Origin of the sequence: Heliobacterium chlorum, assembly GCF_014502795.1 — a bacterium.
Taxonomy (GTDB): domain Bacteria; phylum Bacillota; class Desulfitobacteriia; order Heliobacteriales; family Heliobacteriaceae; genus Heliobacterium; species Heliobacterium chlorum.
Genome location: NZ_JACVHF010000019.1, coordinates 1 through 51,230, shown reverse-complemented (window position 1 = coordinate 51,230; position 51,230 = coordinate 1). Strand labels below are relative to the sequence as shown.

Annotated in this window: 45 protein-coding genes and 1 rRNA gene; 30 read left to right on the top strand and 16 right to left on the bottom strand. The window is 45.6% G+C overall.

Annotation, left to right across the window (positions count from 1 at the left end; translation table 11 throughout):
• Positions 1-78 precede the first annotated feature (78 nt).
• From H1S01_RS15250 to H1S01_RS15165, 18 genes are all read left to right on the top strand, one after another.
• Positions 79-1,692 carry a polysaccharide biosynthesis protein gene (locus H1S01_RS15250; protein WP_188041275.1) on the top strand — a complete coding sequence of 538 codons (1,614 nt, stop codon included), beginning with the start codon at positions 79-81 and terminating at the stop codon, positions 1,690-1,692.
• Positions 1,693-1,786: 94 nt separating this feature from the next.
• A complete protein-coding gene (locus H1S01_RS22360; protein ID WP_188041274.1) occupies positions 1,787-3,415 on the top strand; it encodes a sugar transferase in 1,629 nt (542 codons plus the stop codon).
• The gene (locus H1S01_RS15240) at positions 3,402-4,136 is read left to right on the top strand and encodes an HAD family hydrolase (protein WP_188041273.1); all 735 of its coding nucleotides are present in this window, start codon (positions 3,402-3,404) and stop codon (positions 4,134-4,136) included. The genes H1S01_RS22360 and H1S01_RS15240 overlap by 14 nt, the downstream gene beginning before the upstream one ends.
• Complete coding sequence (locus tag H1S01_RS15235) at positions 4,090-5,229, top strand: DegT/DnrJ/EryC1/StrS family aminotransferase (RefSeq protein ID WP_188041272.1); 1,140 nt, start codon at positions 4,090-4,092, stop codon at positions 5,227-5,229. The genes H1S01_RS15240 and H1S01_RS15235 overlap by 47 nt, the downstream gene beginning before the upstream one ends.
• 75 nt (positions 5,230-5,304) lie before the next feature.
• Entirely contained in the window at positions 5,305-6,327 is a 1,023-nt protein-coding gene (locus H1S01_RS15230; RefSeq protein WP_188041271.1) for a polysaccharide biosynthesis protein, read from the top strand.
• On the top strand, positions 6,324-7,442 hold the full coding sequence (locus H1S01_RS15225; RefSeq protein WP_207732367.1) for a polysaccharide biosynthesis C-terminal domain-containing protein: 1,119 nt from the start codon (positions 6,324-6,326) through the stop codon (positions 7,440-7,442). Before H1S01_RS15230 ends, H1S01_RS15225 begins: the two co-directional genes overlap by 4 nt.
• A gap of 4 nt (positions 7,443-7,446) precedes the next feature.
• Entirely contained in the window at positions 7,447-8,571 is a 1,125-nt protein-coding gene (gene wecB / locus H1S01_RS15220; protein ID WP_188041270.1) for a non-hydrolyzing UDP-N-acetylglucosamine 2-epimerase, read from the top strand.
• A 75-nt stretch (positions 8,572-8,646) separates the two neighbouring features.
• The gene (locus H1S01_RS15215; RefSeq protein WP_188041269.1) at positions 8,647-9,753 is read left to right on the top strand and encodes a glycosyltransferase family 4 protein; all 1,107 of its coding nucleotides are present in this window, start codon (positions 8,647-8,649) and stop codon (positions 9,751-9,753) included.
• Position 9,754: 1 nt separating this feature from the next.
• Positions 9,755-11,074 (top strand): nucleotide sugar dehydrogenase, encoded by a 1,320-nt coding sequence (locus H1S01_RS15210; protein WP_188041268.1) that lies wholly within the window; start codon positions 9,755-9,757, stop codon positions 11,072-11,074.
• A gap of 44 nt (positions 11,075-11,118) precedes the next feature.
• Positions 11,119-12,096 (top strand): SDR family oxidoreductase, encoded by a 978-nt coding sequence (locus tag H1S01_RS15205; protein ID WP_188041267.1) that lies wholly within the window; start codon positions 11,119-11,121, stop codon positions 12,094-12,096.
• A gap of 43 nt (positions 12,097-12,139) precedes the next feature.
• On the top strand, positions 12,140-13,255 hold the full coding sequence (locus H1S01_RS15200) for a glycosyltransferase family 1 protein (protein WP_188041266.1): 1,116 nt from the start codon (positions 12,140-12,142) through the stop codon (positions 13,253-13,255).
• Between the two features lie 33 nt (positions 13,256-13,288).
• Positions 13,289-14,605 (top strand): glycosyltransferase, encoded by a 1,317-nt coding sequence (locus tag H1S01_RS15195; protein ID WP_188041265.1) that lies wholly within the window; start codon positions 13,289-13,291, stop codon positions 14,603-14,605.
• Positions 14,577-15,788 carry a glycosyltransferase gene (locus tag H1S01_RS15190; protein WP_188041264.1) on the top strand — a complete coding sequence of 404 codons (1,212 nt, stop codon included), beginning with the start codon at positions 14,577-14,579 and terminating at the stop codon, positions 15,786-15,788. Before H1S01_RS15195 ends, H1S01_RS15190 begins: the two co-directional genes overlap by 29 nt.
• A 3-nt stretch (positions 15,789-15,791) precedes the next feature.
• Complete coding sequence (locus H1S01_RS15185; RefSeq protein WP_188041263.1) at positions 15,792-16,865, top strand: EpsG family protein; 1,074 nt, start codon at positions 15,792-15,794, stop codon at positions 16,863-16,865.
• Position 16,866: 1 nt separating this feature from the next.
• On the top strand, positions 16,867-18,015 hold the full coding sequence (locus H1S01_RS15180) for a glycosyltransferase family protein (RefSeq protein ID WP_188041262.1): 1,149 nt from the start codon (positions 16,867-16,869) through the stop codon (positions 18,013-18,015).
• Position 18,016: 1 nt separating this feature from the next.
• Positions 18,017-19,021 carry a hemolysin activation protein gene (locus H1S01_RS15175; protein ID WP_188041261.1) on the top strand — a complete coding sequence of 335 codons (1,005 nt, stop codon included), beginning with the start codon at positions 18,017-18,019 and terminating at the stop codon, positions 19,019-19,021.
• Between the two features lie 9 nt (positions 19,022-19,030).
• Positions 19,031-20,584 carry a lipopolysaccharide biosynthesis protein gene (locus H1S01_RS15170; RefSeq protein WP_188041260.1) on the top strand — a complete coding sequence of 518 codons (1,554 nt, stop codon included), beginning with the start codon at positions 19,031-19,033 and terminating at the stop codon, positions 20,582-20,584.
• Positions 20,585-20,797: 213 nt separating this feature from the next.
• Positions 20,798-21,136 carry a helix-turn-helix domain-containing protein gene (locus H1S01_RS15165; protein WP_188041259.1) on the top strand — a complete coding sequence of 113 codons (339 nt, stop codon included), beginning with the start codon at positions 20,798-20,800 and terminating at the stop codon, positions 21,134-21,136.
• Positions 21,137-21,382: 246 nt separating this feature from the next.
• Here H1S01_RS15165 and htpG read toward each other — a convergent pair whose 3' ends face one another.
• Positions 21,383-23,248 carry a molecular chaperone HtpG gene (htpG, locus tag H1S01_RS15160; RefSeq protein ID WP_188041258.1) on the bottom strand — a complete coding sequence of 622 codons (1,866 nt, stop codon included), beginning with the start codon at positions 23,246-23,248 and terminating at the stop codon, positions 21,383-21,385.
• A 242-nt stretch (positions 23,249-23,490) separates the two neighbouring features.
• Here htpG and larA point away from each other — a divergent pair, with 242 nt between their 5' ends.
• The 3 genes from larA (at position 23,491) to larC (ending at position 27,283) form a co-directional block, all read left to right on the top strand.
• Entirely contained in the window at positions 23,491-24,759 is a 1,269-nt protein-coding gene (larA, locus tag H1S01_RS15155; protein WP_207732365.1) for a nickel-dependent lactate racemase, read from the top strand.
• Between the two features lie 199 nt (positions 24,760-24,958).
• Positions 24,959-25,816: a nickel pincer cofactor biosynthesis protein LarB gene (larB, locus tag H1S01_RS15150; RefSeq protein ID WP_188041257.1), complete on the top strand. Its 858-nt coding sequence runs from the start codon at positions 24,959-24,961 to the stop codon at positions 25,814-25,816.
• A 237-nt stretch (positions 25,817-26,053) separates the two neighbouring features.
• The gene (larC, locus tag H1S01_RS15145; protein ID WP_188041256.1) at positions 26,054-27,283 is read left to right on the top strand and encodes a nickel pincer cofactor biosynthesis protein LarC; all 1,230 of its coding nucleotides are present in this window, start codon (positions 26,054-26,056) and stop codon (positions 27,281-27,283) included.
• Positions 27,284-27,481: 198 nt separating this feature from the next.
• On the opposite strand, the gene H1S01_RS15140 is transcribed toward larC, so the two are convergent.
• Positions 27,482-27,673 (bottom strand): hypothetical protein, encoded by a 192-nt coding sequence (locus tag H1S01_RS15140; protein ID WP_188041255.1) that lies wholly within the window; start codon positions 27,671-27,673, stop codon positions 27,482-27,484.
• Positions 27,674-27,850: 177 nt separating this feature from the next.
• On the opposite strand from H1S01_RS15140, the gene speD reads away from it, so the two are divergent.
• Complete coding sequence (gene speD / locus H1S01_RS15135; RefSeq protein ID WP_155477384.1) at positions 27,851-28,255, top strand: adenosylmethionine decarboxylase; 405 nt, start codon at positions 27,851-27,853, stop codon at positions 28,253-28,255.
• Between the two features lie 120 nt (positions 28,256-28,375).
• On the opposite strand, the gene H1S01_RS15130 is transcribed toward speD, so the two are convergent.
• The 6 genes from H1S01_RS15130 to H1S01_RS22060 form a co-directional block, all read right to left on the bottom strand.
• Positions 28,376-29,122, bottom strand: a complete 747-nt coding sequence (locus H1S01_RS15130) for an SDR family NAD(P)-dependent oxidoreductase (protein ID WP_188041254.1) — start codon at positions 29,120-29,122, stop codon at positions 28,376-28,378.
• A 130-nt stretch (positions 29,123-29,252) separates the two neighbouring features.
• Complete coding sequence (locus tag H1S01_RS15125) at positions 29,253-30,437, bottom strand: pyridoxal phosphate-dependent aminotransferase (protein WP_188041279.1); 1,185 nt, start codon at positions 30,435-30,437, stop codon at positions 29,253-29,255.
• A 94-nt stretch (positions 30,438-30,531) separates the two neighbouring features.
• Positions 30,532-30,966 carry a hypothetical protein gene (locus tag H1S01_RS15120; protein WP_188041253.1) on the bottom strand — a complete coding sequence of 145 codons (435 nt, stop codon included), beginning with the start codon at positions 30,964-30,966 and terminating at the stop codon, positions 30,532-30,534.
• A gap of 160 nt (positions 30,967-31,126) precedes the next feature.
• On the bottom strand, positions 31,127-32,890 hold the full coding sequence (locus tag H1S01_RS15115; protein ID WP_188041252.1) for a YcdB/YcdC domain-containing protein: 1,764 nt from the start codon (positions 32,888-32,890) through the stop codon (positions 31,127-31,129).
• A gap of 167 nt (positions 32,891-33,057) precedes the next feature.
• Complete coding sequence (locus tag H1S01_RS15110; RefSeq protein WP_188041278.1) at positions 33,058-33,483, bottom strand: manganese catalase family protein; 426 nt, start codon at positions 33,481-33,483, stop codon at positions 33,058-33,060.
• 9 nt (positions 33,484-33,492) lie between these two features.
• Positions 33,493-34,944, bottom strand: a complete 1,452-nt coding sequence (locus H1S01_RS22060; protein ID WP_341479113.1) for a recombinase family protein — start codon at positions 34,942-34,944, stop codon at positions 33,493-33,495.
• Positions 34,945-35,588: 644 nt separating this feature from the next.
• Between H1S01_RS22060 and H1S01_RS15100 the strand changes: the two genes are divergently transcribed.
• Positions 35,589-35,984, top strand: coding sequence for a nucleotidyltransferase substrate binding protein (locus H1S01_RS15100; protein ID WP_188041250.1), 396 nt, complete (start codon positions 35,589-35,591; stop codon positions 35,982-35,984).
• The gene (locus tag H1S01_RS15095) at positions 35,981-36,292 is read left to right on the top strand and encodes a nucleotidyltransferase domain-containing protein (protein WP_188041249.1); all 312 of its coding nucleotides are present in this window, start codon (positions 35,981-35,983) and stop codon (positions 36,290-36,292) included. The genes H1S01_RS15100 and H1S01_RS15095 overlap by 4 nt, the downstream gene beginning before the upstream one ends.
• A gap of 136 nt (positions 36,293-36,428) precedes the next feature.
• Here H1S01_RS15095 and H1S01_RS15090 read toward each other — a convergent pair whose 3' ends face one another.
• Complete coding sequence (locus tag H1S01_RS15090) at positions 36,429-38,618, bottom strand: DNA topoisomerase 3 (RefSeq protein ID WP_188041248.1); 2,190 nt, start codon at positions 38,616-38,618, stop codon at positions 36,429-36,431.
• A gap of 174 nt (positions 38,619-38,792) precedes the next feature.
• Positions 38,793-39,296 (bottom strand): metallophosphoesterase family protein, encoded by a 504-nt coding sequence (locus H1S01_RS15085; RefSeq protein ID WP_207732362.1) that lies wholly within the window; start codon positions 39,294-39,296, stop codon positions 38,793-38,795.
• Positions 39,297-39,469: 173 nt separating this feature from the next.
• Here H1S01_RS15085 and H1S01_RS15080 point away from each other — a divergent pair, with 173 nt between their 5' ends.
• From H1S01_RS15080 to H1S01_RS15065, 4 genes are all read left to right on the top strand, one after another.
• On the top strand, positions 39,470-40,360 hold the full coding sequence (locus tag H1S01_RS15080; protein ID WP_188041247.1) for a radical SAM protein: 891 nt from the start codon (positions 39,470-39,472) through the stop codon (positions 40,358-40,360).
• A gap of 154 nt (positions 40,361-40,514) precedes the next feature.
• Positions 40,515-42,089, top strand: a complete 1,575-nt coding sequence (locus H1S01_RS15075) for a spore germination protein (RefSeq protein WP_341479112.1) — start codon at positions 40,515-40,517, stop codon at positions 42,087-42,089.
• Positions 42,086-43,258 (top strand): Ger(x)C family spore germination protein, encoded by a 1,173-nt coding sequence (locus tag H1S01_RS15070; RefSeq protein WP_188041246.1) that lies wholly within the window; start codon positions 42,086-42,088, stop codon positions 43,256-43,258. Before H1S01_RS15075 ends, H1S01_RS15070 begins: the two co-directional genes overlap by 4 nt.
• Positions 43,259-43,482: 224 nt before the next feature.
• Positions 43,483-44,604 carry a GerAB/ArcD/ProY family transporter gene (locus tag H1S01_RS15065; RefSeq protein WP_188041245.1) on the top strand — a complete coding sequence of 374 codons (1,122 nt, stop codon included), beginning with the start codon at positions 43,483-43,485 and terminating at the stop codon, positions 44,602-44,604.
• A 101-nt stretch (positions 44,605-44,705) separates the two neighbouring features.
• On the opposite strand, the gene H1S01_RS15060 is transcribed toward H1S01_RS15065, so the two are convergent.
• The 6 genes from H1S01_RS15060 to H1S01_RS15035 form a co-directional block, all read right to left on the bottom strand.
• Entirely contained in the window at positions 44,706-45,986 is a 1,281-nt protein-coding gene (locus H1S01_RS15060) for a hypothetical protein (protein ID WP_188041244.1), read from the bottom strand.
• A gap of 82 nt (positions 45,987-46,068) precedes the next feature.
• On the bottom strand, positions 46,069-47,382 hold the full coding sequence (locus H1S01_RS15055) for a hypothetical protein (RefSeq protein WP_188041243.1): 1,314 nt from the start codon (positions 47,380-47,382) through the stop codon (positions 46,069-46,071).
• 36 nt (positions 47,383-47,418) lie between these two features.
• Entirely contained in the window at positions 47,419-48,297 is an 879-nt protein-coding gene (locus tag H1S01_RS15050) for an ABC transporter ATP-binding protein (RefSeq protein ID WP_188041242.1), read from the bottom strand.
• A gap of 111 nt (positions 48,298-48,408) precedes the next feature.
• Positions 48,409-49,179: a hypothetical protein gene (locus H1S01_RS15045; RefSeq protein ID WP_188041241.1), complete on the bottom strand. Its 771-nt coding sequence runs from the start codon at positions 49,177-49,179 to the stop codon at positions 48,409-48,411.
• Positions 49,176-49,700, bottom strand: coding sequence for an RNA polymerase sigma factor (locus tag H1S01_RS15040; RefSeq protein WP_207732361.1), 525 nt, complete (start codon positions 49,698-49,700; stop codon positions 49,176-49,178). Before H1S01_RS15040 ends, H1S01_RS15045 begins: the two co-directional genes overlap by 4 nt.
• Positions 49,701-50,039: 339 nt before the next feature.
• Positions 50,040-50,372, bottom strand: coding sequence for a hypothetical protein (locus H1S01_RS15035; protein WP_188041239.1), 333 nt, complete (start codon positions 50,370-50,372; stop codon positions 50,040-50,042).
• A 390-nt stretch (positions 50,373-50,762) separates the two neighbouring features.
• Here H1S01_RS15035 and H1S01_RS22050 point away from each other — a divergent pair, with 390 nt between their 5' ends.
• Positions 50,763-50,891 (top strand): hypothetical protein, encoded by a 129-nt coding sequence (locus H1S01_RS22050; RefSeq protein ID WP_279287020.1) that lies wholly within the window; start codon positions 50,763-50,765, stop codon positions 50,889-50,891.
• Positions 50,892-50,980: 89 nt separating this feature from the next.
• Positions 50,981-51,230 (top strand): 16S ribosomal RNA (locus H1S01_RS15030); the annotation flags it as partial.

Below are 51,230 nucleotides of genomic sequence, written 5' to 3'. Positions count from 1 at the left end.
ATTTTATTTCGTAAGTAGTCTGCGTAAAATCAAGTAATTTTTACTGTCAAAGTATACAACTTTGTTTTCAATCTACACATGGATTTTCTTTTTCCCAGTATCACAATTCCCCACAGCATCTTCATCTTATCAGGCTTTTTCGCCTTTCTTGGCGTAAGTTCCAGCCGAGTCCTCTGGCGGCTCTATTGTGAATGGAAGCTCGGTAAGGAAATTAACGGTTCCGAAAAAAAGCGTGCCGCTTTGATTGTCGGCGCCGGCGATGCAGGGGTGATCGTAGCCAAAGAATTGACCCGCTCGCCTTCTGCCTTGCATCCGATCGGATTCATCGACGATGACCCGGAAAAATGGAACAAAACGATACAAGGGCTTCCCGTACTGGGAAAAACGAGTGATATTGCATCGATTGCGCAAAAAAAACAAATTAAAGTGATCGTCATCGCGATGCCTTCCGTGTCGGGCGCTACAGTTCGAAGGATTATGGATGAGTGCAAAAAAACATCGGCCAAGGTACAGATTATGCCTTCCTTATATGAACTGATCAGCGGTAAGGTAACTCCCAATAAACTGCGCGATGTGGATGTGGAAGATTTGCTCCGTCGCGAACCGGTAAAGATCGAGTTAGGAGAAGTTACACCCTATTTATATAACAAGATCGTCATGGTTACCGGAGCGGGGGGATCCATCGGGAGTGAACTTTGCCGCCAAATCGCACGGGTGGGTCCGAAGGCGTTAATCCTGATCGGGCAAGGGGAAAACAGCATATATTGCATTGAACAGGAACTGAAAGCGGACTATGGGCACCTGAATTTTTCGACCACCATCATCGATATCAAAAATCGCTATGTCATGGAAGAGATATTCAGGACCTATCAACCGCAGGTGCTTTTCCACACTGCTGCCCATAAACATGTCCCTTTAATGGAGTGTCAACCGGAAGAAGCCGTCAAAAATAACGCCTGGGGAACAAAAATCTTAGCAGAGCAGGCGGGCCTTTGGGGCGTCGAGAAATTCGTCCTTATCTCCACGGACAAAGCGGTTAACCCTACCTCGGTCATGGGGGCTTCGAAGCGGTTTGCTGAACTAATCGTCCAACATTACGCCAAGCACTACAAAAAGACCTCCTTCGCTACTGTTCGCTTTGGAAATGTACTCGGGAGCCGGGGATCGGTCATTCCGATCTTCAAAAAGCAAATCGCTCAAGGCGGGCCTGTTACAGTAACCCATCCCGATATGGTCCGATTTTTCATGACCATTCCCGAAGCGGTCACTTTGGTACTCAACGCAGGAGCTCTTTCCCGAGGTGGTGAGATCTTCGTCTTGGATATGGGGACGCCTGTAAAGATTTTGGATTTAGCCACCGAACTGATCCAACTCTCGGGGTTAGAACCGGGAAAAGATATCGAGATTCAATTCAGCGGAATTCGGCCCGGTGAAAAACTATATGAAGAACTCAACCACAGTGGGGAAACGATGGAACCAACGAGCCACGAGAGAATCATGAAAATCGCTAAGGAAATTGAAGTACACAGTACTTCTGTTTTGCCCATTCAACAGATGCTGCGGATGACCGACGAGGATTTATTCCGATTAAACCGGGAAGACGCGGTTAGATGGCTGGAGCAAGTGAACCCGGGGTACCATTGGGAAGGCAAAGAGAGCAGTAAAATACGTAAGGCGATCAGTCAGAAATAGGCCTGGCGTTGGCGAGGCGGGAGATTGACGGGACCGGTGTATGATGAAAATCAAAGTGACAAAATCCTGGCGATGAAAGAGTTCGGGTGTACTGATGAAACTCTACATTGTGTTCAAAAGTATCATGGACAAAATCTTGAGTTTAATACTACTGATTGTCCTATCTCCCATCATGATCATAGCGGCCTTGGCGATAAAGTTGGATTCACGAGGGCCCATACTGTTTAAACAAAACCGACCGGGAAAAAGGGGTAAGATTTTCACTATTTACAAGTTTCGTACTATGCGTTTAGAAACAGAGTTGAAGGGCAAACCGTTAAGCGATATTGAGCGGATGACTCGGGTGGGCTCTCTGTTACGAAAAACGAGCATCGATGAGTTGCCACAATTGTTTAATATCCTTCGCGGTGAGGTAAGCTTTATCGGACCCCGCCCTTTGTTAGTGCAATACCTTGACTATTACACACCGGAACAGATGCGGCGACATGAAGTGACTCCCGGCATATCTGGATGGGCACAAGTCAACGGGCGCAACGCCATTACTTGGGAGGAAAAGTTTAACTTAGATGTATGGTATGTAGATAATATCAGCTTTTTATTGGACCTAAAGATTTGGATCATGACAATTAAAAATGTGTTATTTCAAAAAAACATAAACAACTCCGACGAAAGTACGATGCCGCTTTTTTCAGAATTTGCCGAGAAACAAATCTATAAGGATTCAATGAAAGAGGTTGCGATGGTAAATTTATTATTTACAAGTGCAGGCAGACGAGTGGAACTCGTTCAACAGTTTATCAAGGCAAAAAGAAACAAGGGGATAGAGGGAAAGATCATATGTACCGACATGGGTCCATTAGCCCCCGCATTATATTTTTCAGATAAGTCCTATATAGTACCACCTGTAACTGATGAAACTTACATATCCTCTTTACTTACGATTTGCCAAAAAGAACAAATTCGTCTGATCATCCCAACCATCGATACTGAACTAAATGTCCTATCTTCAAAAGCAGAGTTATTTCGCAATATCGGCTCAGAAGTGCTGATTTCATCCATGCGAGTCATCGACATTACCCGTAATAAAAGCAATACAATCGATTTTTTTAAGCAATACGGTGTTAAATCACCCAAAAGTTACGGGGTGGGAGAAGATGATGTAGTCGAGTTTCCTTGTTTTATTAAACCTGTGTCGGGCAGCTCTAGTGTTAATGCCTTTAAAGTGGATAATCAGGTAGAACTTGATTTTTTCAAATACTATATTGGTGATTATATGATTCAAGAGTTTATCGATGGTGAAGAATACACGATCGACGTATTTTGCGATTTTAGTGGCCGTCTTATCTATGCCACACCGCGTATTCGGATTGCGACTCGCACGGGTGAGGTCGTAAAAACCCAAATCGTCACTGACGACTATCTAATTAATCGTATTTGCAACATTGTAAACGTATTAAAACCTATCGGTCCCATCACTATACAAGCGATTAGAAGCAAAAGAGATAATGAATATTACTTTACTGAAATTAACGCTCGCTTTGGCGGAGGTTGTCCCCTAAGCATGATGGCGGGGGCAGATTCCGCTTCAGCTGTCTACGACTTGCTCATGGGTGAAGAACTGGCGACGAAATTAAACGCAGCTCAGGAAGATTCCGTATATCTCCGGTTTGACCAAAGTATAGCTTTGGAACAAAAGTGTGACGGTACGTATGAACAAGTATAAGGCTGTTATCTTCGATTTAGACGATACTCTTTACCCGGAATTCGACTATGTAAAAAGTGGATTTAACAGTGTGGCTACACTTCTTTCTCCACGAATTGACCAGAATGTAGCCGGTATAAATGAGTCCTTACTAAAACTATTCCATGATGATAGAGCTGACGTTTTTAATAGATACTTATCGTTGCAGGGGATAGAAGATAAACGAGTATTGGCCGAATGTATTATGACTTATCGAGGCCATTTCCCCAATATATCCTTATCTTCCGACGTTAGAGAATTGTTGTATTGGCTTAAAAACAATCAATTAGGATTGGGAATCCTTACGGATGGCAGACCAGACGGTCAACGAAATAAAATTAAAGCCCTTGAACTCGACAAAATCGTGGATGCTGTGATCGTTACCGACGAACTGGGAGGCGTTCATTATCGAAAACCGAACGAACTCGCCTATCGCCGAATCTGCTCTCAACTTGAGATCCAAGCAAATGAGGCGATTTACGTTGGAGATAACCCTGCGAAAGATTTTATCTCCGCCAATCAGCTTGGAATGGTAACGGTGATGCTAAAAAACGACCATTCCCTCTATAAACAAGAAGGCTTTTTACCGGAGCAACAGGCCCAGATGATCATAAAGGACCTCCGTGAACTGAAAAGCATTGTTTTTAGGAGTAACCATGAACAAGAGAATCTATCTTTCTCCCCCTCATGTGAGCGGATATGAGATGAGATACGTCCAAGAGGCTTTTGATACAAACTGGATCGCCCCTCTTGGACCGAATGTGACCGCTTTTGAAGAAGAACTCAGTGAATATGTTGGTGTGAAGCATGGATTAGCCCTATCGTCGGGCACGGCAGGAGTTCACTTGGCCTTACGCTGCCTCGGAGTTGAACAAGGAGATTATGTTTTCTGTTCGAGTTTAACTTTTGCAGGCAGTTGTAATCCAATTTTGTACCAAAAAGCCATTCCCGTGTTCATCGACTCGGAACCGGAAAGCTGGAATATGTCACCGACCGCTTTGGAAAAAGCTCTTATATGGGCGAAGCAGGAAAACAAGCTGCCTAAAGCTGTAATCATCGTCGATCTCTATGGTCAAAGTGCTGATTATGAACGTCTGCTACCGATTTGTGAACATTATGGAGTTCCTGTGATTGAAGACGCGGCAGAAGCACTGGGTGCTTCCTACAGGGGAAAAAAGTGCGGTACATATGGTGTATACAACATTTTTTCGTTTAACGGAAACAAGATCATCACCACTTCCGGCGGCGGGATGATCCTTTCTAACGATCATGAAGGCATTGAAAAGATGAAATTCTGGGCGACACAAGCCAGAGAGCCCGTAAGACATTATGAACATAAAGAGATCGGTTACAACTATCGCATGTCCAATATCTGCGCAGGAATTGGCAGAGGACAATTGGCAGCATTAGATAAACGAATTTCCGAACGAAAAGCCGTCCGTCAGCAATATGTGGAAGCCTTCAAGAATCTCCCCGTTGAGTTTATGCCTATACTCCAAAAGGGAAGTCCCAACTACTGGCTCACTGTCCTAACCGTCCAAGAGAATTGCCGAATCCGGCCAGAGAACATCATGGTTGCGTTGGAAGAAAAAAATATCGAGTCAAGGCCGATATGGAAACCGATGCATCTTCAGCCGATCTATCAACCGTATCCTTTTTTTTCACATACGAATCAGGGCTCACTGGGGGAGTCCTTGTTTATGAAGGGCATCTGTTTACCGTCGGGGTCGTCGATGACCTGTTCAGAGCTGGAAAAGGTTATCGATACGATCATGAAAATTTTTCACGAAGGATAATATGAAAGCCGTTGCTTCGTCTGAGTTACCAACTTAGCCATAGGCGAGACCGCAAGATAATGGAGATGTATCGATGTGTTTGATGGGAAATGCCTGTTGATAACTGGGGGAACGGGCTCTTTTGGAAATGCCGTATTGCGGAAGTTTCTTCACACCAATATCGGTGAAATCCGCATCTTCTCCCGTGATGAAAAAAAGCAGGACGACATGCGCAAGGAACTAAAAAGTGATCGAGTCAAATTTTTCATCGGCGATGTTCGTGATTATCAGAGTGTTACGGCAGCCATGTACGATGTGGACTATGTGTTTCACGCAGCAGCACTGAAGCAAGTTCCGTCCTGTGAGTTTTTTCCGATGGAGGCTGTGAAGACCAACGTGATAGGCACAGAAAATGTATTGAACGCAGCGATCGCATACGGTGTAAACAAGGTGATTTGCCTATCGACAGATAAAGCAGTTTATCCGATCAATGCCATGGGGATATCGAAGGCCATGATGGAAAAGGTGATGGTAGCCAAATCACGGACTGTTGACGCAGGGAAAACGACTATTTGCGGAACTCGCTACGGCAATGTCATGGCTTCACGAGGTTCCGTCATCCCCTTATTCGTCCAACAGATCCGATCGGGGGATCCCTTAACCATTACCGATATGAATATGACTCGCTTCTTGATGTCCTTAGAGGAATCGGTAGAGTTAGTGCTCGTCGCTTTTCGAGATGGTCACCCAGGAGATATCTTCGTCCAAAAGGCACCTGCTTCAACGATTGCCGATCTCGCCCAGGCATTGATCGAACTATTTGGTGCGAATAACAAAATCAATGTCATCGGAACCCGCCACGGAGAAAAGCTTTACGAAGCGCTGCTGACTCGAGAAGAGATGGCTCGCGCCGAGGACCTGGGAAAATACTATCGAATTCCTGCAGACACAAGAGATCTAAACTATGACAAGTTCTTCATCACCGGCGATGTAGAAGTGAATTATGGGTGGGAATATAACTCCCACAATTCAAAACGATTAAACGTCGAACAGATCAAAGCTAAGCTTCTCTCTCTAGATTTTATTCAACAGGAATTGAGAAGAGGCGGGATGGGATGATAAGGACGGTATTGGTCACAGGCGCCTCTGGATTTATTGGAAAAAATCTTTGTTCTGCTTTGGAACAGAAGAGGAATCTGAAATTATTGCCTTATGGCCGGGAGGACAACGTTGAAACACTAGCAGTCTACCTTGAACAAGCTGATTTTATCTTTCATCTTGCCGGCGTTAACCGGCCTCAATCTCCGGAAGAATACGATGAGGGAAACCGTGGTTTTACAGACATTTTGCTCTCGCTGATTGAACAGCAGGGAAAGAGGACACCAATTGCCTTTGCTTCATCGATTCAAGCCGCATTGGATAATGCTTATGGGGCCAGTAAGAGAGCGGCGGAAGCGGCTCTTTTTGAATGGTCTCGAAAAAATCATGCCCCTGTATACATATACCGGTTGCCCAATGTCTTTGGAAAGTGGTCTAAGCCGAACTATAATTCCGTAATCGCTACCTTTTGCCACAACATTTCCCACGGAATTCCGATTGAGATACATCATCCTTTGAATGAACTTACGCTTGTCTATATCGATGATGTAATCCATGAATTCCTACAAACAGTGAACGAGCTAACCAGTCCTGATGAGGATGGTTTCTGCTATGTGTCCAAGAGATATCAGGTCACACTCCAGCAAATCGTAAATCTCTTATATTCCTTCGACCAAAGCCGGAAACACCTTGTCATGCCCGACCTAAAGGGTGATTTTGAGCGAAAGTTATTCGCCACCTATACCTCCTATCTCCCGGAAGATGAGTTCGACTATTCATTAGATATGAAAGAGGACGCCCGTGGATGGTTAGCCGAGTTCATCAAATCGAAGGAATTTGGACAAATCTTTATTTCCCGTACAAAACCGGGAATTACCCGCGGGAATCACTGGCACCACACAAAGGTGGAGAAATTTCTTGTCGTCGACGGAGAAGGGCTGATTCGGTTAAAAAAAGTGGGCTCCAATGATTTGATCACCTATAACGTCTCGGGTCGGCAACTCAAAGTCGTCGATATTCCTGCCGGTTATACCCATTCGATCACCAACACAGGCAGTAGGGATATGATCACCCTCTTTTGGGCGAATCAAGTCTTCGATCCCGAACAACCAGATACTTATTATCTGGAGGTATGAACTTGTGGAAAAGTTAAAAGTGATGACCGTCGTCGGCACAAGACCAGAGATTATTCGACTATCGGAAGTGATCAAAGCATGCGACCGCTATTTCGACCATATCCTCGTTCATACCGGTCAAAACTGGGACTATACCTTAAACCAAGTCTTTTTCGAAGAACTGGAACTTAGAGAACCCAACTATTATCTGGAATCTGTCGGGAACAGTCTCGGGGAGACCATGGGGAACATCATCGCCAAATCGTATGATGTGATCGAACGAGAAAAGCCCGACGCCCTCTTAATTTTAGGTGATACAAACAGTTGCCTATCGGCCATTGCGGCGAAGAGGCTCAAGGTACCTATATTTCATATGGAAGCGGGAAACCGTTGCTTTGACCAAAATGTGCCCGAGGAGATCAATCGGAAAATCGTCGATCATATCTCAGATATCAACTTGCCCTATACGGAACACTCCCGACGGTATCTGCTTTCCGAAGGATTTCGGAAAGAACATATCTTTGTAACCGGTTCGCCGATGCGAGAAGTTTTACAGAAACATATGGCGAAAATCGATGCCAGCGATGTCATGTCCCGACTCAATGTGAGTTTAGGACGATATATCGTCGTTTCAGCTCACCGAGAAGAAAACATAGATAATGAGACCCAATTTTCATTATTAATGAATGCAATTAATAACGTCGCTGAGCGCTATCGAATGCCTGTCATCTACTCGACACATCCGAGAAGCAAGAAGTTTATCGAACAGCGCAAATTCGTCTTTCACCCATTGGTGCAGTCGTTACCTCCCTTCGGGTTTATCGATTACAACAAACTCCAAAAAAATGCCTATTGCGTCCTTTCCGACAGTGGAACCCTATCGGAAGAGAGTGCCATCTTAGGATTTACCGGTGTGTTGTTACGGACATCTACGGAACGGCCGGAAGTGTTGGATAAGGGTACCGTCGTTATCGGAGGCATTACTGACAGAGATATGGAACAAGCCATCCAACTAGCGATGACGATGCAAGAGAATCAAGAACCTACCTTAGTAGCTCCTGATTATATGGATGTCAATGTATCTGTTAAAGTAGTCAAGATCATCCAAAGTTATGCTAAAATCGTCAATCGAGTGATTTGGGGGAAGTAGATCGTCAAGAAACCGATGAGGAAAGAGTGAATCTATGACAGCGCTTGCGGCATTTCCCACGAAAAGAGTAGTACGATGAAAATCCTCCTGTTAGCGAATCTAAGCTTAGGTTTGTATAAGTTCAGAAAAGAGTTGTTACAAGAGCTTATCAAGCAGAATCATGAGGTATATGTATCCGTTCCCAAAGATGAGCATGTATCTTTGTTAGAAAGCCTGGGATGCAATTTTATAGAAACCAATGTGGATCGACGTGGTACGAACCCCATATCGGATATACAGTTATTATTTTTCTACATAAGGATCATCAACCGGATTAAACCCGATGCGGTACTTACCTATACCATTAAACCGAATGTTTATGGTGGAATAGCGTGTAATGTTACGAATACAGCCTATATTGCAAATGTGACAGGGCTAGGTACCTCTATAGAAGAGAAAGGGATTATCCAGAAGATAACCCTCGCGCTATACCGAATCGGTTTGAAAAAGGCAGCCTGCGTCTTTTTCCAAAATGAGACGAATAGACAGTTCTTTCTTCGTCAGCGCCTAGTCAAGGGAAAGACCAAGTTAATCCCCGGTTCCGGTGTAAACTTGATGGAATTTCGTTTTGAAGATTACCCCCAACATGACCAGGTGATCCGCTTTTTATTTATTGGCCGCATCATGAAGGCCAAGGGCATTGAAGAACTGTTAGAAGTGATACCGCGAATTAAAGCCAGGTACAATCAAGTGCAATTTGATTTGCTGGGTCCATGTGAAGAAGATTACACTGACCAGTTGTCCGACTTCGAGAGGCGAGGACTGATCAAATACCATGGTCAACAAACGGATGTACTTTCCTTCATCAAAAACTCCCACGCCACGATCCTTCCGTCTTATCATGAGGGAACAGCTAATGTGCTGCTTGAGTCGGCAGCAGTCGGTCGACCTGTGTTAGCCTCAAAGGTTGCTGGATGCAAGGAAACTTTTGAGGAAGGCCTGAGCGGCTTAGGTTTTGAGGTTAGAGATGCCCATAGCCTAGAGGAGACCCTAATTCGGTTTGTCAATTTGCCTTATGAAGAAAAGAAAGCGATGGGAGTGGCCGGTCGAAGGAAAATGGAAAAGGACTACGATCGAAGCATTGTCGTCGGTGAATACATCGAAGAAATTGACCAGAGCACCCGTAGACTAAGGGAGAAGTAACATGGACTTGTATGAAAAGATAGTCAAGGGAAAAGCCAAAATGTCCGTTGTCGGCTTAGGTTATGTAGGATTGCCGATTGCCGTGTCGTTCTCAAAAAAAATTGGTGTCATCGGGTTCGATATCAATAAGGAAAAGATCGAACTCCTTAAAAAAGGGATCGACCCTACGAAAGAGGTCGGAAACGAAGCGTTAACCGCTTGTGCGGTAGAATTCACATCGGATGAGTCGAGGCTTCTAGAGGCAAAGTTTCACATTGTTGCAGTTCCGACGCCGGTAAATCCGAACCATACACCGAACCTGAACCCGATAGAATCAGCCAGCCGGATTTTGGGAAGATACCTGACAGAAGGCTCCATGGTCGTCTTTGAATCTACCGTTTATCCGGGAGTCACTGAAGAAATATGTGTCCCCCTGTTAGAGGAAGAGTCTGGGTTAAAGTGCGGGGTGGACTTCAAAGTGGGATACTCACCGGAGCGGATTAACCCAGGCGATAAAGTACATAGACTTGAATCGATCATAAAAGTGGTTTCGGGAATGGATCAGGAAACGGTGGATATTGTGGCCAAAGTCTACGAACTGGTTGTTGAAGCGGGCATATATCGAGCAGAATCCATTAAAGTGGCAGAGGCTGCCAAGATAATTGAAAATTCACAACGGGATATTAATATCGCCTTTATGAATGAGCTTTCCATCATCTTCAATAAAATGGGAATTGACACAAAGTCGGTTCTCGAAACGGCAGGAACGAAGTGGAACTTCCTACACTTTTATCCCGGTTTAGTGGGGGGCCATTGTATCGGTGTCGATCCCTATTACTTGACGTACAAAGCGGAACAGATGGGTTATCATTCGCAGGTAATCCTTTCAGGCAGACGCATCAACGATACTATGGGCAAATACGTTGTCGAAAATCTAGTGAAGCAACTGATCAAAGCGAATGTCCCTGTGAACAACGCTAAGGTTGCGATTCTCGGGTTCACCTTTAAGGAAAATTGCCCGGATACACGCAATACCAAAGTGATCGATATCGTTTACGAACTAGCTGAATACGGCATCATTCCTCTGATCGCGGATCCCATCGCCGATGTAAGGCAAGCAAAGTGTGAATACGGTATCGAATTCCATTCCATTGATGAGATCATCGACGTGGATGCGTTAGTATTGGCGGTAGCTCATGGGGAGTTCATAAAATTTACGCATAGTGATTTTCAGCGATTTTATAAAGACGTGCCTAACGAGAAGAAAGTGCTTATAGACATTAAGGGAGTTCTAAAGCGGAAGGAATATGAAGCCGCTGGATACCGCTATTGGAGACTTTAAATGAGGGAACCAAAAACCTTCATAATTGAGGAGAAACTATTCGTATGGGATATGGACAGATTACATTTGAGAAAAGTGCCCTTTTCCTGGTGACCGGTGGGGCAGGATTTATTGGTTCGAATTTATGTGAAGTCATTCTTGCTCTGGGGTACAAGGTTCGCTGTTTAGATGATTTTTCGACAGGAAAAAGAGAAAATATTAAGTCATTTATAGAACACCCTAATTTTTCACTGATGGAAGGGGATATTCGCAATCTAGATACATGCGTGAGCGCCTGCGAAAATGTGGATTACGTGCTGCACCAAGCGGCATGGGGAAGTGTTCCAAGAAGTATCGAAATGCCCCTGCTGTATGAAGAGATCAATATCCGAGGAACCTTACATATGATGGAAGCGGCAAGACAAAAAGGTGTGAAGAAGTTCGTCTATGCTTCCAGTTCCTCCGTATATGGCGATGAACCGAATCTCCCGAAAAAAGAAGGGAGAGAGGGAAGGCTCTTATCGCCCTATGCTCTGACGAAGAGAGTAAACGAAGAATATGGGCGACTCTATAGGGAGCTCTACGGACTCGATACGTACGGACTACGGTATTTTAACGTCTTTGGCCAACGGCAAGATCCGAATGGGGTTTATGCCGCCGTGATTCCCAAGTTCATTAAACAACTGCTCAATAATGAGCGACCCACCATCCATGGGGATGGTAAGCAAAGCAGGGACTTTACCTATATCGAAAACGTCATTGAAGCAAATCTAAAAGCTTGCCAAGCAACACATGATGCAGCCGGGCAAGCTTTTAATATTGCCTACGGAGGTAGAGAATATCTCATCGATATTTATTACGAGTTATGTAAGGCCCTAGGGAAAAATATTGAACCAAACTTCGGCCCAGATCGAAAAGGCGATATCAAACATAACAACGCCGATATCTCGAAAGCAAAAGAATGTTTGGGCTATGATCCCGACTATAACTTCGCCAGAGGGTTAGCTTTAGCCATAAGGTGGTATAGGGAGAACTGTTCATAGGGCTTGATGGAAAGGGATAAAAGAACGATGTGAGGATTCGCGCATGAGTCCAATTAGGGTGCTACAGGTCCTTGCCAGCCTGAATAGAGGCGGAGCCGAGACCATGATCATGAATGTCTATCGTCAAATAAATCGAAGGCAGATCCAATTTGATTTTATTGTAAACGAAAACAAAGATCCCTATGACTACGAAAAAGAGGTCCGTGAACTGGGTGGGAGGATATATCCTGCTCCAAGGTTTACGATTACGAATTACCTGCCCTATAAGCGATATTGGGAACAATTGTTGATGACACATCCCGAATGGCGAATTATTCACGGACATCATACATCGCCGGCATTGATCTATTTAAATGCAGCAAAATCAATGAATCGAGTAACCATAGCTCATAGTCATACCGCAGGAGGAGAGAAATCGCTAAAGTCAATGATGAAAGTGATCCTGCGCTATCCTTTGCGGTATATAGCCGACCATTTACTTGCTTGTTCCACTTCTGCTGCGAAGTGGATGTTCGGTAAGCGCGGTGATTCCGCCCAAATTATTAAGAATGCCATCGATATAAATAAATTTATATTTAATGAAATTGTTCGAAATGAAAAGCGCAGAGAGTTTCAAATCGAAGAGCATTTTGTTATCGGTCATGTTGGGCGGTTTCAGATCCCTAAAAACCACCAGTTCCTCATTCGTATATTTAAAATAATTACTGAGAGAAAAAAGGATGTGCGATTGATGCTAGTCGGCGATGGTGAGCTACGACCTGCTATTGAGCACAAAGTGAATGAATTAGGACTTGCCGACAAGGTGATTTTTACTGGGAGCAGATCAGACATCCCCGAGTTATTACAGGCGATGGATCTATTTGTATTTCCCTCTCGATTCGAAGGTCTAGGATTAGCTGTCGTGGAGGCCCAAGCAGCGGGTCTTCCTTGTATTGTTGCGAATACGATCCCAACGGAAGCATATGTGACCGATCAAATTGAGGAGGTAGCTATCGATGCTTCCGCAGATATATGGGCGGAATCGATCATCAGACATTGCAAGGGGAATGAGCGCAAGAGTTCAACGGAACAGATAAAAGCCAGCGGTTTTGCGATTGAAGAAACGGTGAATCAACTGACGAATTTTTACATGGAACAGTATAAGTTGTTTAATTCGTAGAACAAAGAGCGGCTTACGTATTGGGGGATTAGATTGAGAATCTTAGTTTTATCCAATACCCCATGGTCGACCGATAATTGCTTTGGAAACTCCTTTTCGAACATATTCGGAGGCATCTCGGGAATAGAGATAGCCAACATATATTGCCGGTACGGTCAACCAAACAATCCTATTGTTAAAAAGTATTATCAGATTACGGAAAAATCGCTTATAAAAAATCTCATCAATCGTAAGAATCCATCCGGTAGCGAAATCAAGGATTTAGGGCAATCGTTCTCTCTCGACGAAAGTGGACAAAAAGTTTTTAATTACCTTCGAAATAACAGATCTCAATTTTATTTCTGGGCTAGAGATTTTATCTGGGCGATTGGACGGTGGAGATCAGAGAAGCTCAAAAAATTTATCAGAGATTTCAATCCCGATATCATCTTTCAACCACTCTATTATTCGTTGTACTTAAATAGAATTGCCTTGTTTCTAAAAGAATTTACCGGTGTACCTCTTGTTTGCTATGTCTCAGATGATGTGTACACACTGCGTCAGCTATCTTTTTCACCCTTATATTGGATAGACCGTTTTATGAAAAGACGCATAATAAAGAGACTCGTAAACCAGTGCGAGCGTATCTATGTAATTTCAGATATTCAAAAGAGAGAATATGAAAAATGCTTTCATAAGGAATGTAGAATATTAACTAAAGGCGCAGACTTTTCCTGTTATCCAAGGGAAAAGCATAATATCCACAGACCCCTTAAACTTGCCTATACTGGCAACGTTGGAGGAGGAAGATGGAGATCTTTACACCGAATGGGTCGTGTACTCTCGGAGATAAATAAGGATGGCGTGAAAGCCCAACTATACATTTACTCCATGACACCCTTGACGAAGCGAATGAAAAAAGCCATGCATGATGAGAAAAGTATTTTTTTTATGGGTGGTGTATCATCGGAGGTCGTACCGGCGATCCAGAGCGATGCCGATGTTTTAGTCCATGTCGAACCGACCGATCTAAGAGGGCGATTACAGGTACATCAGTCTTTTTCCACTAAAATTGTGGACTATTTACACTCAAATCGCTGTATCTTCGCCGTAGGCACTCCCGATGTGGCCTCCATCGATTATCTTATAAAAAACGAAGCTGGAGTTGTAGCGACGACGGAGCAAGAAATTTATGACAGATTAAGTGAGTTATTAGCGCACCCGGAGATAATTCATGAGTATGCCAAAAGGGCATGGAATTGCGGAAGTCGTAATCACCAGATAAATATCATTCAAGAACAGCTATATGAAGACCTAACAAGGCTAGTTAAAGGAAAACAAGATGAAAGTATTGCATATAAATGCGATTAGCGGTTTTAGAAGTACAGGACGTATCTGTGTCGAGATTGCCGATTACTTAAACCACAATGGTCATGAAGGATATATCGCTTATTCATATGGGTTGCCTTATTGGAATGGCTACAAGATAGGAACGAAGTTCGAGATCAAGCTGCACGGATTATGGTCGCGTGTTTTTGGCCTGCAAGGTTACTTTTCTAAAAATGGTACGAGTAAGCTGATCGAATATATAAAAAATCTTAATCCCGATGTAATTCATCTGCATAACCTTCATGGGAATTTTATCAATCTGAAGATGTTGTTTAATTACCTCGCCGAAAACGACGTCGCCACTGTGCTTACACTGCATGATTGCTGGTTTTATACGGGTAAATGCACACACTACACAGTAGATGGATGTTACAAATGGCAACAGGGCTGTGAGCAATGCTCTAGACTGAAAAAAGACAATCCCAGCTGGTTTTTCGATCGCACCAAAATCATGTATAACGATAAAAAAGAATGGTTTAAGCATATTCCGAGATTAGCTGTGATAGGTGTATCTGAATGGATCACGAAGGAAGCGAGAAAATCGATTTTGTCATCTGCAAAAATCATAACTAGGATATATAACTGGGTAGATACAGGAGTGTATAAACCTGTTGATGGGACAGGGTTACGTCGTAAGTTAGGTGTAGAAAATAAATTTGTTATCCTAGGTGTTTCCAGTGGCTGGAATCATCAAAAGGGCCTAGATCATTTTATTGAATTATCAAGGCGAATCCCGGAAAATATGCGGATTGTACTAGTAGGAATCATAAGTGGGGCGAATTCCCTACCATCCAATATCATTCATCTAAATGAGACTCATGACGTTCACGAACTCGTCGAAATTTACTCCTCGGCCGATTTGTTCTTAAATCTCTCTTTGGAAGAAACTTTCGGAAAAGTTACGGCAGAAGCTCTCGCATGTGGAACGCCCGCAGTGGTCATAAAATCTACTGCAAGCCCTGAAATCATCGGTGGGAGATGCGGTTACATTATAGATAAGCTGGATTATACGCAATTATTAAAGGTAATGATGAAGGTTAAGGAACGGGGAAAACAATACTATTCTGACCATTGCATCAGCTTTGTGAAAAAAACATTTGGAAAAGATGATAGATTAGCTGACTATATTCACGTATACGAGAAAATAGTGGGATACAAGGTGTAAGATATGACAGTATATTTGCTGAATGTTGGCCTGTTGATGATTTGGTCAGTTTTAATTTTAAATAATCGAGTTCTTACTTTTGGAAAAAAACTATTTGTGATACTTGCCTCCCTGCAATGGATTATCATTTCGGGTCTTCGTGATATCACGGTTGGTGGTCGCGATATATATATCAGCTACTACAACAGCTTTAATCGAGTTTTAACAACCAGTTGGACGGAAATAGCCGACAGATTTATCAATATCTTGTTTTACGGCGCCGAAGGCAAGGATCCAGGCTATATGTTTATTGAAAAAACGATCAGTCTTATGACCGACAGTTATCAGGTGTATTTAGCGATTATCGCCGCCTTGTTTATGGTTCCCTTTGGAGTGTTTATTTACAGGAACTCTCGGGATCCCTTCATTAGTTTTCTGATTTATTCAACTCTTTTTTATGCCTTTTATTCCTTAACTGGTTTAAGACAAACGATTGCAACGGCATTGGTGGTTTTAATCGGATACGAACTGATTAAAAAGAAGAAGCTGTTATGGTTTATGGTTGTGACGTTGATAGCATATACCATACACAAATCGGTCGTCGTATTTACCCCGTTTTACTTTTTAGCCGACAAAGAGATTAGCATTAAATATACGTTGACTCTACTTGCAATTTCAACGACTAGTCTCGTCTTAGGGAATCAATTATTTTTTTCATTGTTTAGTTCTTTCGGATATGGAGATTATGTTGCAAATGATATTGGTGGAACAGGGACTTTTACATTCATGCTTTTACTAGTGACGATTGCTGCACTCCTTAAAAAGAAAAAAATCATTAACAACAATCCACAAGCGGTCCATTTCTTAAATGCAACGTTATTAGCATTGTTTTTCTCAATAATGACCTTAGAGAATCAAAGCTTCATGCGTGTCCAACAATATTATTCAATTTTTATTGTCTTATTAATTCCCGAAATTATCAAATCGTTCGAACGATGGGACAAAGTGATTGTTTATACCGGTTCGGTCGTGGTACTTCTTGCTTTATTTATAAAAAACAATCCCGAGTACATATTTTTTTGGCAGGGTGTTAATTAAGATGAGACGTAAAACAATAAAATATGTAGGTTTTTATGGTCTGACCCACAGCGAATCCCAAAGGGTCGCCAGCGTGGCGGCCCTAAATAAAATGAATTACATCAGCACCGCCATGAACAAGGCGGGATACGATATTCAGATCATATCTCCTTCCTGGATGAGCGACAGCACCCAAATAAATTTCGAAAAACAAAACAAGGTTAAAATCAACGATCAAACCTCTGTGGTTTTTTGTCCCTCCTGGAAAACAAAAAGTAAGATTACACGAAGTCTAAAAATTGTTTTTTCACTATTGTGGCTCGCGTTTTTTTTGTTGATAAATGCTAAAAAAAATGAAAAAATCCTAGCCTACCATGTACCATGGTTATCCATCCCCATCCGGATAGCAAAGTATTTCAGAAAGTTTGAATTAGTACTAGAAGTAGAAGAAATCTATCAGGATGTAATGAAACAACCCCCCTTATTCATCGATTGGGAAAATAGATTGCTCGATTGCGGCGACTATTATATATTCTCTACGGATTTACTGAAAGCAAGAATAAACAATAGAAAACCATATTTAACAGTAAATGGAGTGTACTCGATAGAGGAACAATTAAATCATCCAGCCGATGACGGAAAAATACATTTGCTGTATTCGGGGATTATCGATAGTAACAAAAAAGGCGCCTATAACGCTATAGAAGCATCAAGACATTTACCGGTTAAATACCATTTGCATATTCTTGGATTTGGCCAATCTAAAGAAATAGATAAGCTGCAAAAAATGATCGAAGAATTCAATCAGGAAAACGACTGCAAAATTTCCTATGATGGGTTATTGACGGGCGAAGATTATATCCGATATGCCCAAGCATGTCATATCGGGTTAAGCACACAGACGATGGAAGGAAATTATTTAGAAACATCCTTCCCAAGTAAGATTTTATCCTATCTTTCATTAGGACTCAGGGTAGTATCTTGTTATATAGAGGGTGTATCGACAAGTAAAGTCGGTGACCTCGTTACCTATTACTACCAAAATGCACCGACGGAGATAGCAAAGGCAATTTGTAGTATTGATATCCATACAGTTAACCATAGCAGGGAGAGACTGATAGAACTTGACCGCCAATTTATAAAAAGCATTAAGGCACTATTGGAGGAATGAAATGAAAAAACCATTTCGTATTGATGTAGCCGTTTTATTAATATTTTTCGCGAGACCTGAACAGTTTAGGAAAGTCTTTGAACAAGTAAAGATAGCTAAACCGAGTAAGTTGTTTTTGTATCAAGACGGCCCCAGAGAAAATAATCCGGACGATATAACCAACATTATTCAGTGTAGACAAATCGCCGAAGATATTGACTGGGAATGCGAAGTATATAAGATGTATCAAGAAAGAAACTACGGTTGTGATCCTTCCGAATTTATTGCTCAAAAATGGGCATTTAGTATTGTAGATGAGTGTATTGTTCTGGAAGACGATGATGTTCCCGCACAAAGTTTTTTCTCTTTTTGCAAAGAACTACTAGACAGATATCGTTTCGACGAAAGAATCAATATGATCTGCGGTATGAATAACACAGGCGTATCAGAGCATACCCCGTATAGTTACCTCTTTTCCACGACCGGTTCGATATGTGGTTGGGCTTCATGGAAACGAGTTATTGATAGTTGGGACGAAAGCTACAGTTTTCTTGACGATGATTTTACACTGAAGCAGTTAGAGGAGGTATACAAAGATAAAATCGACTTCCCTATCTTCATTAGGACATGCACCAACCACAGGAATTCCGGAAAAGCACATTATGAATCGATTTTAAGCTCCAGCGCCTTTCTCAATTCCAGGTTAAACATCGTACCGGCAAAGAATATGATATCCAATATTGGTGTAACAGATAATGCGACTCATTCATTGTCTAGTGTTAAGATGCTTCCCAGCGGGATAAGAAGAATTTTTAATATGAAAACGTATGAGATTGATTTTCCCCTGAAACATCCGGAGTACGTAGTAGACGATGTTGAATTTAGAAGAAAACTGGATCGCATCATGGCTAACGGCCATCCCTTTGTTAAATTCTATAGAGCAATTGAGTCTATTTTACTGAGGATAAGATACGGTGATTTTCGAGGTCTGTGGCAAGCGGTAAAGAAGAGAGTCATACATCAGTGAGGGGATAGATTGAAAAAATCAAATGCATTAGGTAGCAGTTCGGGGCAGATCAAAGCAGGTGCGATTACCTCATATCTCGTAATTGCATTCAACATCATATCGGGGTTGCTGTTTACTCCATGGATGGTAAGACAAATCGGTCAAAGCGATTATGGTCTTTACACCCTCGTCGTATCGTTGATTAGCTTTTTTGCCATAGATTTTGGTCTCGGTAGTTCTGTATCAAGGTTTTTATCTAGATATAAAGCGACAGGCGATGAATGTGGCGCTAAGAAGTTTTTGGGTATCGTCTACCAAATATTTATAATCATTGCGTTTATCATATTTCTGGTTTTAATTGCCGTTTATTTTTCTATTGAGTACATATATAGAGAGTTAACTTATGAAGAGATATCTAAACTTAAAGAGGTTTTTCTAGTTCTAAGTGTCTTTTGTACAGTTTCTTTTCCATTTAAGGCCTTGGATGGAATTTTAATCGCCAATGAGCGTTTTGTCTTCACTAAGCTTACCGATCTTCTCTCAAAAGTTTTGATCCTGCTCTTCATGTTCGGAGCGTTATATTTGGGTTATAAACTTTATGCCGTCGTGCTAATCAATGCTTTGATTGGCCTTTTACTGATCATAATCAAGTTTATATATATCAAAAGATATACGAGTACAAAAGTTCATTTCTTTCATAACGAAAAAGCAATTTTAAAAGATATATTCAGCTTTTCCGCATGGTCTACAATTATTGGGATCGCACAGAGATTTATCATCAATATAACCCCGTCGATTTTAGGAGTAACATCCGGCAGCGCCGAGATAGCCATATTTTCCATCGGGATGACGATTGAAGGATATACATGGACGATTTCAAATGCCTTAGGCGGATTATTTCTTCCTAAGGTTACTAGAATGATGGTGCATAACGACGATATTCAAGAAATTGAAAACCTCATGATTCGGGTTGGGAGAATACAATTACTAATTGTTGGATTGATTGTAGCTGGCTTTGCCTCAATGGGACATGAGTTTATACGGTTGTGGATGGGGAAGAGTTTCAGTGATTCCTATTATGTTGCATTATTTTTGATTCTTCCCACCATCGTATCCTTTACACAAGAAATAGCCTATACGGCTTTGGTAGCACTAAATCAATTAAAATACAGAGCCATCGCTTCTATGATAGTGGCAGGGATCAGTTTTCTGCTATCCTTATGGTTCTCTCGGATGTATGGTGCAATCGGTTCAGCACTAGCGATTTTCCTCGGAAACATCGTCGGTTTAGTAATAATCATGAATATAATGTTTTGGAAGATATTAAAAATCAACGTGACTCGGTTTTTTATTGAATGTCACTTAAAGATGGTTATCCCAGGTTTTCTAACTTATACTACAGGTTTAATTCTACAATACCTAACTCCCGTAGATACACTTTTCCTTTTTGTATGTAAAGTCTGCTTAGTCGCTCTGTTCTACGGATTGTTTGTTTGGATATTTTTTATAAACGAATACGAAAAGGACTTATTTTTGGGAACTCTTAAAAACATCTTTAATCGCTTCGCGATTAAGAGATACTGATTGAGCTTGGCTATTCAAACTATTGGAATTTAAAGAAATGATTAGTTGAAAAATAGTGTAAATAGTGCTAGCATATAGCCAAATAATCGCTGAAAATCGGAAAAGTGGGTAAAATGTTCAGTTCGAAAGTGGGGGGTACCCCTGTCTACTGTCTCTACAGAAAAGCGTAGGTGCGGGAGACCTCGCAAGGCCGTCGAGCGGGAAGGATTGAGTTTGCTTGTCCGGCAAGGGAAGACAGACGAAGAAATTGCAGCTATTTTTCAAGTGAGTACGAGAACGGTCATACGCTGGCGGAAAGAGTTTCAATTGCGAAAGGCTCGCGGAGGCACAAGACCGGGAGCCGGCAGGAAAAAGCGAGATGACGATGAGAACATCCCGAAGCCAATGGTAAGGTGGCGCAAGTTACATATCTCCCTGGAAAAACTCGTGATCGTCTGTCGGTCTCAATATAAGGAAGAACGCACCCGAAAGGGGCAACAACGATTTAAGGCTCGCAGTCGTGAACTGCCAAACTATACGGTGGAGCCGAGACTGCTCAGGGGGCAGTACTAAATCCATCGATCAGGCCAGACAGAATGGAACTGAGGGAATCTAAGGGAATCTGAGGGAAAGATAAGAGTCAACTAGGAAATTTGCTTTTCATAAGAAAGCCCAGACGAGACTTGTCTCATCTGGGCTTTCTGTGTTTTTGGGGATAATCAATGTGACCATTAGCTTCTTCTACCGCCTAATAATCCCGAGCCTATGAGCTGGAGCGAATTTAGTATGTCGCGGTTTGTCGCCGACCTAAAACGATACTCACACCATCATCAGGCAAATGTTGTTCGAAAACTCCACCGGGTCATCGATCGGTAAGCCTTCGATCAGCAAAGCTTGATTATATAATAGCTGGGTATACCGGTTCAGCTTGTCTTTATCTGTTTGACCGGCTGCCTTCAACGCTTGAAACATGGAGTGATGAATGTTGATCTCTAGGACTTTATCGGCTTTAATCTTTTGATTGTTCGGCAAGGCGTTGAGTACTTTCTCCATCTCAATGGTTAAATCACCTTCGTTGGATAAGCATACGGGGTGGTTTTTTAAGCGTTTTGACGATCTTACAGCCTTGACTTTGCCTGCTAAGATGTTCGTCATCTCTGTAAAGAGTTCCTGATTTTCAGCATCATCGCCACTGGAGGAATCTTTAGTTTCTTCCGACTCAATCCCCAGGTCACCGCTGGATACGGATTTAAATTCTTTATCTTTATAAGTCATCAACATCCGGATGGCAAACTCATCGACATCATCGGTAAAGTAGAGGATCTCATATCCTTTATCGGCGACGAGTTCTGCCTGGGGTAGTTTCTCAATGCGCTCAATCGAATCTCCGGCGGCGTAGTAAATATACTTTTGCTCTTCCGGCATTCGAGAAACGTATTCGCTCAACGTAACCATCTTTTTCTCTTTGGAGGAATAGAAGAGCAGAAGGTCTTGCAAAACGTCCTTGTTGGCTCCAAAATCGCTGTAGATGCCGTACTTCAACTGTCTGCCAAAAGACTTGAAGAACTCTTCGTATTTTTCTCTGCTGTCTTTCAGCAAATCTTCAAGCTCATTCTTGATTTTCGTCTTGATGTTTTTCGCGATCAGTTTTAACTGCTTGTCTTGCTGCAAAATCTCTCTGGAGATGTTGAGAGACAAGTCCTCTGTATCGACCATGCCTTTGACAAAGCTGAAATAGTCGGGCAGCAATTCGGCACACTTGTTCATGATCAGGACGCCCTTGGAATAGAGCTCCAAGCCTTTTTCGTATTCTTTTGTATAGAAGTCAAAGGGCATCTTTTCAGGGATATATAAAATGGCCTTGTAACTTACGGTGCCTTCGGCACTGATATGAATATGTTTGAGCGGTTTGTCGAATCCAAAGTGCTTTTCGGAATAGAAATTATCGTAATCTTCTTGGGTGAGTTCGCTCTTGTTCTTCTTCCAAATGGGGATCATGCTGTTGACGATTTGTTCGCGCGTTTCTTCGCTGCCTTCTGCGTCCTTCGCTTCACGAACTTCCAGCTTAATGGGGTAGCGGATAAAGTCGGAGTACTTCTTGATGATCGACTTTAAGCGGTATTCCTCTAAGTACTCATCATAGTTCTCGTCGTCGGTGTTTTCTTTAAATTTAAGAATGATATCGGTACCAACGGAATCTTTTTCCCAGGGTTCAATGGTATATCCCTCGGCGCCTTTCGATTCCCACTTATAGGCAGTTTCATGACCTAAGGCTTTGCTAATGACTGTGACGGTGTCGGAGACCATGAAGGCAGAATAAAAGCCAACCCCGAACTGTCCGATGATATCGAAGCCGTCTTTGATCTCATTCTCTTTTTTAAACGCGAAGGAACCGCTCTTGGCGATGACGCCCAGGTTCTCTTCCAGTTCCTCCTTCGTCATCCCGATGCCTGTATCCGACATTTTCAAGATTCTGTTCGGCTTGTCCGGAACGACTTTAATGAAATAATTCTCTTTGTTGAAGTTCAGCGAAGTATCGGATAAGGCTTTGTAATAAATCTTATCGATGGCGTCACTGGCATTGGAAATGAGCTCCCGTAAAAAAATCTCCTTATGGGTATAGATGGAGTTCACCATCAAATCAAGCAATCGTTTCGATTCAGCTTGAAATTGTTTTACTGTCAAGGATAGACCCTCCTTCTTAATCGCCGCTTATAACTTCTTTTTGGTGTTAGCACTCTCGTAGTGAGAGTGCTAACACTATTTTATTTACCAAAAATCCAGCTTTCTGTCAATATTGGGGTCAGACGCTAACGGGTTATATTTTCCCCGGATTCGGTAACAATTCCTCTTATCCCTGCTTTTATGAAGAGTGACCATTCGATATAATAGGATTGTCACCACTATCACGAAAAGAGGTCGATATTTTGATTACGTTGCCCTACCATAAGACGCAACTGACATTGCCTATCGAGCCCGGCCCCAAAGTTCGTGTACTGACTCCATCGAACCATGATTACACGCCAGAAGGCACGCAGGAAGAGATTGTCCGCCAGGCCTTAGCCAACCCTATTGCATCGCCGCCGTTGTCGGAATTGGTGAAAGGTAAGCAAAATATCGTCATCATCTCCAGTGACCATACTCGTCCTGTACCTAGCCATATCAACATTCCCCTCATGCTGGAAGAGATCAAAAAGGGAAATCCAGAAGCCAAAGTGACCATCCTCGTGGCGACAGGGATGCACCGTCCCACCACGCCGGAGGAGTTAGTGGCCAAGTTCGGCCAAAAAGTGGTCGACGAAGTGCCCATCGTGAATCATCTCTCCGAAGTTGACAAAGATATGATCTTTTTAGGCACCCTTCCTTCCGGTGGGGAACTCTGGGTCAATAAAGTGGCTGTCGAAGCCGATTTGCTCTTGGCAGACGGCTTTATTGAGCCCCATTTCTTTGCCGGATTTTCGGGCGGACGCAAGAGCGTATTGCCTGGCGTCGCTTCCCGCAAGACGGTCATGTACAACCACAACTCCACCTTCATCTCCAGCCCCTATGCCCGCACAGGCAACCTCGAGAATAACCCGATCCACCGGGATATGCTCTTCGCGGCAGAGAAGGCGAAATTGGCATTTATCCTAAACGTCGTCATCAATGCGAAAAAAGAGATCATTTACGCGGTAGCCGGTGATCGGGTGGAGGCCCACCTCAAGGGATGCCAGTTTGTTCGTGACCTTGTTGCAGCCACTCCCATTCCTGGTGACATCGTCATCTCTACAAACGGCGGCTATCCCCTGGACCAGAACCTTTATCAAGCGGTCAAAGGCATGACCGCGGCCGAAGCCTCGGCAAAAGCAGGCGCCGTCATCATCATGGTGGCTGGCTGCTCCGACGGTATCGGTGGAGAGGCTTTCTATCACCAGCTTGCCGACTATCCGTCTCCGCAAGCCGCCATGGATACTTTTTTGGCGACGTCGAAAGAAGACACACCGGCAGACCAGTGGGAATCGCAAATCCTCTGCCGCTTGTTGATCAAGCATAAAATCATCATGGTGACCGATCCGAAGTGGGCTCAGACGATCCGTGACATGCACCTCGATTACACCGAAACTTTGGAAGAAGCAATAGCGAAGGCCAAAGCAGTCAAGGGGGAAGAAGCTGAGATCACGGTCATCCCCGATGGCGTCGGTGTGATCGTCGGTTAAAAGCGTAACGATGTAAAGGGACATCTGCCTGACTCAACATGTTATCACTCTTCCGTTCTGGTTTGAGCCGCTTATAGGTTGAGCCAGAGAAAGAGCCATAGAAGCGCCCTCCTCGTGACGACGGGGAGGGCGCGTGTTTTATCACGAGAATCTGTGATAATATTATTGTTATGTAATCAGTGGGAGGAATTGGCGTTTCATGGATATAGATAAGTTGACGACACTGCTGCGGGCTGTACAGAACCGGGACGTGCCCGTTCACGAGGCCGTTGAGCGTTTAAAAGGCTGGCCCTACGAGGACATTGGCTTTGCGAAGGTGGACCACTACCGGGCCTTGAATCAAGGATTCCCAGAGGTTATCTTCGGCTTAGGGAAAACGCCTGAGCAGATTGCCGCCATTTTTGAGCGGCTGGCGGCGAAGGGGTTACCCGTGTTAGCGACCCGCTGTACACGGGATGCCTTTGAAGCTGTAAGGGCTAAGGTTCCTGATGCGGAGTACAACCCCCTCGGGCGAACAGTTACGGTGAGGGTGAACGTAGGAAGTCAACAGGATAACCTGGTTGATGATGTGGGAGCTGCCGAATCGAAAAGCACCAGCTCAAAGAAGACGGAGCAACGAGAGTGCGAGCATAACATATCCGGGGTCGAGGCTCTGGGCACTGTCGCCGTCGTCACCGCCGGCACGGCTGACCTACCCGTAGCTGAAGAGGCTGCTGTCAGCGCCCAGGCGATGGGATGCCAAGTGCGGCGAGTTTTTGATGTTGGTGTAGCTGGACTGCATCGTCTGCTGTCGAAGCGAGATGAATTAATGGACGTGCAGGTGATCATCGTCATCGCCGGCATGGAGGGAGCCTTAGCATCGGTCGTAGCGGGCATGGTTGATGTCCCTGTTATCGCTGTTCCGACGAGCATCGGCTATGGGGCTAACTTCGGTGGACTCTCGGCCCTGCTGGGCATGTTGAACTCCTGTGCTCTTGGTGTCGGTGTCGTCAACATCGATAACGGCTTTGGAGCGGCCGCGTTAGCTGCTACGATCGTCCGAGGGTATCGACGATAAGCGGGACGATGACATTACGGAGAGGTTAGCATTTAAGTAACGCTCTTTATATAGAGATCTTAATAAAGTGATAGAGTAAAAAGTTGCAAAAGAATGTTTGATAAAAAATTCAATAAAGGGATTTAACAAGAGACTCAATAAAAAGACTCAATAAAAAGACTCAATAAAGAGACTCGATAAAGAGACTCGATAAAGTCCTTATATAAGGATATCGTCGGAATCGGAGGAGGTAGTCTATTGAACAGCAGAGAACATTACCAATTAATCGTTGATCCCGTTTCAGGCGCTGCCGGTGACATGTGGTTAGGGGCGCTCGTCGATTTGGGTGTGCCCTGGGAAGAATTGCAGCAGACGATCAGCAGCCTAAATGTGGACGGCTACACGTTGCAGAAGGAGTCCATTATCAGCAAAGGGATTCAGGCTACCCACGTAAAGGTCATCCTCGATGACCGGCCACAGCCCCATCGCCACCTTCATCATGTGGTCAAGATCATCGAAAGTTCTAATCTGGACGAAACGGTGAAGTCCAAGGCCATCAAAGTCTTTACACGGCTGGCCGAGTCAGAAGCTAAGGTTCACGGATGTGCCATAGAGAAAGTCCACTTCCATGAAGTGGGCGCCGTCGACGCGATCATCGACATCGTCGGAACTTGCTGGGGCCTGCAGTATCTCGGAATAGAGGAAATCCATGTGCTTCCCCTGCCGCTTGGCTCGGGGACAGTGCGCTGCGCCCATGGGGAGATGCCTGTACCAGCGCCGGCCACAGCCGACTTGGTTCGAGATTTTCCAGTCTATCTCGGCGGAGGTCAAGGGGAACTGGTGACGCCTACGGGAGCCGCCTTATGTACCACCTTGGGCAAGCCCATCGATTCCAAGCAGTCCTTGGAGGCTTTTCGAATTCAAAAAATCGGCCACGGCGCCGGTTCCCGACCGGCTCAGGAACGGCCCAATGTCCTCCGCCTTTTGCTGGCAGAGAGAAACGAGGTTGTGGGAACGGGAACAGAACTGCTGGATCAGGATAGGGTAGAAGTGCTGGAGACGACTATCGACGATATGAATCCCCAGTGGATCGCTCCCTTGATGGACAAGCTCTTCGAAGCAGGCGCGCTGGATGTACAGGTATCTTCGGTCATGATGAAAAAAGGACGTCTGGGTCAACATCTGACCGTTCTCTGCCCGCCAGAGCGGCGTACAGCATTGATGGAAACCTTGTTCACGCATTCGACCACATTAGGCGTCCGTTGCCGGCGAGAACAGCGGTTTTGCCTGTCCAGAGACTGGGTAACGGTAATTACCCAGTACGGCGATATTCGCATCAAGCGCGGGAAAATTGGGGAACAGGTTATCAATATTCAGCCGGAGTATGAAGAATGTCTGGCTGCCGCCAAAGAGCATGAGCGCTCCCTCAAAGAAATCTATCAGCATGCGCTCGCTGAATATCAAGTACATCTGAAGGCAAACGAATGACTTCGAATGACCCCGAATGACCTCGTGCCTGAATATAATGAAAAAGCCGCCTCTTGCATTTTGCATGAGACGGCTTTCTGCCTTTTCCGGAATAAATTAATTTGATCAAACTGCGACATTAGGAGCGGCATTCCTGTCTCAGTATCTTACATCGCTGTTTCCTGATAGTACTTCCGAGTATCCGTATTCAATATCGTTCTAAATAATGTTTCTCAAAAAGTGGTGCATCACGATCCCGTTGGCCAGCAGTATCACAATTGCGACACAAATTTGTGCCACTTTGCTGATCATATCTTCTTCCCGGCTATGGGAACAGATGGAGTAAAGCAGCAGGGACAGGCCAGCGAAAACGCTGAGCTGCAGTAAACAGGCTGTGATGAGGGCGAACATATAGAAAGACCCCCTGATCGTCCGAGAATAAACAGAACCTGTTTCATTGCTTTCGACGAAGCTGTGAAAAATCCTTTATAAAAACGAACCTCAACGGAATAGCAGGACGGTCCTAGGCTCGAAAATAATTAGGGGCTCCTTGAGGAATAATTCCTTTTGGAAAGGAGACCTGTGCCGATGAGTGTATTAGGAAGACCCCTCGGCGTGCAACTGTTGGCCGAAGTTTGGGACTGTAACGCTGAAAAACTGAATGACATGAAGATGATAGAAGAGATCATGGTCCGGGCCGCCGAGAAAGCCGGTGCGGAGATTCGGGAGGTAGTTTTTCACCGCTTTGAACCGCAAGGGGTCAGCGGAGTCGTGGTCATCTCTGAATCGCATTTGACGATTCATACTTGGCCTGAACTGTCCTATGCAGCGGTAGATATTTTCACCTGCGGGGAGCGGGTCGATCCCTGGGTAGCTTTAGACAGCCTGGCTCAGGAACTCGATGCGGAAGAAGCTCACGCGATGGAAATCAGCCGGGGAATGAAAAACCTTAAGCGGCTGAGAAAGATGAAAGAAGAGCAAGGGAACCTATAAAAGGTGGCAGCCATCGAATATTGGAGATGGCTGCCGCCTTTTTTCAAGAAACCGTTTTTACCGATAGATTGCGGCTTACTTGGACATAATTGTTTTTTAGCAACAATCATTCCGTTTGGTTCAGGGTTGGTAGATCATCTTGCGGGTCATGCCGCCATCGAGGATTAAATTGGTGCCGGTGATAAAATCATTCCCTTCGGCGGTGAGAAACAGACAAGCCCGAGCGACATCTTCCGGTGTTCCGACACGCCCGGCTGGATGCTGATCATGGTCGATAGGGCGAAGTTGATCGTAGTCTCCCGTTTCTATCCATCCCGGGCTGATGGCGTTGACTCGAATCTTATCGGCGGAAAAGGAAAGGGCAAGGGCATGGGTGAGAGCGACGATCCCGCCTTTCGAAGCAGCGTAGGCTTCGGAATCAGGCTCCGACATGATGGACCGTGTGGAGGCGATGTTGACAATGGCACCGCCTCCATGACGGCGCATGACTTTCGCGGCTTCCCGGGAGCAAAGAAACACACTGCGCAAATTGGTGTTTAGGATATCGTCCCATTCCTCGACGGTCAACTCATAGGGTGATTTCCACCGGGATACACCGGCATTGTTGACGAGGATATCGATACGACCACATTGCTTTTCTACATCGACCATGAACGAGGAAATAGCTTGGGGCTGCCGAACGTCGAGGGGATAGAAATAAGCTCGGCCTCCCGAAAGGCGCAGCTCTGTTTCTGCCTTTCGACCATCCTCCGTGTTTTGCTCAGCGATAATGACGGTGGCCCCTTGAGAGGCATACATTTGAGCGATGCCACGGCCGATACCTCGTCCTGCTCCTGTAATTAGGGCAACTTTACCTTTGTATTCCATCGAAAGCCTCCTATACGAGGTTACATTTAGCGAATGGTGAAGGAAGATGCGTACGTTGTAAAAAAACAAAAACGAAAAAAGAAAGCGACTTTTGGCAAGTCGCTCCTTTTTTATAGGTGCACACGTCAGATTACATCCCAAACTCTCGGGCCAGGGCCGTAAAGGCGGGCAACGAGTTTTCGATGATTTTCTTTTCCATACAGTAGGCGATGCGGAAGTATCCCGGTTTACCAAAGCCGGTTCCGGGAACTAAGAGGATGTTATGGCGTTGAGCCCTCCGGATAAACTCGATATCATCGGCCAGCGGAGATTTGGGGAAGAGGTAGAAGGCCCCTTGTGGCTTGACCATCTCAAAGCCCAGTGAGGTCAGGTGGTTATAGAGAAGATCCCGCTTTTCCTTATACTCGTCGATGTCGACAGATTCCTTTTGCAGGTTTGCGACCAAACGCTGCATCAAGGCGGGCGCATTGACGAAACCGAGGATGCGGTTGCAGAAGACAAGACCGTCGAAGAGAAGTTCCACTTCGTCACATTCCGGGTTGACTGCAACATAGCCGATGCGTTCGCCGGGCAGGGCCAAGTCTTTACTGTGCGACGTCACCAACATGCTGTTGCGAATGTGGGCGAAGACAGGCGGTACCTTCACGCCGTCGTAAGCGATTTTCGCATAAGGTTCGTCGGAGATGACGAAGATGGTCCGGCCGTGTTCGGCGCTTTTTTCTTCGACGAGGCGATTCAGTGCGTCGAGACTTTCGGCGGGATAGATGACCCCGGTTGGGTTGTTGGGCGTGTTGATGATGATGGCTTTCGTTTTCGCTGTGATCGCGGCGGCGATGTTGTCCAGATCGAGCTGGAAGTCCTCACGGCTCTGGACGACGACGGGCTGACCGCCGTGGTTGTTGATGTAGAATTTGTACTCCACGAAAAAGGGCGCTACGATGATCACTTCGTCGCCAGGATCGAGGATAGCCTTAAAAGCAATATTCAGGCCGCCGCCAGCGCCGACGGTCATGACGACATGGTTGGCTGTCAAGGTTTTGCCGCTGGCTGCACTGAGAGCTTGGGCCACAGCGGAGCGGGTTTCTTCGTAACCGGCGTTGCTCATATAGCGGTGCATGCCGGGAATGGGGTGATTGGCCAATTCTTTTAAAGCCTCACGGAAGGCAGCGGGGGGCTCGTTGTTTGGGTTGCCGATGGTGAAATCGTAAACCTTATCAGGTCCGTAAATCGCCCGTAGACGATCGCCTTCTTCAAACATCTTCCGAATCCAGGAGGATTGGGTAATCTGAGCTCTGATCTGCGATGCGACGGAAATAATGATCGCCCCTTTCCATTTATTATATCTATGATAAAGCGAAAAAGCAGAGGAGACAACTGCAGGAAGGGCGAAAGTTCCCATGACTGGGCCTTTACTCGGCCATCTTCCCTTTCATCATCCATAAGGGGACAAGGGAAGCCAGGAGTAGCAAGACGTTAAAGACGGCATTGAAGACGACTCCGAAATACAAGGATATGGCCGTGTCGACGAAAAACCAAAGGGTGATTCCAACAAAGATACATTGCCAGGCCCAAGGTTCTTTTTTAGCAAGAGGATAGTGGGCGAGAAAAGCGATAAAAACGCCCCAGCCGGCACAGGTGGCGCCCAATACGCCGTAAATCCAAGCTTGAAAGGTTCGGGGCGGTTCCTGGGAGAAGGGGTCCGGCCAAAAGGTTGGGTTGATTTGGTCGTTAAATAACAAATCAAAAAACGGCGTCTGGCTAAAAAAAGCCAGCACTAATCCGAAGATTGTAAAAGTCAGACCAAAGAAGAAGAGCCCTTTTCTCCAAAAATGGTAGTCCCGCATCGATACCCCTCCATGTAATCATGTTGACCGTTTTCCTTCGGACTATCTTAAACAAGTGAGTCGCTAAGAAACACCGGTTTCCACAGTACTACCTTTTAGGCAGGGGGCAGGGGCTTGGATTGAAAGAGAGAGCTTCGCCAATTTTAACTTCACAGAGAATTTATTTTAATGTAACCACTTCGCCGGTGATTGCGTCGATTTGCCGAATCGCCAACGGCTTTGCGATTATGTAGCGGAGGTAGGCTCGTGGTGAACGTTGACCATAGAATTCAGGCCACTCATAGATCAACTGAAGGTCGCTCTGTTTCAGAAAGGCTGTTTTTGCTTGAACGGGGATAATCGCTTTGGACGGATCGGGGTGGTCTTTCAACTGCGCCACTTGACCATAAAAGGAGGATACTTTACCGGTTTCTCCGTCAATCGTGAGGGAGTAAGGTCTCCAATCGGGAACACCTTGGTACAGTCGGTTCACAGAAAAGGTGTAATCGGTGTTCGAGTTTAGTACATCTTGCGGAAGTTTGCTTCTATCGACCCAATCAGGGATCTTCTCAGGGACGTACCGATGTATTTCCATTTCGTATTCGCCTTTTTCTAACGTAGATGCGAGGAATGTCATTAATGTCTCTTGCGCTTGGGCTACCGTGATCTTTGATTCTTTTTTGCCTTCATTTCTGTCGACGGCACAATAGAAATTGTTTACTTTTCCTGTTTCACTGTTCACTGCGAGTGTCAGAGAGCGTATATTCGATGGGCCGGATAAAGTCCGGGTTAGACTGGTTGCGTCGGTTGTATTCATCATCCAATTATAGGTGGTTTGCGGGCCAGTGGATGTGTCGCCGGGGGCAGAATCGATATGCAATTCCATCTGGTCTACATCAAGTTGAACCACCTTTTTCATAAATCGAGCAGCATCTTCTTTGTTGCGAATGAGAGACTCGCCGTTCCCATGGATAGCGATTATTTCTCGTGAAGGGACGGATGAGGATATCCCTTCACCCGTTTTTGCATCAATGAGGTAAGAATCGACGGCATAGACGAGCCGAGCCTTCGCAGAGGGAGAGAAGATGGAGTCGGTACCGTCAGGGTTGTAGATAAGCCGGAGTTTTAACCATTTGTCGGCGGAATTTTTGATCTCTTCTGCCGTTTTTAGATCGACTGCTGCGGGGAAGATGGACTCATCGACCATGAGAGGTCCAATGTTGTTGGCGTTGATAATATGTCCGTTGGCATCCACATCGATGGTCCAACCGCTGTTCAGCACCGGGATTCCTTTGACGAGCCGCTGAAACTGCACCGTTCGAAAATGATACTTCTTGTCGTTCCCCCGGCCGTCACCAGATAGGGAGTAGGAGATGAAATCGCTGTCGCCCAGACTGAACTGCTTGTATTCTTCACCGGCAACTAATCGTAAAAACGTCGTCGCTTGTGCGATGGCAAAGTCTTTTGATGGATAATCCTCACTGGTCCAAGTGTCATCGTGCCAATTGAAGCGGATTAGATTCCCCTTCTGACCATCAAAAGTAGCTGTTGCGAAGCCATGGTTCTCTGTTTGTGGTCCACTGAGGTTAATATGCCACAATGTCTTGTGCCCGGCAGGGTCCCAGTAGCCGAATGTTCCATCTAACAGTTCCAACTGTTTGCCAGTGACCTTCATCCGGCTTAAGTCATGATCCAGAGACATTAAAGTTCTTAAGGTAGCGTCGCTTTTTGTAACGACCTCCGGGTAAGGTTGGTTTTCGAAGAGGAGGGTCGAAGGACCCGCATCCGCTGTGGAAGTTGATACCGTAGCCGCTTCAGCGATGGGATTATCACCGTCGACGGGGACTGACAGCATGGATGGGGTTAATAATAGGGCCAAGGTGATTCGAGACAAAGTCTCTTTCATAGGGATAGCCATGCTTCGAAACGTGCCTGTTTCCCTCATAAATGGCCTCCTTTTACATGAATGATAAAATAAGGTAGTTCGTACTTCGATAAATTCTATGAATTACCTTTTTTGCTCGGAGCTAAGTGTAAAAGTTTTTGTAAGCCCAAAGGAGGAAAAGAGCCAGAAAAGACGGCTATAGTCTCTTCTGGCTCTTTTCATGGGATTTAATAACACTTCTTGCGGCCCATAAAATCCTGCACATCATTCAGTGCTTCCCCAAAGCGTTGGAAGTGAACCACTTCTCGTTCGCGAAGGAAGCGCAGCGCATCCTTGACACCGGGATCATCAGTCAAATTGATCAAGTGCTCGTAGGTGGCCCGGGCTTTTTGTTCAGCCGCGAGGTCTTCGTGCAGATCGGCGATGGGATCACCGGTGGCCTGGATATAAGCGGCTGTCCAGGGTACCCCGTTGGCATCTGCATAATAGAGGGCGTTATCATGCTGGGTATAAAAGCCGCCCAGGCCGACTTCCCGCATTTTCTCCGCCGGAACGCCCTTGGTGAGTTTATAAATTAACGTCGCAATAACTTCCAAGTGGGCTAATTCTTCCGTGCCGATATCGGTGAGAAGGCCTTTAGTGTTCTTTATCAGTTGATATGGCTATTCGCCTAGTTCGACCTCGACATGGCCGTCTTTAAATACTTTCACTCCGTTCAAAAGATTCGACACAATGCCTCGGCGTTCATCAGCAGAAGCCTGAGTCCAAAGTTCCGAGAAGTTCTTTAAAACCTCCACGATGTCGGCCATGGTGATGGCTCTTTCGTTTGCCTTTTGAACATGGTCTTCTAGTTCGATAATTTCGCTCTCCAGGGATTTCTTTTTTTCCCGGAGTCCATTTATTCTTTCGACCAAGTCATCTGGGGAGATAGCTCCTTTTTCAAAGGCATCATACCATCGTTCTAGTTTTTTATCGATACCGGTTAATTCCTTGCGAAGACGGTTGATTGTTCGAAGGAGATCTTTGTCTTCATTGCCGTCCAAAAGTTCTCCGGCAATTTCGGCGACTGCACCTATATCAACGCTGTACTTTCGTAAAACATCTACGACAGCATCCTCAACTTCAGCGGCCCGTTTGTACCCCACCCGGCATTCCTTCGAACGGGTCATATAGGGCGTGCTCTTATCCTGGCTGTAGCAGACATAGTAGTCGATAACCTTCTTCGGCTCTTTGCAGGGATAGTTCTGCCATACACGCTTATAGCGCATTCGGGCACCACATTCCCCGCAATAGACGATACCAGATACGAGTCCGCCATGAACCGTAGCGGCCGAACGGACAGCCCCACGCTGGGCAAGCAACCGTTGCACTTCGTCCCATTTCGAACGGTCCAGGATAGATGGATGATTACCTTTATGCCTTTCGCCTTTATGTTCAATCACGCCGGTGTAGATAGGGTTAGTCAAGATAAACTTAAGCGTTACCGTGTTCCATTTGCGGCCGGTGGGGGAAGGGATGCCTTTTTGATTTAGCAGTTCTACAATGCCCTTATAGCCTCGTTCACCCTTGAGATACTCGTAATATATCCAACGCACCAGGTCGGCCTGTTCCTCGTTGATGACAAGGCGCTTCTTGGCTGGGTCGTGGTCATAGCCGAGGGGAGCGGGACCACCCATAAATCGGCCTTGCTTGGCACTCTCTTTCTTCGCCAGGCGGACCCGTTCGACGATCGTTTCCCGTTCCAACTGAGCAAAGACGGCCATCATACCGAGGGCCGCCTTGCCAAAGGGTGTCGTTGTATCAAATGATTCGGTAACCGATTTGATGCCGATTCCGTGGGGTTCAAATACGTCTTCCAGAAGGTACAGTGTGTCCCGTTGCTTCCTGGAAAGACGGTCTAACTTGACGAACAGGACCGTATCGAACTTCTTCGCCTGGGCATCTTTTATGAGTCGCTGCATGTCTGGGCGATTGAGGTTCTTACCAGAGTATCCGTCATCGACGTAGAAGTCGAAGATCTCCCAGTCCATGGCTTGGCAGTAAGAGAGGAGGCGGGATTTTTGAGCGGGTATGGAGATGCCGTGTTCGGCTTGTTCGTCCGTGGAGACGCGAATGTAGGCTGCGACAAGAGGCGTAAGAATTCCTCCTAACCTTATAATTGCCTAATATGAAAAGGGGTTTTCTTCTAGGAATGAATCAGCCCTTTATCTTTACGAGCCAGTGATAAAGGCACCAAGCTGGCACATTACATCACTCCCCCGGGTTACGCAACCGATTGTATAACTGGTCTCCTTCGATTCTTTCAAGTTCCAGTGCATATTCTTCTCTGCGCTTATTAATTAAGACCACAGATGCTAAAACACAAATAACAGAAAAGAACACCAAGATACCGATCAGTAACGGGAAATCCATATTCACCACCCTCTACCTTAAGGTTTGTAGGATTACTCTATATTTTTTGTTTGTGGAAATCAATGAGTTTCAAGAGAAAAAATACTTGGGAAATTGAGTAAGCATACCGGTGCGAAATAGAATTGAGGTTGCGCAGATATCCACAATCTGTGGGTAACTCTGTGGATTATGGGTGTATTAATAGTGATTTAACTGTTGATAACCAGTGCATCGGCAAGAGGTGTACATTATTATTAAAGACGGCTTTTAAGTTCGTGGTAAATTTAGTAAAATGAGTTTAAGCAATGTTCTTTTGGAGTAAAGAAATAATACTCACTATAAGTTTAATTGCGGAGGTCTAAAATACATGAATTCGGATATCCGTTGGCAACAGAGATTCTCTAATTTTAAGAAGGCAACGAGCCAGTTGACGGAATTCATCGAGAAAGATGAACTTAATAAGTTCGAAACTCAAGGACTAATACAGTGTTTTGAGTATACCTTTGAACTAGCTTGGAAAACCATGAAGGATTATCTAGAAATAGAAGGGTTTGATCCAAAGACCCCTAGAAAAACGATCCAGACGGCTTATCAAGTTGAATTGATTGAAGATGGTCATGCTTGGATGGACGCATTGGAGAAAAGAAACTTAATGGCACATACCTATAACGAAGATAGGGCGAAAGAATCGGAAAGACTTATTCGCACGATATACTACTTTGCCATTCTGAAACTTTGCAAAAAATTTGAGGCATTACTATGAACTTTGGCTTGACGGAGTCCGATCTTCGCTACATCGTAAACACGATTAAAAGCTACGGAGAAATTGACAAGGCGGTTATCTTCGGTTCAAGAGCCAAAGGGACGTTTCGGCGAGGATCCGATATTGATATTGCTATTTATGGCGATAAGGTTACATTTGATACGGTGTCTTCATTACATGCTAAGCTTGAAGAAGAAGGCCCGTTGCCTTATTTCGTGGATATCATAGACTTCACTCACTTAGATCACGAGGCGTTAAAAGACCATATTCACCGTGTTGGAAAGGTAATTTACGAGCAGAATGCTTGAATCATTCTCATTTGATGTGCTATGGCGTATGTGACCATGGAAAGTGAACCGTCGACAGATCGATTACTGCAATAATTGAATATAAAAGCGAAAAAAGAAGTCTGTCGCGGATAACACGACAGACTTCTTTTTCATATCATAGCTTCAGCTTAGCCAGTGCATCGGCAAGAGCTGTATTCGTAATTCCCTCATCCTTGTTCTTTTGCAGGAACTTGCTGACTTCTCGTTTGCTCATGGAATTCTTCTTATCTTCATTCCGTTTGGTAAAGGCGCTGAGTTTCTCCCGATAGCCGCAAGCGCAGGTGAAGGTTTTGCCTTCCCCTTCGCCGATCATTTTCATTTTCTTTTTGCACTGGGGGCAACGGGCGTTGGTGTTCAAGGAGAGGCTTTTACGATAACCGCACTCACGGTCCTGACAGACTAACATGTCGCCTCGTTTTCCCTGGACTTGCAACAGGAATTTTCCGCATTCGGGACATTTTTCTCGGCTGAGATTATCATGGCGGAAGGTTTGGTTGTCGCCGGCGACGTTGGAAACTAATTGGGTCGTATAGCCGCGTATTTCGTTGATGAAATGATCTCGATTGGCCCGGCCTTTGCTGATCTCTGTTAATCGTTGCTCCCATTTTGCCGTGAGTTCCGGCGATTTTAACTCGGCAGGGACTAAGTGGATGAGCTGCATTCCTTTAGAAGTGGGGACGATTTCTTTTCCTTTGCGTTCCATATAAAAGGATGAAAAGAGTTTTTCGATGATGTCCGCGCGGGTCGCGGGTGTTCCCAGACCGATTTGGCTGCCCATTTCTTCGCGCAGTTTCTGGTCTTCGATAAATTTGCCGGGGTGTTCCATCGCCGAAAGCAGCGTAGCCTCGGTGTAACGGGCTGGTGGCTTCGTTTTATTAGCTTGTGTTTTCACCGCATCGATGCTCAGTTTGGCTCCCTTTTGGATTTCAGGGAGGGTCTGTTCCGGTTCTTCTTCATAATCGGTCCAGGGGTCTTTCTCTTCCATATTACCGAGACCCTCGTAGACTTGGTGCCATCCTTTGTGCTTGACGATTTTGCCTTTGGCGGAGAAAAGCTCTCCTTGGATAGAAGCCTTGATGGTCGTTTGCTCATATTCAAAGGGAGGGGAGAGTACGGCGAGAAAACGCTTTACGATCAAGTCGTAGATTTTTCGTTCATCGGGGCTGAGCTTGGCTAAGTTCACGTATTCTTCCGTCGGGATGATGGCATGGTGATCGGTGACATTGCTGTTATCAACAAACCGTTTGGTCGGGGTGATTTTGTTTCTCAGTATCCCTCGGGCGAGATCCGCATAGGGACCGACGGCGATACTTTGTAGGCGTTCCGGTAAGGTTGGGACCATGTCTTCGGTGATGTAACGGGAGTCGGTCCTCGGGTAAGTGACTAGTTTATGGTTTTCATACAGTTGCTGCATGATCGAGGCCGTTTTTTTGGCCGAAAAATCGTATTTGCGGTTGGCGTCTCGTTGCAATTCCGTCAGGTCATAAGCCAAAGGAGGAAATTCTCTTTTGGCTTCTTTTTTGATATCGATGATTTCTGCCGGTTGCCCAGCGACCTTTGCGATGATCGCGTCCGCCTCGGCTTTGTTAAAGATGCGGTTTTGGCCGCTCCGCTTGTCTCGCCAGATGAGAGAAAAGCCCTTTGTGGTGGCGTGGATCGTCCAGTAGTCTTTAGGGACGAATTGTTTGATTTCCTTTTCTCTTTCGACCACTAGGGCTAGGGTTGGTGTTTGCACACGGCCAGCAGAGAGTTGGGCGTTATACTTACAGGTTAAGGCTCGGGTGACGTTTAACCCCACGAGCCAATCGGCTTCGGCGCGGCACTCGGCGGAAGCGTAGAGATTTTCGTAGTCTTTTCCCGGTTTTAGGTTGCGAAAGCCCTCTTGGATGGCCCGGTCCGTTTGGGAAGAGATCCAGAGGCGTTTGATGCTTTTGCGCCATCCTGCTTTTTTGAGGATCCATCGGGCGACCAGTTCGCCTTCTCTTCCCGCGTCGGTGGCAATCACGACTTCATCAATATCGGGCTGCCTGAGCAGGTTTTTGATAATGCCATATTGTTTGGCCGTCTCTTTCATGACGACTAGTTCCATTTGCGGAGGGAGCATGGGGAGATCTTCGAGATTCCAGGTTTTATACCGATCCTCGTACACTTCCGGATCGGCCAGCGTAACTAAGTGTCCCAGTGCCCATGTGGTAATGTAATTGGGGCCGATCAGGCATCCGTTTCCTTTTTGATGGCAATATAATATTTTGGCGATTTCTCGGCCGACGGACGGTTTTTCCGCGATGACGAGTGTCTTTTTCACGTTTTCACTCCAGCTTCTTTTTATCCCCGGAATATTATCCTGCATTCTGACAGAGAAAAACAGCTTTTCAGCTGATTTTAGATGAACTATTCATTTCGGGAAAAACTAGTTTTTTAGGTGAAAATGGAATCGTCTATGTCCTTTAGCCTGGTTGAGCCTATCACAGGCTCGATTTTACTTTGGTTGATTTGAACCTCCGATTAGGTGGCGCTCAACTTCGATTCTCTTTCCATTCACATGCAGTAAAGCAACCGTAATCGGTAAATTAAACCGTTTCGGACCGGCACTTCCGGGATTGATGTATAGAATACCCTCTTTTTTCTCTTCTGAAAATTTATGAGAGTGCCCATATACGACGGCGTCGATACCGTCTGCCTTCGGAACGATGTTCAGCTTCCCAACATTATGAATGAGATAAAACCGGAGTTCACCGATATTGACGACTTCTGTTTCAGGCAGTTGCCGGCTCCATTCGTCTTTATCACAGTTTCCCCGAACCGCCACAAGGGGAGCGATTTTTTGGAGTTCATCGAGGACTTTCGGCTTCCCGATATCGCCGGCGTGAAGGATCACATCGGCGTCTTTTAGTGCAGCTAGGGCTTCTTTTCGGATTAAGCCGTGCGTATCCGAAATGATACCGACGGTCACGCACTGATTCTCTGTCTTCCATATGCTCATCCGGTTATTAACCTCCGTACAGACTTACATGAAGTCTCGCAATTAGACACACATCGACGTAATAAATGCTTAAGTATTAAGGTGCGATTTTAGCACAGGTGGCTCGAATATCGTAGTAGTCATCATGCCCACACTATGCAGAAAACGAGTTTACTCGTAGGGGGCCTCCATTTATGCGTATTCAGATAGAAGAACTGCGGGATCGGGCAAGACAGGCCCATCGACTCTGGGAAGCTTGTATTCTTTGCGGTCGTCGATGTCAGATCAACCGCCGGGAGAGGGCGGGACTATGCCGGGCGGGTAACCAAGCGGTGGTAGCTTCCTACGGTCCTCACTGGGGAGAGGAGCGCCCGCTCGTGGGAACCGGTGGTTCCGGTACGATCTTCTTTTCTTATTGCAACCTTTCCTGCGTCTTCTGTCAAAACTTCGATATTTCCCATGAAGCTGAGGGGGAAGAGGTGGACGGAGCTCGTTTAGGTGCCATCATACTCAGTTTGCAAAAGCAGGGATGCGAAAACATCAATCTCGTTAGCCCGACCCACTATGTACCGGTCATTCTAGATGGGTTGACCCAGGCAGCAGAAAAGGGGTTACATGTTCCTATCGTGTACAATAGCGGCGGCTATGACAGCCTCGAAATCTTACAACTGCTTGATGGTATTATTGACATCTATTTGCCCGATTTTAAGTTCGCCAGCGACGATTTGGGCCAGAGGTTCTGCGGAGTTAAAGACTACGCTTCGGTGGCGAAAGCAGCGCTGAAGGAAATGTACCGCCAGGTGGGGCTTCCTCAATTAGATGAAGAGGGGACAGCACAAAAAGGATTGATCATCCGCCATCTGATGATGCCAGCGTTACCCGATAATACACTCGATGCGATCCGATTTATCGTCGATGAAGTGTCCCCACAGAGTTGGGTCAATGTGATGGCTCAGTACTACCCGGCTTATCGTGCGGAAGAGCATCCGCCGATAGATAAGCCTTTATCCCGGCGGGAGTATCTTCAAGTGATCAAGCAAATCAAGCTTTTGGGGCCGGAGTTAAAATTGCTTAACGGTCTCTAAAAAAGGAACCCTTATCGCTAGAGTTGGCTAAATGGGAGATCCCTGGTAAACCTAAGCAGAGTATTGAGGTGAAAAACAGCGTTACCATCGAAAGGAACCCCTTCGCATAACTGGAAGGGGGCAGGGGGACACTGAACCCGAGGGGGTAACCTCTGTGACCAAGACAGCACCTGCGGGCCTAAGACGTAATATTCGTAAGAGCGGACCTACTTCGACGACCGAGAAGCCTACTTCAGCACAAGGACAAAAATTCAACTGTTCCTTAGGCAGCAATTTAAAAGTCATCAAGAAAGTCCTTCAAAATGACGGTCTGGTCATCTATCGAAAGATTCGCTTAGCCACGACTCCTTTGCGGCACTGTTATGTCATTTACGTAGATGGTATGGTCAACGGTGACTTACTGAATGAAAACATCCTTCGGCACCTTTTGAACTACGACGTAAGAGTTCCCGCTCAGGTACCGAAAATGTCCTTTTCCGACGTGTTGATGAACCGGGTCCTATCGACTGGAAGCGTTCAGAAGGACGGGAGTATCGATTCGGCGATTCAAAGCCTTTTATATGGAAATGTGCTGGTGCTCGTCGATGGGATTCCTTATGCTTTTGTCATTGATGCAAAAGGATGGGAGATCCGCTCCATTTCTGACCCGGAAACAGAACGGGTCGTTCGCGGACCACGGGAAGGATTTATCGAGAACATCCTCACCAATCTCACGATGATCCGCCGGAAAATGATTAACCCCGATTTAAAAATGGTCTTCCGGGAAATTGGAACTCGCACGAGAACGAAGATTTGCATCGTCTACGTAGAAGGAATCGCCCGGCCAGAGATCCTTGAGGAGGTATACCGCCGACTCGACAAGGTACAACTAGATGGCGTCCTTGAACCGGAATACATTATTGAATTCATCCGCGATGCGCCTCTTTCTCTATTCGAGACCATTGGAACGACAGAAAGGCCCGATACGGCTGTAGGCAAGTTGCTCGAAGGACGTATCGTCATCATGGTGGACGGATCGCCCTTTGCGATCACGCTGCCTTACCTTTTTTTGGAGTATTTTCAAGCGAACAAAGATTACTATGATAATTTTTTCTACAGTTCCGCCAATCGTCTGCTTCGCTATATAAGCTTCTTTTTGACGACGAGCACCCCAGCGATCTATGTATCCCTGGTCAACTTTCACCAGGAAATGATTCCGACAAGATTGTTGGTTAGCATTGCGGCAGCCAAAGAAGGGGTACCTTTTCCGGCGGCGATTGAGGCATTTATCATGCTCATGGCCTTTCAATTGCTCCGGGAAGCAGGTGTGCGGCTTCCATCCCCCGTCGGTCAGGCTGTCAGCATTGTGGGAGCTTTAATTTTGGGAGAAGCTGCAGTTACCGCGAAAATTATCAGCGCTCCGATGGTGATTGTGGTCGCTTTAACCGGTATATCTGGATTTATCGTCCCAGAAATGCCGGGGGTTTCTTTTTTTCTAAGTCTGTTCTTTTTGTTTGCCTGTTCTTTCATCGGTTTTTTTGGATACATTTTCGCGGTTATCGCTGTCACCATCCATATAACAAGCCTTCGTAGTTTCGGCATGTCTTATCTTTCGAATCTGACATCGATTCACTTGCAAGAATTGAAGGATACGGCCGTACGTGCTCCTTGGTGGTGGATGACCTATCGACCGCGGTTACTGTCTCGGGATAAGCGGAGATTAGCTGATCCAGGGAGAACGGAATTATGAAAAAAAGCGCTTGTGTTCTATTGGTGATTTGGCATCTTTTTGTCCTTTGGTCCATGGCCGGATGCTGGAATTTCCGAGAGATTCGAGACTTAGCCGTGGTCATCGGGGCTTCCTTTGACAAGAAAGACGATCAGATTTACTTAACCGTCGAAGTTTTAAATCCCAAAGGGGGAGAGCAGGATCGAGGCACGTCGGGTTCGCTCGGTATAAAGCCGCAGCTCTTTGAGGGTTCTGGAAAGACGGTATTCGAGGCTGTTCGCAATATGATCTCTAAAGTGGGAAGAAAGCTCTATTGGAGTCACGCGAGAGTCTTCATCGTGAGCGAAGATGTCGCGAAGGAGGGAATTATCCAAATTATCGATTGGATAAACCGTGACGCAGAGGTCCGTCCCCAAACGTGGATACTGGTGAGCAAGGGACAAGCAGCCGGGGATATCCTCCGGACTCGATCCAAACTTTTTGATACCGTATCCATGCAGATTGACACGCTATTGCGAAGTCAAGGTAACTCGGGGAAGTTGTTAGCTGTAACGGTGGGTGATTTTATGGAGGAGATGCAAAAGCCAGGAGTGGGGGCTGTGGCACCGACGGTAGAAAGCATGAAAGATGAGAGAGAGCAGATTCCCGAGGTGACAGGTTCTGCCTTGTTTAGGGAAGAAAGACTGGTAGGCTTCCTTAATGGAGAGGAAACCATGTATTTGTTATTTCTCCGAAACCAGATGAAAAAAGGAACCCTCATTGCTGCCACCGCAGATCATCCAAAAGCCAATGTCAGTCTAGAAGTTTTCCGAAGCCATACCATAAAAACAGTGCGTCTAGTGGACGACCGCCCTGTAGTGGATATTTGGATTGACTGCTTAACTGGCATAGCCGAGATATCGAAAGAAAACGACGTGATTTCCGAAAGAGGAAGCCAAAAATTGACGGAAAGAACAAACGAACGGCTACAAAATAAAATTACCGATACCATTAAAAAAGTACAAAAGGAGTATGGAACCGATGTATTTGGTTTTGGCAATTTGATTTACCGTGAACGACCGGATATTTGGGGAACAATCCCTAAAGGGGGCTGGTCCAAAGTGTTCCCGACGGTGGGTACAAATGTGAATGTAAATATAATGCTGAGAGGTAGTGCTAAGCTTTCAGAACCGACAAGAGTTGGTGAATGAGTTGGAATATCATTATTTTATCTTTGTGCTCTTTTCCTTCTTTGGTCTTGTCGAAGCAAGGCAACTTTATCGTCAGAAGCAGCGGAAGGAACTAGCGTTCTATCTGTTCCTATTACTACCGGGGTTGGTCTTTACGGTTTACATGGCTACTCAGGTAGGCCTTCTGAGCATAGCGGAAAGGTTGGACTTTTGGTTGGGAAGGATGCCCCAGTGAGGAGGGTAAAATGAGGCGAGAATTACTGTCGTTCAAACAGATCGTCTACTTGCTTATCTTGTTTATCACCGGTAGCACTATAATATTGCCCGTGGGCACTGAAGCGAAGCAAGATATTTGGGCGGCGGTTATACTCGCTATTGTTATGACAGTTCCAATGGTGCTTGTCTACGCCCGGATATTATCTCTCTTTCCGGAGCGGAACTTGCTGGAGATCAACGAACAGATATTGGGGAAAATTGTTGGCAGGTTTATCAACTTTATGTTCGCTTTCTATGCCTTTACCTTATGCGCTCTGGTACTGGACAACTTCGGGCAGTTTATCAACGTTACGGCGATGCCGGAGACACCCTTAGCCATTCCCATGGTGATATTATGCCTTTTGGCCCTTTGGGCGACGAAGGAAGGTTTAGAGGTCATTGCTCGGAGTGGGGAGATCTATTTTCCGATTATAGTCTTTGCGGCAGCTTTCACCTTTCTCTTTTTAACGCCCAATCTAAATATCCAGCGATTACAACCCCCTTTGCACCAGAACAGTGAGGGTATCGTCTCTGCGGCGTTACACCTTTTTAGTTTTCCTTTTGCAGAAACAGTCATCTTTATGATGATCATTTATAGTAGTAAGAAAACGAAGGCGATGACCAAGGTGTACCTTGCGGGATTGGTTATCGGAGGCGCAATCATCTTACTTTCAGTCACTTCGGTCATGGCCGTAATTGGCCCAGAGAGATATCAAGCGACCTATTTTCCAGCCTATTTAGCGGTACAAACCATCAACGTAGGCGACTTTCTACAGCGGGTAGAGGTGGTCGTCTTTTTAATTGCCATTTTTGCAGGGTTTACTAAAATATCTCTTTGTTTCTACGCCGCTTGTAAGGGTTTTTCCAACGCTTTAGGGTGTAAGGAATACCCTTTTCTAGCAGTCCCCTTGGGCTTACTAGAATTCCTTTTTGCTGCTAACTTATTCAACAATACAAAGCAGATGGCCCGATGGGCGTCTGAAGTCTACCTGTATTTTGCTTTTCCTTTTCAGGTAGCCTTACCGCTGATCTTATGGATCGTGGGGGAGGTCAAGCAGCGGGGGCGACAAGGGAGTCCTGAAGTTGATCTTCACGATGAATCACAGGGATAAGCCCTCTGCGATGCCAAGGGAACGCAGAGGGCTTTAGGCTTAAGGTGAAAAGATCGTTGTTCTAGGCGATGCTGAACCGAAGCCATCCTAAGCGGGTGGGTCTATTTCACCTCATGCTGTTGAAAAGTTCGGTAAGCAGCCGGCGTAAACAAAAGCGAACCGAGTAGGGCCGTCAGCGCCATGGCCACCGGCTGGGTCAGGATGAGGCCGAAGAGGTTATAGAATAGGGCTATCTCAAAGTGATAGGTAGGGTGCATGATATGAAAGGGAAACAGGGATAAGATTTTATCGGCGAGATAGGACGTTTCGGACAAGTCGATACTTGGGGCGTAAAGCAGCAGCGCTGACAGAATCACCGAAATAAAGGGACTGGTTCCTTTTGACGAAAGGAACAGCGTGATGGTCGCCATCAAAATCAATCCAATATATCCGAGGCTTAATTCCGTCAGATAGAACTGCCAAAAAGCTAGGTTATAGGGAGATTGGTAAAAATACATGTTCAACTGTATATTGCAGTTATACCCGTCCAAGCCAAAATAGGCCGCAAATAAGAGAAAGTGTATCATGGCAAAAAACAGATAAAGTGCAGTGACAAAGAGAAATGAGCTGAACAGTTTAGCGGCGATCACCTTGTTTTTGCCATATCTTGTCGTCAGAATGAGGGCATCGGTCTGTTGACTGTACTCCTCTGCGAAGACGGGAGACAGGCTGATGACAACGACGGCGCCAAGCACAATCGCGACGAAGTAGGGAAACTCTGTACATAGGTTTTCCCATCCCCCGTAGTAGTCGTAGTAATAGGGGCTGTTGATTTGTTCGTACATCTGGAGGAGCTTATGCACCTCTTCGCCGGAAAAGGTAGGTTTGACAGTGGAGTGCCGTTCATAGATGGAGTTGAAGTTTCCAGACTGTAATTCCGCTATGATTTCGGACAGACGATATTGACGTCCGAGATGACGCATGATCGTATCGTAAGGATCTAGTTCACGCAAATAAACTTCGGGTGTAACGGTCATCACAGGCGGAGTTTCGGCTATCTCTGTGTCACTGACGCCATAGATGCGGAGCAAATCTTTTTTTACGTCCGTTGCATTAGGGTTGACGGCGAGGTTCGCGGGGTTTTTTTCAATGGCCTTTCGTTCGGTTTCATACGTTTGGATATATTCATCGGTAAAATAGCCTTTGAATCGCCCCATGCTCTCCTTGTCATAGGCAATCGCTTCGAGGCCTCGCAAGCTTTTCATATTGTTTATGTTATGGATTTGACTCAGTACATTGATGGCGAAGAAGAGTGCCGTGAGGAGTAGAGCGCCGAAGAGTACCCAGGCGGTTAAAGGCCTCCCGGCAATTTTTCTTAGCTCAAACTGGATCAACCACTTCACGGCTGTCTTCCTCCTTAAGCTCCGTTAGGCCCTATCGCTTTTTCGACGGGTCATAGAGGATTTCCAACGTTTCTTCCTACGTTCACGCTTCATGCCTCTGAAAAGACCGATAGGCAGTGGGAATGAGCAATACCAGACCTAGAAATGCGGCCGTGGCCATGGCGACTGGTTGGGTTAGGATGAGGCCAAAAAAATCATAAAGTACCCCTAATTCAAAATCGTCATTCGCTCTCATGATGTTCACCGGGAAAAGGGACATGATTTTGTAGGCCAGGTGGGATTGAACGGATAGATCGATGTTCGGGACATATAAAAGGAGTCCCGAAAGGACGACGGAGATGAAGGGGTTTTTTCCTCTCGATGAGATAAATAGGGTGATAGCTGTCATGAACATCAATCCGAGATAACCTAAGCCGAGGAGTGTTAGATAGAGTTCCCCATAGGTCAGGTTATAGGGAGACTGATAATACCAGGCGTACAATTGGATGCTGCTGTTTGCGCCGTCCATTCCAAAAAAAGCGGCGTATAATCCAAGATTTATGGCTGCGAAGCAGATGTAAACGAGCGTGGCGAATAAAAAGGCACTGATGATTTTGGCTTTGATCAGCGTACTTTTGCCGTATTTTGTCGTAAGAATGATCGCGTCCGTATGTAGGCTGTACTCTTGGGAAAAGACGGGTGAAAGGCAGATGATGATGATGGCGCCGAGAACAACCACTGTAATGAAAGGAAATTCTTCACAGAGATTACGCCATCCGTAAAAGTAGTCGTAGTAGACGGGGTTTTTCGTACGTTCATTGTCTATTCGTTCGTACATCTGCAGCAGTGTATTCACTTCTGCCATAGACAGCTCCGGCTTTACCGGATGAGCGGGATTTATTCGACGTTCATAGATCCCGTCGATGTTTCCCTCTCGCAGTTCCTCGATGACTTTGGGGATGTAGCTCAAGAGGCTCGTATGGGAACGGTAGAATTCGTAGGCGTTCAACTCGCCTAAATAAACGTCCCCTTTTACTTTCATGATGGGCGGTGTTTTGGCGATTGCTTCTTCACCGTATCCGAAAGAACGGAGTACTTCGATTTTTTTCTCCATACCTTTTTCGTCGAGTTCCAAATTATCGGGGTTGTTCTCAATGGCAGTTCGCTGGACTTCGATGGTTTGCCTATACTCATCCGTCAAAAACCCTTTTAGTCGGCCCATCAGTTGTCGATCTCGTTGTATCGCCTCGATTCCATGGAACTCGACGATGCCGCCGTAATTCCTCTGCTCTTGCACATTTAGAGCGAATAAGAACAGATTACACAGCATTGCTGATAGAAGTACCAGGATGGTAAAGCGCGTTCCTGCAATCTTCTTCATCTCAAACCGGATGAATTGTTTTAAAAAGGGTTCCATATCCCTTGCTTACCCCCTCTGGCTATTTACTTTGGCTTAACGGTCGCGATGGCTTTCTTCTTTAAAGTAGTGCAAGTAGAGATCTTCTAAGGTGGGGGAGGTGGGCAGGGCGCTTTCACAAGGTTTACTTTCCGATACGATCCGAAGGTTGACTCCTGAGCCGAGGTGTTTTAGGTGGCTAATGGTATATCGATCATTTAATTGGGCCGCTTCCGATTCCGATACTTCACACTCCCAGACGGCTCCATGGATGTGGGCAGTGATGTGGTTAACAGGCCCGTGGTCAAGCAGGGTACCCTTTCGCATGATTAGGATTTCATCGGCGATATACTCCACATCCGATACGATATGGGTGGACAAGATGACGATCCTTTCCGTTCCGAATGAACTGATGAGATTGCGAAAACGAACCCGTTCTTTCGGGTCGAGGCCGGCGGTAGGTTCGTCGAGGATCAGGATTTTCGGATCATTGAGCATCGCCTGGGCGATGCCAAGCCGTTGACGCATCCCGCCCGAAAATGAATTGATTTTTTTCCCTTTCTCGCCGGTCAGCCCGACGAGTTCTAGCAGTTCGAGACTCTTTTGTTTCGCTTTGGATTGGGGCAGCCCTTTTAGGGCGGCCATATACATGAGGAAGTCATAGGCACTGAAATCGGGGTAGTAGCCAAAATGCTGCGGAAGGTAGCCCAATAAGTCTCGGTAATCTTCACCGAGCCGGTGGATATCGGTTCCGTTATAGGCAATCACACCGGAAGTCGGCTTGAGGATGTCACAGATCATTCGCATCAGCGTCGTCTTTCCGGAACCATTGGCACCGACCAAACCGTAGACGCCTTTATGTAAGGTGGCCGTCAACCGGTCTACAGCTACTTTAGAGCCATACATCTTTGTCAATCGATCCATGGTGAGTTCCATATCCGTTGATCCTCCTCGACAAAAAAAGTTACTATCCAGCGATTTTAGGCGGCCTCTTACCTACTATAATGTTCGTCAATGAAGGCAGGACTTACTTGCATCGGGATTGATTCATGAACGGATCCATATGAGTTGTTCCCCTTCGCTAAAGTAAGTAAAGAGGGTAGAGATTTCTCGGGTTAATATCCAGGCTGACAGGAAGAACAGCAGGAACCACCCCGTCAGGGTGGTGACCGCATAAGCATCGCTAAAGCGGGACAACAGCGCAAATCCCAGGGAGAGAAATATTCCCGCGGACAAAGCGGCTGCCGTGGCTGCTTTACCCCGTACTTTTCGCAATATAAAGAGGTAGAGACTGTTTGCCATGGTGAAGGGGACAAGGATATACATACCCAGGTGGATCAGGCTGACGGGGGAATGGGTGCTGGAGAAAAGCAAGAGGGTGGTGATGACGATAAGATCGGCAACACCGAAGAGGATAAGGCGCAGCAGAATCAGTTTTTGCAGATTGAAGCGACAAGCCATCTCCATTTCCCACATCTGATAGTGCAGGCTTTTTCCTAGCTCCGGGACAGCAACGAGCGCGAGTAGCGGTGACGAGGTGGAAAGTACGGCCATGGCAGTTTGTTGGGCGTCACCGATACGGCTGAGGTGGGGCAGGAGGCTAAACACCAGGACCAACAAGGCTGCTTGGGCGATCCAGATGTAGGGGGAGATATAGCGAATCTGTCCGGCGAGCAATTCCCAGAAGGTGATTTTGCCGTAGATTCTGGCTCGGTTCAGTTCTTTTTGGGCTAGTTGGATCGTTTGACGCAAATGAGCCGGGTCGATCTCTGGTACCGAGTACCGGTGTAGGATTTCCTTGAGTTTCTGGTCTGTCAACAGAAGTCCTCCTCTCGAAAGAATTTCTTCAGCTTCTCCAACCCTTGCTTTAAGCGGGATTTGGTGGTGGATAGGTTGGCACCGATAATGTCTGCAATATCGGGGAGCGTCAGATCGTGGTAAAAACGGAGGATAACCACATCTTTTTGGATATCGGGCAAGCGGCTTAGGGCTTCCTTGACGACGTAGGACTGTTCGATTCGGGTAATCTGATTTTCTGCTGCAGGGACTTCAAAATCATCAAGACGTTGCATTCCTGGGGGCTGTTTTCGGAAATAATCGTGGCAGAGATTCAAGGCGATCGTAAATAGATAGCTTTTGAATTTACCCTCATGGATATAGTTGTCGAGCGATTTGACAAGTCGTAAAAAAACCTCTTGCGTGAGATCGGCGGCAATATGAGGGTTCCCCGTTTTCCGATAACAAAAGCGGTAAATTTCGGGGTAATATTTTTGAATCAACCGTTCTAGGGCATCGGCGTTGCCCTGGTGGATTTTTTTGATCAGTTGGTTATCGTCCAATCGCCGCCACATCCTTGTGAAACTGTTCCTGAATCGGAGCACCTTCCCCATATACTATAACGTGTATTTGGAGAGAAAAGATTTACAGGGGAATCATTTTTTTTGAAATAACTGTTGTCGAAAAAAACGATTGCCAGCGACGAATCATATTTCGAAATGATATTTAGCTCTTTATGTATGGACCTAAAGCTACATAACAGGATTAACTGTCTTCGTCGTAAAAATATAGAAAGTCTATCGCCTGTAAACGCGATAGACTTTCAGTGTCTTTGTGTGAGAATATCCTATCTTATCGATGTTTGTTTATTTTGTAAAACGGACGTAAAGTTGGTTTACGTTTTAGACAAGCTGTTTTGACTTTAACTTACTTAATGCAAGTTCAGAGACGTACGGCGGCACATCGTAAAAAGTGCTTAATGTTTCAACGTCTTTACGTGTTGTATTTTCGGAATGGATATCTGGTAAGTCGTTATCTCGTTCCAAAATAGTCTCTTGAAGGAATGCGCACAACCGATCCAACGCGTTGATGATATCTTTTGCTTGTTCTGTAGTTTCTGGACTCTTTTTTTCCTTCAATACTTCAGTATCCAGTTCAATGAGTAACACTCCAGCTTGTTTTGACAGTATTTGAATCCAGTTTAACTGTCTTTGCGTAGGAGGTGTTTGGGTCATTTATCAGTCACCTCTTTAAAAAATGAATCAAATTGGTTGAACAGTTACTGTACACACATCTTATCAAGAAGAAAGCTGTCTAACAATGTGTCTGAGACTTCTTACTGGTAGAACGGTCCTAACTGCGATACTTCGGTACCGAAGTTATAGCAAGTTCAAGTTAATTGGGAAATATTTCTGATTGAAGTTGCCTTGAATTAGTGATAAACTACAATTCCTGTCGAGGTGCAGAATGCCCTATACAAAGAGGCAGTTCCCCAAAGGGTGTATGATTCTGTTTTGTGGTCTAAAAGCAAAACAAGTCTTTGCCTAAAAATACCAGTTGAAATGAGAAATAAAGCGTGGTATTATAAGGTTCCGCCCGGTAGTTCGGGAGGATTTCTTTGGTCCTTGAAAATCAAACAGTTGTTAAAGCAAAAGCGTGCGAAATTAAAGTTAATTCGGCCCGCGCAAGCGGGACGGACAAACCTTCTGAAAAGCAAGGGCATCTTGGTCGGCATACTTGAGCGTTTAGCCTAAATGTATTGCCATGATTAAAATGCACAAGCCTAAAGTAGGATGGATTTGTTAAGATTTCATAGAGCTTGACTCAAGCTTATCTACAATATTTTGTGGAGAGTTTGATCCTGGCTCAGGACGAACGCTGGCGGCATGCCTAACACATGCAAGTCGAACGGAGAGCTGAAGTTTCGATGGAAGCTCTTAGTGGCGGACGGGTGAGTAACGCGTGGATAACCTGCCTGAGAGTGGGGGATAACAGCCCGAAAGGGCTGCTAATACCGCATAACGTTGTCTGGGGACATCCCCGGACAACCAAAGGAGCAATCCGCTCTTGGATGGGTCCGCGTCCGATTAGCT

What these genes read in the sequence shown, in the direction of transcription:
- H1S01_RS22360 (WP_188041274.1), top strand. Translation starts at nt 1,787, where the DNA reads ATGAAACTCTACATTGTGTTCAAAAGTATCATGGACAAAATCTTGAGT.
- H1S01_RS15070 (WP_188041246.1), top strand. Translation starts at nt 42,086, where the DNA reads ATGAAAAAAAGCGCTTGTGTTCTATTGGTGATTTGGCATCTTTTTGTC.
- H1S01_RS15115 (WP_188041252.1), bottom strand. Translation starts at nt 32,890, where the DNA reads ATGAGGGAAACAGGCACGTTTCGAAGCATGGCTATCCCTATGAAAGAG.
- H1S01_RS15205 (WP_188041267.1), top strand. Translation starts at nt 11,119, where the DNA reads ATGGGATATGGACAGATTACATTTGAGAAAAGTGCCCTTTTCCTGGTG.
- H1S01_RS15225 (WP_207732367.1), top strand. Translation starts at nt 6,324, where the DNA reads ATGATAAGGACGGTATTGGTCACAGGCGCCTCTGGATTTATTGGAAAA.
- H1S01_RS15235 (WP_188041272.1), top strand. Translation starts at nt 4,090, where the DNA reads ATGAACAAGAGAATCTATCTTTCTCCCCCTCATGTGAGCGGATATGAG.
- H1S01_RS15185 (WP_188041263.1), top strand. Translation starts at nt 15,792, where the DNA reads ATGACAGTATATTTGCTGAATGTTGGCCTGTTGATGATTTGGTCAGTT.
- H1S01_RS15095 (WP_188041249.1), top strand. Translation starts at nt 35,981, where the DNA reads ATGAACTTTGGCTTGACGGAGTCCGATCTTCGCTACATCGTAAACACG.
- H1S01_RS15120 (WP_188041253.1), bottom strand. Translation starts at nt 30,966, where the DNA reads ATGCGGGACTACCATTTTTGGAGAAAAGGGCTCTTCTTCTTTGGTCTG.
- H1S01_RS15200 (WP_188041266.1), top strand. Translation starts at nt 12,140, where the DNA reads ATGAGTCCAATTAGGGTGCTACAGGTCCTTGCCAGCCTGAATAGAGGC.
- H1S01_RS15190 (WP_188041264.1), top strand. Translation starts at nt 14,577, where the DNA reads ATGAAAGTATTGCATATAAATGCGATTAGCGGTTTTAGAAGTACAGGA.
- H1S01_RS15055 (WP_188041243.1), bottom strand. Translation starts at nt 47,382, where the DNA reads ATGGAACCCTTTTTAAAACAATTCATCCGGTTTGAGATGAAGAAGATT.
- H1S01_RS15035 (WP_188041239.1), bottom strand. Translation starts at nt 50,372, where the DNA reads ATGACCCAAACACCTCCTACGCAAAGACAGTTAAACTGGATTCAAATA.
- H1S01_RS15180 (WP_188041262.1), top strand. Translation starts at nt 16,867, where the DNA reads ATGAGACGTAAAACAATAAAATATGTAGGTTTTTATGGTCTGACCCAC.
- H1S01_RS15210 (WP_188041268.1), top strand. Translation starts at nt 9,755, where the DNA reads ATGGACTTGTATGAAAAGATAGTCAAGGGAAAAGCCAAAATGTCCGTT.
- larB (WP_188041257.1), top strand. Translation starts at nt 24,959, where the DNA reads ATGGATATAGATAAGTTGACGACACTGCTGCGGGCTGTACAGAACCGG.
- H1S01_RS15085 (WP_207732362.1), bottom strand. Translation starts at nt 39,296, where the DNA reads ATGAGCATATGGAAGACAGAGAATCAGTGCGTGACCGTCGGTATCATT.
- H1S01_RS15050 (WP_188041242.1), bottom strand. Translation starts at nt 48,297, where the DNA reads ATGGAACTCACCATGGATCGATTGACAAAGATGTATGGCTCTAAAGTA.
- H1S01_RS15240 (WP_188041273.1), top strand. Translation starts at nt 3,402, where the DNA reads ATGAACAAGTATAAGGCTGTTATCTTCGATTTAGACGATACTCTTTAC.
- H1S01_RS15100 (WP_188041250.1), top strand. Translation starts at nt 35,589, where the DNA reads ATGAATTCGGATATCCGTTGGCAACAGAGATTCTCTAATTTTAAGAAG.
- H1S01_RS15130 (WP_188041254.1), bottom strand. Translation starts at nt 29,122, where the DNA reads ATGGAATACAAAGGTAAAGTTGCCCTAATTACAGGAGCAGGACGAGGT.
- H1S01_RS15065 (WP_188041245.1), top strand. Translation starts at nt 43,483, where the DNA reads ATGAGGCGAGAATTACTGTCGTTCAAACAGATCGTCTACTTGCTTATC.
- H1S01_RS15215 (WP_188041269.1), top strand. Translation starts at nt 8,647, where the DNA reads ATGAAAATCCTCCTGTTAGCGAATCTAAGCTTAGGTTTGTATAAGTTC.
- H1S01_RS15250 (WP_188041275.1), top strand. Translation starts at nt 79, where the DNA reads ATGGATTTTCTTTTTCCCAGTATCACAATTCCCCACAGCATCTTCATC.
- speD (WP_155477384.1), top strand. Translation starts at nt 27,851, where the DNA reads ATGAGTGTATTAGGAAGACCCCTCGGCGTGCAACTGTTGGCCGAAGTT.
- H1S01_RS15140 (WP_188041255.1), bottom strand. Translation starts at nt 27,673, where the DNA reads ATGTTCGCCCTCATCACAGCCTGTTTACTGCAGCTCAGCGTTTTCGCT.
- H1S01_RS15080 (WP_188041247.1), top strand. Translation starts at nt 39,470, where the DNA reads ATGCGTATTCAGATAGAAGAACTGCGGGATCGGGCAAGACAGGCCCAT.
- H1S01_RS15175 (WP_188041261.1), top strand. Translation starts at nt 18,017, where the DNA reads ATGAAAAAACCATTTCGTATTGATGTAGCCGTTTTATTAATATTTTTC.